Below are 57,352 nucleotides of genomic sequence, written 5' to 3' on the forward strand. Positions count from 1 at the left end.
GTCAACACGCTGTCGCCGGGCGACAAGGTGCTGATGGTCGAGACCGGTCACTTCGCCACGCTGTGGCGGCAGATGGCGGCGCGGTGGGGAATCGAGGTCGATTTCATTCCCGGCGACTGGCGCCGTGGCGTCGATCCTGCCGTCATCGAGGAGAAGCTGGTTGCCGACGTCGGTCATCGGCTCAAGGCGGTGATGGTCGTGCACAACGAAACCTCGACCGGTGCGACCAGCCGGATCGGCGAGGTGCGCGCCGCGATCGACCGCGCCAAGCATCCGGCGCTGCTGATGGTCGACACGATTTCTGGTCTCGCCTCGGCCGACTTCCGATTCGACGAGTGGAAGGTCGACGTCGCCGTGTCGTGCTCCCAGAAGGGCTTCATGCTGCCGCCGGGGCTCGGCTTCAACGCCATCTCGGACAAGGCGCGCCTTGTTGCCAAGGCCAACAAGATGCCGCGCTCGTTCTGGGACTGGGAAGACATGCTGAAGCTGAACGCGAACGGCTTCTTCCCCTACACGCCGGCGACGAACCTGCTCTACGGTCTGCGTGAAGCGATTGCGATGCTGCTCGAGGAGGGTCTCGATCAGGTGTTCGCGCGCCACCTCAGGCTTGCGGCCGCGACCCGCGCCGCCGTCGAGCATTGGGGCCTGGAGGTGCTGTGCCAGGAGCCGAAGGATTTCTCTCCGGTGCTGACCGCCGTGCTGATGCCGCCGGGCCATGACGCGGATCAGTTCCGTCAGGTCGTGCTCGACAACTACAACATGTCGCTCGGTTCGGGTCTGTCCAAGGTCGCGGGCAAGGTGTTCCGCATCGGCCATCTCGGCGAGTGCAACGCGCTGACCCTGATGGCTGCGCTGAGCGGTGTCGAGATGGGGCTGCGTGCGGCCGGCGTGCCGCATCGTGCCGGCGGCGTCGATGCCGCGATGGCGCTGCTTGAAGAGCCATTGGAGGGCAATGCGCCGCGCCATCTGGCTGCGGTGAAATGAGGCCAAATCGCGTGCAGCAAGCTGGGACGTCCCGCTATGCCGCACTGCACAGGAGAAGGGGATTCGTGTGCATCTGAGGGATGTCAGCCCGAAGCGATCGGTGCTTGCGTCTTCTTTGTTGACGCCAGCGGTCTGGCGGGAGAAAAGCGCGGCCAGCGCGTGGGATGCCACGCCCGCGCACCAACCAAATGACCGGGGACGGACGCCAATGACTGTGCACACAGGACGGCATTTTCTTCAGATTCCGGGGCCGACCAACGTGCCCGACCGCGTGCTGCGCGCGATGGATATGCCGACGCTGGACCATCGCGGTCCCGAGTTCGCCGAGCTCGGCTTCGCCGTGCTGACTGCATCGCAGCGAATCTTCCGCACCAAGCAGCCGGTGATCATCTATCCGTCGTCGGGCACCGGCGCGTGGGAAGCCGCGATCGTCAACACGCTCGCGCCTGGCGACAAGGTGCTGATGGCCGAGACCGGCCAGTTCGCGGTGCTGTGGCGTGGCATCGCCGACAAGTTCAAGCTCGACGTCGACTTCATCCCCGGCGACTGGCGCCATGGCGCCGACATTGCGGCGATCGAGCAGCGACTGGTCGATGACAAGGCGCACAAGATCAAGGCCGTCTGCGTCGTGCACAACGAGACCTCGACCGGCTGCCTGACGCCGCCGCTCGAGGTGCGCAAGGCGCTCGACCGGGCCGGCCACCCGGCGCTCCTGATGGTCGACACCATCTCTGGCCTCGGCTCGATGGAGTATGAGCACGACGCGTGGGGCGTCGACGTCTCCGTCGCTGGCTCGCAGAAGGGCCTGATGCTGCCGCCGGGCCTCGGCTTCAACGCCGTCTCGGAGAAGGCGCTCGCCGCCGCCAAGGCCAATCCCGGCATGCGCTCCTACTGGGACTGGCAGGAGATCATCACCTTCAACAAGCTTGGTACCTTCCCCTATACGCCGGCGTGCAATCTGCTGATGGGCCTCAACGAGGCGCTGAAGATGCTGGAGGAGGAGGGCCACGACAACGTGTTTGCGCGTCATCGCCGCCACAGCCTTGCGACGCGGGCTGCTGTCAAGGCCTGGGGCCTGGATACGCAGTGTCAGGATCCGCAGGCGCATTCGCCGGCGCTGACCGGCGTGGTCATGCCCGAGGGCCATGACGCCGATCAGTTCCGCAAGACGGTGCTGGAAAACTTCGACATGTCGCTCGGCACCGGCCTCAACAAGATCAAGGGCAAGGTCTTCCGCATCGGTCATATCGGTCACTTCAACGACTTGATGCTGATGGGCACGCTTGCAGGCGTCGAGATGGGCCTTGCGCTCGCTGGCGTGCCGCATCGTGCAGGTGGCGTGCTCGCGGCGATGGATGTCCTGAAGGCGCGCGAGGCAGCGCCGATTCCGAAGGTGGCCTGATGAACGCACCTGTGACCGGCTCCGACGATCTGATCTATGCCGTCGACGACGGCATCGCCAAGATCACCTTCAACCGGCCGCAGGCGCGCAACGCGATGACGTTCGCGATGTACGACCGGATGGCCTCTATCTGCGAGGCCATCAACGCCGATCGGTCGATCAAGGCGCTGATTCTGACTGGCGCGGGCGACAAGGCCTTCGCCTCCGGCACCGACATCTCCCAGTTTCGTGCCTTCAAGACCGCGCAGGATGCGCTCGACTACGAGGCGCGGATCGACCGCGTGCTCGGCACGCTCGAACTGTGCCGTGTGCCGGTGATTGCGGCGATCGCGGGCGCCTGCACCGGCGGCGGTGCCGGCATTGCCGCCTGCTGCGACATTCGCATCGGCACCGAGACGACACGTATCGGTTTCCCGATCGCGCGCACGCTCGGCAACTGCCTGTCGATGTCGAACATCTCACGCGTGGTCTCCCTGATCGGACCGGCGCGCACCAAGGACCTGATCTTCAAGGCCCGGCTGGTCGAGGCGCCGGAGGCGCTCGCGCTCGGTCTGCTCAACGAGATCGTGCCTGACGTCGAGACGCTGCAGACACGCGCGCTGGAGACCGCGAGGCTCGTCGCCTCGCACGCGCCGATCACCCTCGAGGTCACCAAGGAGGCCGTGCGCCGCATCCGCCGGACCCTGTCGCGGGACGAGGGCGAGGATTTGATCCTGCGCGCCTATATGAGCGAGGATTTCCGCGAAGGCATGGAGGCGTTCCTCAACAAGCGGACGCCGAACTGGAAAGGCAAGTAGTCCGATGCCGTGCTTGCGACCTTATGCCGAGGAACATGAGGCCGCATCATGCTTGTGTTCTTGAACTGACCACAATAAGCCAGCAGTATCCTGGTAGGATGCAAGCTGGGGCTTCGAACGGGGAAGAAAGCACGTGCGCAAACTCATCAAGATCGCGGCCGCGACGGCGGCCTTTTTCGCAACTGCGCCGGCCTTTGCCGGCTGGGAGCCGACCAAGCCGGTCGAGATCGTCGTCGCCGCGGGCGCCGGCGGTGCATCCGACCAGATGGCGCGGATGATGCAGGCTGCCATTCAGAAGAACAATCTGCTGAAGCAGCCGGTGGTCGTGTCGCTGAAGGGCGGCGCGTCCGGGGCCGAGGCGCTGATGTACATGAAGTCAAGCGACGGCGATCCGAACAAGGTCCTGATCGCCTATTCGCTGATCTACATGCTGCCGCTGTCGGCCAAGCTGCCGTTCGACTGGCGCGAACTGTCGCCGGTCGCGGTGATCGCACTCGATCAGTTCGTGCTGTGGGACAACGTCAACGGCCCGAAGACGGTGAAGGAGTTCATCGAAGCCGCCAAAGCGTCGAGTTCTCCGTTCAAGTTGGGCGGCACCGGTTCCAAGCGGGAGGATCACGTGCTCACGGTCTTCATGGAGAAGAAGACCGGCGCCAAGTTCTCCTATCTGCCCTACAAGTCGGGCGGCGAGGCCGCGACCCAACTGGTTGGCGGGCACACCGAAGCGAACGTCAACAATCCTTCCGAGAATCTCGAAGTCTGGCGCGCCGGTCAGGTGCGTCCGCTCTGCGTGTTCGACAAGGAGCGCATCTCCTACACGACCAAGGTCACGGAGACGCAGTCCTGGAACGACATTCCGACCTGCAAGGAGCAGGGGCTGGACGTGCAATACCTGATGCTGCGCGGCATGTTCCTGCCGGGCAAGGTGACCCAGGAGCAGCAGGAGTTCTACATCGACCTGTTCAGCAAGCTGGTGCAGACGCCGGAATACAAGGACTACATGGAGAAGCAGGCGCTGAAGCCGATCTTCCTCACCGGCAAGGACATGCTGCAGTTTCTCGAAGAGGATGGCTCGCTCAACAAGCAGCTGATGACGGAAGCCGGCTTCGTCGCCAAGTGAGGCTGGGGCGGGGCGAGGGGATGAGGAGGATCGATGTCCAACGCTGAGCTCGAGATCGCCGTCGACGATCCGACCGCGCCAGAGGAGGATTCTCCGGCCGTCACCTCCACCCGGACCGTCGACGTCGCGGTGTCGCTGCTGCTGCTCGCGCTCGCGGTCGTGCTCGCCTGGGACAATTGGCGGACCGGCGCGTCCTGGGACTCGACCGGTCCGGAGCCCGGCTACTTCCCGTTCTATCTGTCGGTGATCCTCGGCGGCGCCAGCCTTTACGGGATCGGCGCCGCCTTCGTGTCGAGAAAGGAAGCGGTCGAGACCTTCGTGACGCGCGCGCAACTGCGGCGCGTGATGGCGGTATTCGTGCCGACGCTGCTGTTCTGCATCGCAATGCAGTTTCTCGGCATCTACGTCGCGAGCTTCCTGCTGATCGCCGGGTTCATGCGCCTCGTCGGCAAGATCGCGATCTGGAAATCGCTGCTCACGGCGTTGCTGTTCAGCGCCGTGATGTTCGTGACTTTCGACGTCGTGTTCGACGTGATCATGCCGAAGGGCCCACTCGAAGCGGCGTTCGGGTACTGACACCGGTCTCTCCCCCGTCATTGCGAGGAGCAACGCGACGACGCAATCCAGGGCTGCGCACTCGACTCTGGATTGCTTTGCTGCGCTCGCAATGACGAGGAAACAGTTGGAATGAAATCATGGAAGCCTTGGGTCTGCTGCTGCACGGGTTCGCGGTCCTCCTGACCTGGAAGACGCTGCTGCTGATGATGGTTGGGCTCGTGCTCGGCGTCTTCGTCGGCGTGCTGCCCGGGTTGGGCGGGCCCAACGGTGTCGCCATCCTGTTGCCGCTGACCTTCTCGATGGACCCGACCTCGGCCATCGTGATGCTGTCCTGCATCTACTGGGGCGCGCTGTTCGGCGGCGCCATCACCTCGATCCTGTTCAACATTCCCGGCGAGGCGTGGTCGGTGGCGACCACTTTCGACGGCTATCCGATGGCGCAGCAGGGCAAGGCGGCGGAGGCGCTGACAGCCGCCTTCACCTCGTCGTTCATCGGCTCGCTGGTCGCGGTGATGCTGATCACCTTCCTGGCGCCCTGGATCTCGTCCTTCGCGCTGAGGTTCGGTCCGCCCGAGTTCTTCGCGGTCTATCTGCTCACCTTCTGCTCGTTCGTCGGGCTGGGGCGTGAGGACAAGCACAAGACCGTCATCGCGATGGCGCTCGGCCTGCTGCTCGCCGGCGTCGGCATGGACACCGTGTCCGGTCAGTTGCGGATGACCTTCGGCTCGACCGATTTGCTGCGCGGCATCAACTTCCTGGTCGCGGTCATCGGCCTGTTCGGCATCAGCGAGATCCTGCTGACGATGGAGGAACGCCTGGCGCTGCGCGGCCACGCCGCCTCGATCTCGCTGCGCACCGTACTCGCGGTGTGGAAGGACCTGCCGAAATATTGGATGACCCTGCTGCGCTCCTCGGTGATCGGCTGCTGGCTCGGCATCACGCCGGGCGGCGCGATTGCCGCCTCCTTCATGGGCTACAACCTCGCCAAGCGCTTCTCGAAGGATCCGGACAGTTTTGGCAAGGGCCGCATCGAGGGCGTGTTCGCGCCTGAGACGGCGGCGCATGCCTCGGGCACCGCGGCGCTGCTGCCGATGCTGGCGCTCGGCATCCCCGGCTCCGGCACCGCGGCGATCCTGCTCGGCGGCCTGATGGTCTGGGGTCTCAATCCCGGACCGCTGTTGTTCGTGGAGCACAAGGATTTCGTCTGGGGCCTGATCGCCTCGATGTATCTCGGCAATGTCGTCGGTCTCGTGCTGGTGCTCTCCACCGTGCCGATCTTCGCCTCGATCCTGCGCGTGCCGTTCGCGGCCGTCGCTCCGATGATCGTGGTGTCCTGCGCCATCGGCGCCTACGCGATCCAGAATGCGATGTTCGACGTCTGGCTGATGCTCGGCTTCGGCGTCGTCGGCTATGTCTTCAAGAAGATCAAGATCCCGCTGGCGCCGTTCACCTTGGCGCTGGTGCTCGGCAGCCGTGCCGAGGACGCGTTCCGGCAGTCGATGATCATCTCCGGCGGCAACATGAAGGTGTTCTGGGCGAACGGGCTGGTGGGCACCATAACGACGCTGGCGATCGTGCTGCTGTTCTGGCCGCTGATCGATCGTGTGATCGCGAGCTTCAGCAAGTCGGGAGCGCCGGCCGCGAAGGCCGAGGCTTAGTACGGTTGTCGCTGATCACCCGTGCCCTGCCAGCTGGACGCCTGCGGCTCGATCGGCTACGCCGCTCCTACCGCGTGTAGCGCACGCTGCCCTTGCCGGCATAGGAACGGGTGACGCTCGAGAACTCGCCTTCGAACGTCGCCAAGGCGCTCCAGCCGTTCTGCCAGCTCATCTCGACCGAGGTCGTCGTCAGCGCGGAGTCGCGCGCCTGCGCGGCGCCGTTGACGACGAAGCTTGCGCCCGGCAGCGTCTGGAACGTCGCCGCGACCGAACGATCGGGATTGAAGTCGTGCGCCCAGGCGAGGCGGCCGCGCAAGGTGAGGGCGCCGTCTGCCAGCGCATAGGACTTGTCGGTGCGCAGGCCGAACTCGGTACGTGTGTCGGTGACGGTCTTGCCGGTGTAGCTCAGCGCGAAGGTCGACGTGCCGGAGATGGCCTGCTCCACATAGGCCGGTAGGCGCAGGCTCGTCACCTGCGCAGCCGCGTAAGGCGTGAGGCCGATGCCGCCTATGGGAGCGACGAAGCGCGTGCCGCCCTCGATGCGGCCGATCCAGGCATTGGCTTGATAGGTCGCGCGCAGCCGGTCGGCACCGGAGATGGTGACGGTGCGATCCGCGGTGACGTCCTGCCAGCCATAGGCCAGGGCCGCTCTCAGATAGCTCGGGCCGATATGATGATGCAGATAGGCGCCGGCCGGGAACAGATCGGAGCGGCCGGAGCCGAGGCCGTTGACGCTGAAGCTGGTGCCGCCGCCGCCGAGCGCGAAGCCCGCAATCGTGCGCGGTGCGATCCGGTAGTCGGCGCCGACGGCGGTGCCGGCGATGCGGCTGGTGGTATCGTTGGAACCGACGACTGCATTGCCGCTGGTCGTTTGCGAGCCGCCGAAGCCCGCCGCCCAGACATTCCAGCGCTGCGCAAAGTCGGCCGGCCTGTCGTCAGTCAGCATCGCGAAAGCATCGGTGCGCTTGCGGGATGTGTCAGCATAGCTGATCGCGCCCCCGCCGCTGGCTTGACGTTGTGCGAAGGGATCGGTCAGCAGGCTGGCGAACTGGCTCATGGCGTTGAACGTGGTCTGTTGCACGCCGGTGGCGCTCTCGCCGGACGCCTGCGTAAGGCCCGCCTGGTTCAACTTGCCGAACACGACGGGAATATCGCCGGTGCGATCGAAGAACGCCGACAGCGTATCGCCGACCGTCTTCTGATTGCCGTTGAGTCCGCCGGGCACGGCGAAGGCGAGGATCAGATCGAGATAGACGTTGTTGGCGTCGTAGCTCAGGCTGGTCTTGAAGCCGGAGGGCAGGTTGGTCTTCACCACCGATCCGAAGCCGCCCGAGATGCCGCCGCTCGTCGTCAGGATGGTGTAGCGCTTGTCGATATAACCGCCGCCGGTGCCGAACACGGCGTTGACGGTGGCTCCGCCGAGGGTGGCCGATCCGGTGACGCTCGCGAATGAGGCCGTGGTCGGATCGAGCTGCACCAGATAGTACGCACCGGACTGGAAGGCGAGATTGCCGACGATGGTCATCGACGAGCCGGCGGTGCCATTGCCGGGCGCCAGCGTGCCGCCGGCATTGATGCCGACCGTCATCGGCGGATCGACGAGACCCGCACCCGTCAGGGTGCCGCCGGCATTCACGGTCACCCCAGAGGTGTTCATGATCGCACCTTCGACGTCGAGCACGCCGCCGTTGATGGTCGTCGCCCCGGTGTAGCTGCTGGTGCCTGACAAGGTCAGGATGCCCACGCCGACCTTGGTGAGCCCGCCCGTGCCCGAAATCGTCCCGCCGAGTGTCGCGTTGTTGCCGTTGGTATCGAACGTGCCGCCGCCGGCATTGAGGGTCACGGTCCGGCTGGAGCTGAAGCCGGCGAGATATTGCAGCGTGCCGCCACCGAACGACACGCTGCCGGAAGCATCGCCGAGATTGGCATCTGATGACACCGCGAGCGCGCCCTGGTTGATGCTCCACGGCGTAACCTCGGTCGTCGTGCCGGTCAGCGTCCAGGTCGCGGTGCCCGTCTTCACGAAACTCGAGAAGCCCTGGAATTGCGCGGTCGCACCGATCGTGGAAACGTCGAAGCTGCCGTTCGCGGCGCCACCGAGCCGGAACGTATCGGTGCCGGTGCCGACGACATTGCCATTGATGATCGAGCTCGCCCAGATCTCCAGCACGTTGCTGCCGCCGGTGAAGCTGATGGCGGCGGGGGCCACGAAGAATCCGAAGCCGTTACCGCGCGAGATCGTGCCGCTGTTGATGATCGCGAGATTGGCGCCGATGACGCCCGCACCGGCCCTTCCAGCCGTGCCGGAGTGACTAGTATCCGTCGCGCCGGCCACGCCTGCGTCGCCGCCGGTGATGGTGCCGGAGTTGATCAGCGTGCCGTCCGCGGCGAAGGCGACGCCGGCGGCACCACTACCACCGTCGCCACTCGCATTCGGTTGGGTGCTGGATGGCGCCTCACCACCATTTCCGCCGCCACCGCCTTTGATGGTGCCGGCGTTGTTCAGCACGACGCCGCTTCCCGTCAGAAAGATACCGTAACCGCCCTGGCCGCCATTGCCACCCCAGCCATTCACGACGACATTTAGCGAGGCAGCCGCGCCGCCATTGCCGCCCTTGCCTCCCGTGATGCTGCTGCCATTGCTGTAGGTGAGCCCGTTGCCATCGACGACCACCCCGTATCCGCCGGCGCCGCCGCCGCCACCGCCGAAATCCCCGGTGGTGGCGCCGCCACGTCCACCATTGCCGCCCGACACCGCTGCAGAGTTGCTCGTGTCCGTGGTTACGACGGCGCCATGTGCGCCACCACCACCTCCGCCTCCGCTGTGAATCGAGAAGCCGCTTTGACCGCTTATTCCGTTGGCGCCCGGACCGATCCCGCCGCTGCCACCCGGTGCGGCACCGGTCGAATCGCTGCCGCCGGCCCCGCCGAGTGTGCCGGCGCCGCCACCGCCGCCGCCTCGGGTAGGAATAGGTGCATTGGCGCCGACATTTCCAACGGCCGTGGCCGAGCTGGCACCGCCATTGGCGAAGGTGTCCTGGCCGCTGCCGCCGGCGCCGCCTCTGGTGGCCTGCGCAATGGCTGGCGCCGCCGCAAGCACCGGGGTGACCAGCGCGGCCGCTGACAACCAGCACAACCGCCTCGACCGCGAGACCGTATGGGGACCGGATCGGTTTGCGATCAGCACGTCGGCCTTTGCATCTTCGCGATTGAATCCATGTCATGCAGACGCCGTCAGGCGCCTCCAATCGTGCCAGACGGCATTTCGTCAAGAGCAGCCAAGATCGCCTTGGCGGGTACTGTGATTTTTTGGGTGGATTTCGAGATGGCCTAAGTTCGTCGCTGCCTGTGACCGTCGTGCAACACTCGATACGAACCAGCCTTCGCTCCCGGTTGTGCGTGGTCGTTCCGCAATCGAATGGCGCGCATGCGGCGGGCTTGTGCAGCATGGGCTGTGGCATCAGCGATCCTGCCTCAAACGCTGCGGATAGACCGCGACGAGCACCTGAATTGCCCAGATTCTCCCTGCGCGTCAGCCTCGCGGACCGAGCAGACCAAACGCGGCGGGTGAACAGGCCACGCTGAGGCTCCAACGACCATCGGCATCAGTTGCGAGTTTCTGATTGGGACCATGCCGTAATTGGTTTGCGGATTGTGGTGGATAGAGCTTGGCTGGGAACACCAAAACAATCGTACCGATGTTCGAAGCCGTCCGGCGCTTCTCCAGAGGTTGTGTCTTTGCGATGACAGCTTTTTAGGCAGGAGAGTGGTAGGCTTCATTCATGGGCAGTTCTGAACTGCTCACGCGCGGTGCCTGATCTCTGGTCATCGCGCCCTGATGTTTCCTCCCGAGACGATCCCTTGCCCGGCGCTTGCGTCGGGCTTTTTTTGCGTTCGGTGGATCAGAGTTCGCAGCTCATCCCGGTTGCGCCTCGAAATGAAAAAGCCTCCGTCCGGCTTCTCGGAAGGAGGCTTTGGGCAAAGGCGATGTAGGAAAGAGAGCGCGCGAACCCGAGGAAGGTCAGCTTCAGTTGGCCTTCTCGGCCACCGGCATGTGGTACCAGTCGGACTCGTTGTCGAGCATCGTCTCGTCGAACGGCAGAGCGCCGGGGTGATTCAAAGCGGCTCCGTTGACGTCGCGCACGATGTTCATCGCCGTCAGAAACTCGTTCAACTCGGATGCGCTCATGATCCGCTACTCCTCACACGCACGGGCCCCGAGGGGGTCCGCGATCAACTGATGCGAAGAGATTAACCCGATCTTGCCTTGGCCTCAATCCGGCCAAGTCTGAAGTTCCAACGTGGTGACATCTGGGCCACAGCGGCGGGATGCCGCAGCTTGGACATATTGCACCTGCTCACACGACGCGATGCAGTCGGAGATCGGCGATCTCGCCGTCGGTGAAGCCGAATTCGGACAGGATCTCCTCGGTCTGCTCGCCGAATTCCGGCGGCCGCGCCGCCATCCGGCTGGGCGTGCGCGACAGGGTGAAGGGCTGCGCCACCAGCGTGATGTGGCGGCCGTCGTCGTTCGGCACCGGCTGCGCCATGCCGAGATGCTTGACCTGCGGGTCCTCGAACATCTGATCGATGGCGTAGATCGGCCCGCACGGCACGCCCGCGGCATTCAGCTCGGCGACCCATTGCTCGCTCGTCTTGGCGAGCGTGCGTGCGTTGATCTCGGCATTGAGCGCGTCGCGGTTCTTCGAACGCGCCGGTGCCGTCGCGTAGTCCGGATTGTCGATCCATTGGGAGGCACCGAGCGTCTGGCACAGCCGCTCCCAGATTCGGCCGCCGGTCGCGGCGATATTGATGTAGCCGTCGGAGGTCTTGAACACGCCGGTCGGAATGCTGGTCGGATGATTGTTGCCGGCCTGCGGCGCGACCTCCTTCTCCATCAGCCAGCGGGCGGCCTGGAAGTCGAGCATGAAGATCTGCGCCTGCAACAACGAGGTCTGGACCCACTGGCCCTCGCCGGAGACCTCGCGCTCCAGCAGCGCCGTGAGGATACCCATCGCGCAAGAGAGCCCTGCCGAGAGATCGGCGATCGGAATGCCCGCGCGCATCGGCCCTTCGCCTGGCGCGCCGGTGATCGACATCAGCCCGCCCATGCCCTGCGCGATCTGGTCGAAGCCGGGCCGCTTGGCATAGGGACCATCCTGGCCGAAGCCGGAGATGCTGCCATAGACGATGCGCGGATTGACCTTGCGCACCGCCTCGTAGTCAATGCCGAGCTTGGTCTTCACGTCGGGCCGGTAATTCTCGATCACGACGTCGGCTTTTTCGGCGAGCCGCATGAACACGTCGACGCCCTTCGGATCCTTCAGATTGAGCGTCATCGCGCGCTTGTTGCGATGCAGGTTCTGGAAGTCGGCGCCGCGGCGCGGGCCGCCAAGCGCTTCGCCGCCATCCTCCATCATGGCGTCGATCTTGATGACGTTGGCGCCCCAATCGGCGAACTGCCGCGCGCAGGTCGGGCCGGCGCGCACCCGCGTCAAATCGAGCACCGTGAAGCGGGACAGGGCTTTGGACGCGCGCGGGAAGGCCATGCGGACGAACTCCGAGAGAGGCGACATGGCTGTATAGGAGAGCGCGCGCAGCGCGACAATTGCGCGGACAGTGGTGCGTGCCGCGCTGCTCATGCCGCTGGTGCAGGGCTTCTACTTGAGCGGAACTTGCGCGCGCTCACCGCTCGTCGGCGATCACCTTGCCGTCGTTGGGCAGCGTGCCCGGCGCGACCAGCTCGACTTGGCCGCTGAGCTTGGTGACGCTGCGCAGGCTGGCGGCCAGCGCCTCTTGCAGGTCGGTTGCGGGCGCCGCGCACTCGGCCTTCAAGGTCATCGCGTCGGTCTCGCCGGCACGGGTTACGACCAGGCGGAGGCGGCCGAGCTCCGGGTGGCGCTTGCCGATCTCGGCGACCTGCTCGGGGCGCACGAACATGCCCTTGATCTTGGTGGTCTGGTCGGCGCGCCCCATCCAGCCCTTGATCCGCATGTTGGTGCGGCCACACGGACTGAGACCCGGGAGAGCGGCGGTGAGATCGCCGAGTGCCAGGCGAATCCAAGGATGGTGGGGATCGAGCGAGGTGACCACGATCTCGCCGACATCGCCCTCTTGGACCGGATCGCCGGTGCCGGGCCGGGCGATTTCGAAGATCAGGTCCTCGTTGACCACCATGCCCTCGCGCGCGGCAGTCTCGTAGGCGACGATGCCGAGATCGGCGGTGCCGAACGCCTGATAGGCGTCGATGCCGCGGCCCTTGATCTCGGCCTGCAGCGATGGCGGGAACGCCGCGCCCGACACCAGCGCGCGCTTGATCGAGGAGACGTCGCGACCGGCGCTGGCGGCGCCGTCGAGCAGGATCTTCAGGAAGTCCGGCGTGCCGCTGTAGCCGATCGGCCGGTAGGCCTCGATCAGCTCGAACTGCGCCTCGGTGTTCCCTGGCCCCGCCGGGATCACCGCGCAGCCGAGCGCGCGCGCCGAGGCGTCGAAGATGAAGCCGCCGGGCGTGAGGTGATAGCTGAAGGTGTTCAGCACCACATCGCCACTGCGGAAGCCCGAGGCGAACAGCGCGCGGGCGCCGCGCCAGGGATCGTTGTGAGCTGCTTCCGGCTCGAAGATCGGTCCGGGCGATGTGAACAGGCGCGAGAACGCGCCGGGCGCCTGCGTGACGAAGCCGCCGAATGGCGGCGCCGCCTTGTGCAGCGCCGGCAGCTCCGACTTGCGCAGCACCGGCAGTTGCGCGAGCGCGGCGCGTGTCGTGATGTCCTGGGGATCGATGCCTTGCAGCAGCGCGGCATAGGCCGGCGCCTTCATTGCGGCACGCAGCACGTCGGGCAGGCGGTCGAACAGATCCTGCTCGCGGGCTGCGGGATCACGGGTTTCGAGGGCGTCGTAGTGGGTCATCGTACCCAGTCCTTGAATCTTGCGGTCGTCATGCCCGGGCTTGTCCCGGGCATCCACGTCGTTCGTCGTTGCGGCTCGCGCGTGGATGGCCGGGTCAAGCCCGGCCATGACGAGGAGAGAGTTCGGCTACAGCCACCGCTTCCGCCGCTTGAAGCTCTTCAGGTTCTTGAAGCTCTTGCGCTGGTCGCCGGCGCCGCCGAGGTAGAACTCCTTGACGTCCTCATTGTCGCGCAAGGCATCCGCGGTGCCGTCGAGCACCACCTTGCCCTGTTCCATGATGTAGCCGTGGCTGGCGACCGACAGCGCCGCGCGCGCGTTCTGTTCGACCAGCAGGATGGTGACGCCGAGATCGCGGTTGATCTCCTTGATGATCGCGAACACCTCCTTGACCAGCAGCGGCGACAGGCCCATCGACGGCTCATCCATCAGGATCATCTTCGGCCGCGCCATCAGCGCCCGTCCGATCGCCAGCATCTGCTGTTCGCCGCCGGAAAGATAACCCGCAAGGCCGGTGCGTTCCTTCAGCCGCGGGAAATAGTTGAACACCATCTCGATGTCACTGTTGACCTCGCGATCGCTGCGCGTGAACGCCCCGAGCTTGAGGTTCTCCAGCGACGTCATGTCGGAGACGATGCGTCGGCCCTCCATGACCTGGAAGATGCCGCGGCGGACGATCTTCTCCGGATCGATGCCGTCGATGCGCGCGCCGTCGAACATGATCTCGCCGCGCGTCACCTCGCCGTCCTCGGTCTTCAAGAGGCCGGAGATCGCCTTCAACGTCGTCGACTTGCCGGCGCCGTTCGCGCCGAGCAGCGCGACGATCGCGCCCTTGGGCACGTCGAGGCTCAGCCCGCGCAGCACCAGGATGACGTCGTCATAGACGACCTCGATGTTGCGGACGGAGAGCAGGGGGGCGGGTGCCCCAGCAGTTGCGGCCGTCCGCAGATTTTCCAGTGTATCGGTCATGGCGACACTCTATCCGTCGTCATGCCCGGGCTTGACCCGGGCATCCACGCCTATCAGCGTGTGAAGCAAGACGTGGATGGCCGGGAGATTGTGCAAAGACGCGCTTCGCGCTTCTGCCCGGCCATGGCGCTGGTGTAAGGAACTACCACCCAGCCCATTCGGCTTTGCGCGGCAGCTCGATGGTCTTCACCTTCTCGAGCTTGATCACGCCCTTGGCCATGAGCTCGTTGAGGTCGCCATCCGTCGGACCCGTCACGCGCGCGCGATAGAGGTCGACTTTCATGGTGCCGCGGTGGTCCTTCTCGGTCCAGGTCGAGGGGCTGCAGACGCCTTCCATCCCTGCGGGCACCCAGTCCTTCTTCTGGTAGAAGCCCTTGGCGACGTTCTCGCCGGTGGCGCCGCCGTTCTTCGCAGCCCACTCGATCGCCTCCTTCATGTAGAGCGACGAGCAGACTGCGGCGACGTAGTGCACCGGGCGGTAGACCTTGCCGGTCGGGTCGGACATCTTCGAGATCTCCTGCACCGTCTTCATGCCCGGCGCATCGCCGCCCCAGGCCACCGAGGTGCGCAGCGGAAAGACGACGCCGTTGGCGGCATCGCCCGCGGTCTTGGCGGCGTTCTCGTCCATGCCCCAGACGTTGGACAGGAACTGCACCTCGACGCCGGCATTCTTGCAGGCCTTCATCACCGAGATGTTGGACGCCGCGGTGTTGCCCAGATAGGCGTAGTTCGCGCCCGAGCTCTTCAGGCTCAGGCACTGCGCGCTGTAGTCGCCGGGCGCGAGCGCGAACACCAGCGGCGGCAGCACCTCGAAGCCGAGCTCGGTGGCGAGCGCTTCGCCCGCAGCCTTCGGCGCGTTGGGATAGGGGTGGTTGGCGCCCATGTGGACGAATTTCGGCTTGCCCGGCTTGCCCTTGGCCTTCCAGTCCTCGGCCGCCCAGGTCAGCTCGGCGCGCAGCGCGTCCGAGTAGCTCGGGCCGTAGAAAAAGTTATACGGGGCGGGCTTGGCCTTGCCGCTGGTGCCTTCGGGGTCGGTCAGCGCGGCGGCGTAGGAGCCCGACATGTCAGGGATCTTGTCGTTGGCGAGGAAGCCGGTCAGCGCCTCGGTGTCAGCCGTGCCCCAGCCCATGATCGCCGCGACCTTGTTGTCCGGCGCCGACCACTTCTTGTACAGTGCGATCGCGCGCGGCACCTGGTAGCCATAGTCGTTGCTATCGACCGCGAGCTGCTTGCCGCCGATGCCGCCGTTCTTGTTGACCCAGGCGAAGCTGTCGACGACGGCCTGGCCATAGGGTGTACCGACGTCGGACGTGCCGCCCGACAGATCCTGCAGATGGCCGATCGCGATCTGCTGCGCCTGCGCCGTTGAAGCGAAGGCGCCTGCGAGCAGCGCGAGAGCCGCCGAGCCCAGCAATGATTTCATCGTCATAGTGCTTCCTCCTGTGGTGCGTTCGGGCCGGATTGTCGCCGGTCCCTGTTGGTTGAGTTCAATGTGAGAACGGATAAAGCTTCCAGTATGTCTTGATCTGTCGCCAGCGATGCGCCAGCCCGTCCGGCTCGAACATCAGGAAGGCGATGATGATCAGGCCGATTGCGATCTCGCGCAAAAAAGTGATGTTGTTGTTGAGCGCGAGCGCCTTGTCGATGGCACTGCCCTTCAGATTGTGGCTGAGCCACTCCATCGATTCCGGCAGCAGCACGACGAACGCGGTCCCCATCAATGTGCCCATGACCGATCCGGTGCCGCCGATGATGATCATGGCCAGGAAGAGGATCGAGCGCTCGATGCCGAAACCCTCCTGCGAGATCACGAGCTGGTAATGCGCGTAGAGCGCGCCCGCGATGCCGGCGAAGAAGGCGGCGAGGCCGAACGAGAGCGTGCGATATTTGGTCAGGTTGATGCCCATGATCTCGGCCGAGAGATAATGGTCGCGGATCGCGATCAGCGCGCGGCCGTCGCGGGTGCGCATCAGGTTGGTGACCAGGAGGTAGCAGACCACGACATAGGCCAGCACGACATAGAAATATTGCCGGTCGCCGCGCAGCGTGTAGCCTAGAATCGAGAACGGACTGGCCGAGGCCGGCACCGAGCCGCCGGAGAACCATTCGGCGCGGGAGAAGAAGTCGAGCAGGATATATTGCGCAGCGAGGGTGGCGATGACGAGATAGAGCCCCTTCAGCCGCGCTGCCGGAAGGCCGAAGATCAGACCAACGAGGGCCGTGATCACGCCCGCGAGCGGGATCGCGAAGAACACCGGGATGGCATAGGTGTTGTTGATGTAGGCCGAGGTGAAGGCGCCGAGCAGGAAGAAGCCGGCCTGGCCGATCGAGATCTGGCCGGTGAAGCCGACCAGGATGTTGAGGCCAAGCGCCGCGATCGCGAAGATGCCGATCTGGATCGAGACCGACAGCCAGTATTCGGAGAACGCCTGCGGCGCGAAGCACAACAGGATCACGCCCGCAATCGCGAAATTGCGGCTGGTTCTGGTCGGGAAGATCGTGGTGTCGGCCGCGTAGGAGGTGCGGAAGTCACCGGCGGGGATGGTGGAACGTGCGACCATGGCGGGCTCTATCTCGCCTGAGGCTTGAATTGCGTCATGGGCTCGCCCTTCCTTTTTGTTTGAGCATGATCGTTCCCGAAAACCGGCCTCCACTTTTCGGCGATCATGCTCATATCCGCTCGATGTCTTTGGTGCCGAACAGGCCATAGGGCTTGATCATCAGGATGATGATCAGGACGTAGAACGGCGCGATCTCGTAGAGATTGCCCCAGTGCAGATACTGGCTGTCGACATATTGCGCGATGTTCTCCAAGAGGCCGATGATGATGCCGCCGAGCACGGCGCCGCCGACGGAGTCGAGGCCGCCGAGTATCGCCGCCGGAAACACCTTGATGCCGTAGGCCGACAGGCCGGAGGAGACGCCGTTGACCACGGCGACGACGACGCCGGCCACGGCGGAGACAGTCGCCGAGATCGCCCAGGCCATCGCGAACACGTTCTTCACGGAGATGCCGAGCGACTGCGCGACCTGCTGGTTGAAGGCGGTGGCCCGCATCGCAAGGCCGTATTTGGAAGCCTTGAAGAACCACGCCATGCCAAGCATCATCAGGACCGACACCACGAGGCTCATGACGTAGACCGTTTGGATTTGCAGTCCGAACAGGTCGACGGACGTGCTGGCGAACACCGGCGGGAACGGCTGCGGGTTGACGCCGAACATCCATTTCAGCGCCGCCTGGAACACGGTCGACAGACCGATCGTGACCATGATGACGGAGATGATGGGCTCGCCGATCATCGGCCGGAGGATCACGACCTGGATCGCGATGCCGAACGCGAACATGAAGACCAGCGTGAGCGGCATGCCCACCCAGAAAGGCACTTGATATTTCGTCAGCAATGCCCAGCACACCCAGGCGCCGATCAGGAGCAGCTCGCCTTGCGCGAAATTGACGACCTGCGTCGCCTTGTAGATCAGCACGAAAGACATCGCGACCACGCCGTAGAGCGTGCCGACCACGAGGCCGTTGACGAGGAGTTGGAGGAGGAAGGCGGTGTTCATGATCGGTCTCACTCGTCATCGCCGGGCTTGACCCGGCGATCCATCGCATCAGAGATTTTCGCAATAGGATGGATGCGCGGGTCGAGCCCGCGCATGACGATCTCATGTGACGGAAGACTCATCACTCCGCGGCCTCCGCCATGGGTCCATGGTCGCCGAGGTCGACGACCTTCAGCGTGGTGCGGATGCGCTGGGTGGTGCCGTCCTGGAAGCGGATGATGGTGTCCACCGGGATGTCCGGCTTGCCGCCATAGATCCCGTCGATGATGCCGGCGTATTTCTCGTTGATGACGCTGCGGCGGACTTTGCGGGTGCGGGTCAGCTCGCCGTCGTCGGCGTCGAGCTCCTTGTAGAGCAGGAGGAAGCGGGCGATGCGCTGCGCCGGGGGCAAGGTCGCGTTGACCGTTTCCACTTCCCGCTGCAGCAGCGCATAGACCTCGTTGCGCGAGGCGAGATCGGAGTAGGTGGTGAACGCGATGCGGTTCTTCTCCGCCCATTTCGAGATGATCGAGTAGCGGATGCAGATCATCGCCGCCAGATGCTCGCGGCCGGCACCGAGCACGACGGCTTCCGCAATGTAGGGCGAGAATTTCAGCTTGTTCTCGATATATTGCGGCGAGAAGCGTTCGCCGCGTGCGGTCTCGGCGAGATCCTTGATGCGGTCGATGACGACGAGTTGCTTCTCTCGGTTGAAATAGCCGGCGTCGCCCGAGTGCATCCAACCGTCCTTGACGTCGGCGGTCGAGGCCTCCGGGTTCTTGTAGTAGCCCAAGAACATGTTCGGGTGGCGCACCAGGATCTCGCCGATGCCCTGGCTGTCGGGCTGGTCGATCTTGATCTCGATGTCCTGGGACATCGGCACGCCGGTCGTGTCGGGATCGACCTTGTCGTCGGGGTGCAGCGTGTAGGCCCCCAGCAGCTCGGTCTGGCCGTAGAGCGTGCGCAGGGGCACGCCCATGGCGCGGAAGAACTTGAACGTGTCGGGCCCGAGCGCGGCGCCGCCGGTGGCGGCCGAACGTAGCCGGGTGAAGCCGAGCCGGTCGCGCAGCGCACGGAACAGCAGCAGATCGGCAAAGCTCGAATGCTGACCCTTCTCCAGCGCGGCGAGGCCGGTCGACATGCCCAGATGATAGAGCCGCTGCTTCAGCGGCGAGGCGTCCATGACGGCGGCACGAACGTCGGCCGCGATCTGCTCCCACACCCTTGGTGCGAACAGCACGAAGGTCGGCGCGATCTCGCGGAAGTCGTTCATCATCGTATCCGGCTCTTCGACGAAGTTGACCTTCATCCGGCAGAGCAGACCTTTGCCGAGCACATAGACCTGTTCCATGATCCAGGGCAGCGGCAGCACCGAGACGTATTCATCGTTGGGGCCTTTGGGATCGAAGCTGAGATAGGTGGCGCAGTGTTTCAGCACGCGCGCCGCCGAGAGCATCGCGAGCTTGGGATGCGATGTCGTGCCCGAGGTGGTGCAGAGGATCGCGACGTCATCGCCGTTTGTCGCATCGACCATGTGGTCGTAGAGGCCGGGCTCGCGCGCCGCTCTGTTGCGGCCGAGCTCGGCGAGCTTGTCGGCCGGCAGCAGCCGGGGATCGTCATATTTGCGCATGCCGCGCGGATCGGAATAGACGATGTGCTTGAGCACCGGCACGCGGTCGGCGAGGTTCAAGAGCTTGTCGACCTGCTCCTCGTCCTCGGCGAAGACCAGCCGCGCCTCGCCATAGTTCAAGAGATAGGCCGCCTCGTCATCGAGCACATCGCGATAGAGGCCCAGGCTCAAGGCCCGGATCGCGTGGGTCGCGATTTCGGCCGCGACCCAGTCCGGCCGGTTGTCGCCGATGATTCCGACCACATCGTCCTTGCCGAGCCCGAGCTCGACCATGCCGAGCGCGAAGTCGCGCACCCGCGCCTGGTAGTCGACCCAGGTGAAGGTCCTCCACAGCCCGAGATTCTTCTCGCGCAGCGCAATCTCCTTGCCGTGCTCGCTTGCATTGAGGCGCAGCAGCTTCGGATAGGTGTCGGCCTGCCGGACGCGCCCTGCATAGTCCATCATGCCGCGTCCTCCGCGATGGACGGCGCCTCGTCGGGATCGACCAGCAGCTCGTCCTCCTCGCCGAGATAGGCGCGCTTGACGTGGGGATCGGCGAGCACGGCGGCTGGGTCGCCTTCGGCGATCTTGCGGCCGAAATCGAGCACCATGACGCGATGGGAGATGTCCATGACCACGCCCATGTCGTGCTCGATCATCACGACCGTCATGCCGAATTCCTCGTTGAGGTCGACGATGTAGCGCGCCATGTCCTCCTTCTCCTCGAAGTTCATGCCGGCCATCGGCTCGTCGAGAAGGATGAGATGCGGCTCGAGCGCCATCGCGCGCGCCAGCTCGACGCGCTTGCGCAAACCGTAGGAGAGGGTGCCGGCCGGCGCCTTGCGCACCGACTGCAGGTCGAGGAAGTCGATGATCTGCTCGACCTTCTCCCGATGCTTCAGCTCCTCCCGCCGTGCGCCGGTGAGCCAATAGAGCGAGCCGGTGAGGAAGTTGTTCTTCAAAAGGTGATGCCGCCCGACCATGATGTTGTCGAGCACGCTCATGTGGTGGAACAGCGCGAGGTTCTGGAAGGTGCGGCCGATGCCGATGTTGGCGCGCGCGCTCGGCGGCAGGCCGGTGATGTCGCGGCCGCGATGGAACAGGCGGCCCTCGGTCGGCTTGTAGCGGCCGGAGATGCAGTTGACGATCGAGGTCTTGCCGGCGCCGTTGGGGCCGATGATCGAGAACAGCTCGCCTTCGCGCACGCCGAAGCTGACGTCGGTCAGGGCTCTCACCCCACCGAAACGCAGCGAGACTCCGCGCGCTTCCAACGTATAGTCCAAGTCGTCCTCCCGAACTGTCTTCGGCGCTTGGCGCGCTCTTCAGGCATTGTGTCGTGCGACGTTGAGTTCGTCGCATCGGTTGCAATCCTATCCCGGGCATCGGTTCCGCGCCATCCGACGAATGACGGGCCACCCGAGCGGGTGCATTTTGCCGCATCTCAGGCGCGCGTCATCCCGTCCCAGGATGCGCGAGTCGAAGGCGGTGGTCCTCGATAGGGGAAAGCGCTATCAGGAACTGTCTTGCGCCTGACATTTCCCAGGCAAATTTCACCGCAGGATTGTTGCGATGCAATATGGTCGCCGCGAGCTTCCACGAGACGAGATGACGGCTTGATCTCTTCCGATACCCTTCTGCGCATCGCGCCATGGTCCCGCCATTTGAAGCCCGAGGAAATCGACACCGCCTCGTCCGGCATCGTCGAGCGTTCCTATGCGGCCAACGAGCACATCTTCGTTCGCGGCGACCCGTTCGAATACTGGACCGGCATCGTCACCGGTCTGGCACGCATGAGCACGGTGTCACGCGGCGGCAAGGCCACCACCTTCGCCGGCATGTCGGCGGGCGCCTGGTTCGGCGAGGGCAGCGTGCTGAAGAACGAGCCGCGCCGCTATGATGTCGTGGCGCTGCGCGATACGCGCGTCGCGCTGATGGAGCGGCCGACCTTCATGTGGCTGTTCGAGAACAGCGTCGGCTTCAACCGCTTCCTCGTCACCCAGCTCAACGAGCGGCTCGGCCAGTTCATCGGCCTGGTCGAGGTCGGCCGCACGCTGGATGCGACGGCGCGGCTCGCCCGCAGCATCGCTTCGCTGTTCAATCCGATCCTCTACCCGAATACGACCCGTCACCTGGAGATCACCCAGGAGGAGATCGGAGCGCTCTCGGGCCTGTCGCGGCAGAATGCCAATCAATGCCTGAAGACGCTGGAGCGCGAAGGCCTGCTGCGCGTGGAATATGGCGGAGTGACGGTCATCGATCTCGACAGCCTGCGCTGTTACGGGGATTAGATTCCGCTTTTCGCAGGCCCCTTCAGGGTCTATCCGGCGCTGGTTCGTCGTTGAGCTTGACCCGCGGCCTCGGCTGTGGACTGCTCACCGGGAACTCCGGCCTTGAAGGGCCGAGACGGTGTTGGAGTGAGTATGGCGGGGCAGGATTGCAGCGGTCGCGTGGCGCTGATTACGGGCGTCACCGGCCAGGATGGCGCTTATTTGGCCGAATATCTGCTCGGCCTCGGCTACACCGTGCACGGCATCAAGCGGCGGTCGTCATCCTTCAATACCGCGCGGGTCGATCATCTTTACCAGGATCCGCACGAAGGCAACGTGCCGTTCCTGCTGCATTACGGCGACATGACCGATTCCACCAACCTGATCCGGCTGGTGCAGCAGATCCGCCCCGACGAGATCTACAATCTCGCCGCCCAGAGCCATGTCGGCGTCAGCTTCGAGAGCCCGGAATACACGGCCAATGCCGATGCGCTCGGGGTTCTGCGCTTGTTGGAAGCCATTCGCATTCTCGGCATGGAGAAGCAGACGCGCTTCTACCAGGCCTCGACCTCGGAGCTGTACGGTCTGGTGCAGGAGATCCCGCAGCGAGAGACCACGCCGTTCTATCCGCGCTCGCCCTACGGCTGCGCCAAGCTCTATGGCTACTGGATCACCGTGAACTATCGCGAGGCCTATGGGATGTTCGCCTGCAACGGCATCCTGTTCAACCATGAGAGCCCGATCCGTGGCGAGACCTTCGTGACCCGCAAGATCACCCGCGGCGTCGCCCGCATCGAGATCGGCCTGGAGGAGACGATCTATCTCGGCAATCTCGAGGCCAAGCGCGACTGGGGCCATGCGCGCGACTATGTCGAGGGCATGCATCGCATCCTGCAGGCCGATACGCCCGACGATTTCGTGCTGGCGACCGGTGAGGCCCATTCGGTGCGCGAGCTGGTCGAGCTCGCCTTCGCCGAGGTCGATCGCCGCATCGAATGGCGCGGCGAGGGGGTCGAGGAGACCGGGATCGACGCCAAGTCCGGCAAGGTGGTGGTGCGGATCGACTCGACCTATTTCCGCCCGACCGAGGTCGACCTCTTGATCGGCGATTGCAGCAAGGCGCGCGACAAGCTCGGCTGGAAACCGAGGACGAGCTTCGCCGAGCTGGTCAAGGAAATGGTCGCCAGCGATCTGTGCGCCGCGCGGCGGGAGGCGAGCATTGGCAACGCCGTTTGATCTCGGCGGCAAGCGTGTCTTCGTCGCGGGCCATCGCGGCATGGTCGGCAGCGCGCTGGTGCGGCGGCTGGCGAGCGAAGGCGTCGAGCTGCTGACGGTGCCGCGCAGCGAGGTCGATCTGCGCGATCAGGCGGCCGTGTTCGCCTGGTTTGCCCGCGCCAGGCCGCAGGTCGTGTTCCTCGCCGCGGCGAAGGTCGGCGGCATCGTCGCCAACAACACGCTGCGCGCCGAGTTCATTTACGACAACATCGCGATTGCTGCCAATGTCATCCACGCCGCGCATGTGAACGGCGCCGAGAAGCTGATGTTTCTCGGCTCCTCCTGCATCTATCCCAAGCTCGCCCCCCAGCCGTTGCGCGAGGACGCCATGCTGACCGGGCCGCTGGAGCCGACCAACGAGCCCTATGCGATCGCCAAGATCGCCGGCATCAAGATGGTCGAGGCCTATCGCAGCCAGTACGGCGCCGACTTCATCAACGTGATGCCGACCAATCTCTATGGTCCCGGCGACAACTACCATCCTGAATACAGCCACGTCGTCGCGGCGCTGATCCGCCGCTTCCACGAGGCCAGGCTTGCGGGTGCCGGCGAGGTCGTGGTCTGGGGCACCGGCACGCCGCGCCGCGAATTCCTTTATGTCGACGACATGGCGGATGCCTGCGTGCATCTGATGAAGACCTATTCGGATTCGGAGCTGGTCAACATCGGCACCGGCGAGGACATCACGATCGCCGATTTCGCGCGCGTCGTTGCAGCGGCCGTCGGCTACACAGGAGCCATCGGCTTCGATACCTCAAGGCCCGACGGCACGCCGCGCAAGCTGCTCGACGTGTCACGGCTCGCGAAGCTGGGCTGGCGCGCCACGACTTCGCTTCAGGACGGCCTCGCGCGTGCGTATCAGTCGTTCCTCAAGGAGACGGGGCATGGCGCAGAGTAACGTCCGTCCTTGCGAGCCGCGGCAGCGTCGAAGCCGTCCAGGACCGAACGTGAGACGCTGACTTGCTCCGCGACCCCCTGTCATTCGGCCGCGCGTCCCTCGGCGGCTCCTTGCACAGCCCCTATCTTGCTGCGCACCGCCTTGATCTCGCGCACCGGCGACGAGCCGAACATCCGGCCGTATTCGCGCGTGAACTGCGGCACACTCTCATAGCCGACGGCAAAGGCCGCGCTGCCTGCGGTCATGCCCTCCGCCAGCATAAGCCGTCGCGCCTCGATCAGCCGAAGCTGCTTCTGGAACTGGAGCGGCGACAGTGAGGTGAGGCTGCGGAAGTGCTGGTGGAATGACGACGGGCTCATGCCCGCGACGGCCGCCAATTGCTCGACCCGCAAGGGCCGTGCAAACTCGGTGCGCAGCACGGCCACTGCGCGTGCGATACGCTGCGCGTGGCCATCCGGCCAGCCGAGACGACGGATCGCCGTTCCATGCCGGCCGGTCAACAGCCAGTAGTGCATCTCGCGCAACAACTGTCCCCGCAGCACCGGTATCGATTCCGGACGATCGAGCAAGCGCATCAGACGTAGTGCAGCGTCGGCCACCTCGCGATCGGTCGGGTCGACTCGGACCGGCGTTTGGTCGTCTCCGCCGGCGTCATCCATCTGTGCCGAGAGATCGGTGAGAATCGCCGGATCGAGCTCGAGCACGAGCGAGAGATAGGGCGCCGCGATGCTTGCGCGCGTGATCTGGCTGACGGTCGGCACGTCGGCCGTGATCAACAGCGAATCCCCAGCGGAAAAGCCGAAGCCCTGGCCGCCCATCGTGACATGCTTGCTCCCCTGCACGACGAGGCAGACCAGCGGCCGCGAGATCGCGTAGAGGAGGCCGCTGGGCGCGGTCGCCCGTACGGTCATCAGGCCCGGGATTGGTGTTTGGCCAATACCGGCACCGTCGGCATGGGCTTCGGCGTGGCGGCCCACGGCGTGAAGGAGCGTGCTCATCATGGTCCGAGCCTAACCGGTCGACGCCGGCGATGCACCGCATTTTGGAGGATTAGGCAAGAAGCGGCGAGCTTCCGGCAACAAAGGCGCGCGCGCCTGGTCGATATCGGGGTGGTCAAGACCGCAGGAGTTCAGACCATGACCAAGATTGCTCTCGTGACCGGTTCGAGCCGAGGCCTCGGCCGCAACGCCGCGCTCAACATCGCCCGCCGCGGTGGCGACGTCGTCCTCACCTACCAGTCCAGAGTGGACGACGCTCACGCGGTCATGGCGGAGATCGCTGCGCTGGGCCGCAAGGCTGTCGCCTTGCAACTGGACACCGGTGACGTCGCAGGTTTCATGTCGTTTGCCGAGCGGCTGCGGACCGCGTTGCGCGAGACCTGGGGCCGAGAGACGTTTGACCATCTCGTCAACAATGCCGGCCATGGCGACTATGCCTTGATCGGCCAGACCACTGAGGCGCAATTCGATCGCCTGGTCGACGTCCATTTCAAGGGCGTCTATTTCCTGACGCAGACATTGCTGCCATTGCTCGCCGATGGCGGCCGCATCGTCAACCTGTCCTCCGGCCTGACCCGTACGTCGTTTCCCGGTTACGCCGCCTATGCGGCGGTCAAAGGCGCGGTCGAGGTGCTGACCCGTTACATGGCGAAGGAATTGGGGGGCCGCAGGATCGCGGTCAACACGGTGGCGCCCGGCGCGATCGAGACCGATTTCGGCGGCGGGGTAGTTCGCGACAATCCCGAGATCAACAAGGTGTTTGCGGACATCACCGCGCTCGGCCGCGCCGGCCTGCCCGACGACATCGGGCCGATGATCGCGAGCCTGCTGTCGGAGGACAATCGCTGGGTCAACGCGCAGCGGATCGAAGTCTCGGGTGGACAAGGCATCTGAGACGAGCAAATCCGGGAGATCTCCCATGTCAGTTTCAGCAGGACCCGCCGGCACCATCGATCGGCTCTACGTGCTGGATGCCGGGCTCGCGGTCGCGCCAGATCGATCGGTCTATACGCCAGGACAGTGGGAGGGCGAACAGGTCACGTTGAGCTGCAATGCCTACCTGATCCGTCGTGGCGGCGCCTGGATCATGTGGGACACGGGCATCGAGGATACGATCGCAGAGGAGGCCGGCGGCCGGATCATCGCCCACGGCATCAGGGGCGTCGTTGCGCGCCCGATCGTCAGCCAACTCGCCGATATCGGACTTGTGCCCGAGGATGTGGCGACGGTCATTCTGTCTCATGCGCATTTCGACCATGTCGGCAATGCGCGGCTGTTCGCGCATGCCACGTGGCACATCCAGCGGGACGAGCATCGGGCGATGTTCGGTCCCGACTATCGACAGCATGGCTATGTGCCTTTGCTTTACGAATGCCTGAGGCAGGCAAAGGTCGAACTGATGGACGGAGACCATGACATGTTCGGTGATGGTTCGATCCGTGTGATCGCGACCTCAGGACATACGCCAGGGCACAGTTCGCTGCTGGTCCGGCTCGCGAACACCGGGCCGATCCTGCTGTCAGGCGACGTTGCGCATGACCGCTACAACATGGAGCATCGCCGCGTGCCGACCATGAACGCCGATGCGGAGCAGTCGCAACGATCGATGGCGCGCGTCGATGCCGTCGTTCGGGCCGAGGGGGCGCAGCTCTGGATCAACCACGATATCGTGCAGAATGCGACGATCGCACACGCGCCGTCCTACTTCGATTGAGTTCCGGGCCGTTCAGCTCGTCGCCGTCCGCGGCGGCTTTCCACTGAGCGTCACCGCCATGGCCGAGATCAGCGGTTTCATGAAATAGGCCTCGCCCGCGGGCGTGATCGTCGGCGCAACGCCATGGGCATGCAGCTCCTCGGTGACCACAGGCCCCACGGAGGCGATCGGCGTGCGCGCCAGTCCCTGGCGCAGGCGGTCTTCGACGCCATGTGCCTTGGCGACGTCGAACAGCCGCCGCGGCTGGCCCGAGCTCGTCAGCGCGATCGCGTCGACCTTGCCGGCGATCATCTCGTCGATCGCGGTGAGGATGTTCGCATCCGCGGCCTTGGCGTCGTAGACGTAGGGCAGCACCGGATCGACCTCGGCGCCCGCGGCCGCGATGGCGCCGATCAGCGCCGCATGATCCTTGTCGGGATAGAGCTGGAGGCCGAGCCGGTGGCCTTTGAGGTCGAAGCGCGCCAACAATTCGGCGACGCCTTCCGACGTCGGCTTCTCGGTCGTGACCTGCGGCTCGAGCCCGAGCTCGCGCAAGGCGCGGCCCGGCTTGGGGCCGCGGGTGAACTTGCGGGCCTTGCGAAGCGCCGCGATGAATTCGGTCTCGAGCCCGATTCTCCGCACCACCGTCATCAACCGCCGCAGACCTTCGCCGGTCATCAGCACGAGATCATCCAACGGCCGCTCGATGCAGCGGCGGATCCAGGCTTCGATCGGCGCGGGGTCCGGCGCATCCTGGATCGTGAACATCGGACATTGCAGCACGTCGGCGCCTTGCTCGGCGAGCAGCCGCGAGAACTGCGCCTCCTCGCGGGTTTCCAGGATCAGGATGCGGTTGCCGGTCAGCCTGTCAGCCATGGCGATGCTCGAAGTTTGAGAGTTGATGTTTTGTTCATCCTGCCCCCGCGCCGAGCGTTGGCGCAAGGGCGTGGAGGGTGATAGAGCAGGGCCCGAACGGGCGCCAAGCCTGCCGCATCATTCATCCTCACATCATCCGCCCGGTACGTCATCGCCATGTCCGACCACCAGTATGTCCTGACCCTGTCCTGCCCGGATCGTCCCGGGATCGTCTCGGCCGTCTCCACCTTCCTCGCCCATAACGGCCAGAACATCCTCGATGCCCAGCAGTTCGGCGACTTCGAGACGGGGCACTTCTTCATGCGGGTGGTGTTCACGGCCGCCGATCTCGCCGTCAACCTGCCGGCGCTGCAGACCGGCTTCGCCGCGATCGCCGAGCGCTTTGCGATGGACTGGCAGATGCGCGACCGCGCCGGGCAGCGCCGGGTGATGCTGCTGGTGTCGAAGTTCGACCATTGTCTGGTCGACATCCTCTATCGCTGGCGCACCCGTGACCTCGCGATGATTCCGACCGCCATCGTCTCCAACCATCCGCGCGAGACCTATGCCGGGCTCGATTTCGGCGACATCCCGTTCCACCACATGCCGGTGACCAAGGACACCAAGCGCGACCAGGAGCAGGCGATCCTGAAGCTGGTCGATGAGACGAAGACCGATCTCGTCGTGCTGGCGCGCTACATGCAGATCCTGTCGGACGAGATGTCGGCGAGCCTGTCGGGCCGCTGCATCAACATCCATCATTCGTTCCTGCCGGGCTTCAAGGGCGCAAAACCCTATCACCAGGCCTATGAGCGCGGCGTCAAGCTGATCGGCGCCACAGCTCATTACGTGACCCGGGATCTCGACGAGGGTCCGATCATCGACCAGGATGTCGAGCGCATCAGCCATCGCGACACGCCGGAGGACCTCGTGCGCAAGGGCCGCGACATCGAGCGGCGCGTGCTGGCGCGGGCGATCCGCTATCACCTCGAGGATCGCGTCATCCTCAACGGCCGCAAGACCGTCGTCTTCATGGATTGATGTCGCGACCGCGCGTCAGCGGCCGGGGACGGTCGCCTGCGCGTTGGCGTTCGACTGCGTCTCCTTGTCGCGTTCGGCGGCCGGCATCTGCCGCTGCCGCTCGCGCTCCTGCATGAAACGGTCGTATTCCGGGGTTCCTGGACGGGGCGGCGCACCGGCCGGCAGGCCGCCGGCCCATTGCGGCATCAGATCTCCCATCCCCGCGCCGACCTTCTCATTGATCGACGAGCAGCCGGCGAGGATCGGCCCGGCCACGGCCAGAAGCATCGTTGCGGCCGGAAAGAGCCTGGTCCGGGGGTGGCGTCTAGCCGGCATTGACGGAGGACCTTTCGTGCTGCGGGCGACCCGCGGCCCGGACCCTAACGATTTGCCATCAATTGGTAAAATTTGGCCGTTCGATGATGCCGGTACTAATATACCAATCACGGATTGGTGGTCCGTTGCGGAAACCTACCGTTCACGAAGCCTCCCATGATCGCCATTGACAATGGGGTCCCGAGTCCGCAGCGATGCGCCCGCGATATCGTGAACGAGATCGCACGGTTAAGACAACAATGGCCGGGGGCTCCGGTCCTGATCCGACCAGGGAGGTAGTTTCAATGTTCGTGCGAAGCAAGACACTGACGCTCGCCAGTGCGGCTCTTGCCGCGGCTGCGCTCGCGTCCGGTGCGGCGCGGGCCGAAGACGCATTCAAGATCGGCTTGATCTTGCCGATGACCGGTGGCCAGGCGTCGACCGGCAAGCAGATCGACAATGCCATCAAGCTCTACATGCAGCAGAACGGCGACACCGTCGCCGGCAAGAAGATCCAGGTCATCCTCAAGGACGACGCCGCGCTGCCCGACAACACCAAGCGTCTGGCGCAGGAGCTGATCGTCAACGACAAGGTCAACGTGATCGCCGGCTTCGGCGTGACGCCGGCGGCTTTCGCCGCCGCGCCGCTTGCCACCCAGGGCAAGATTCCGGAAGTCGTCATGGCCGCCGGCACCTCCATCATCACCGAGAAGTCGCCGTACATCGTCCGCACCAGCTTCACCCTGCCGCAGTCCTCCACCATCATCGGCGACTGGGCGGTCAAGAACGGCATCAAGAAGGTCGCCACCCTGACCTCGGACTACGCGCCGGGCAACGACGCGCTGGCCTCGTTCAAGGAGCATTTCACCGCCGGCGGCGGCGAGATCGTCGAGGAAATCAAGGTTCCGCTGGCGAATCCCGACTTCGCTCCCTTCCTGCAGCGCATGAAGGACGCCAAGCCGGACGCCATGTTCGTGTTCGTGCCGGCCGGCCAGGGCGGCAACTTCATGAAGCAATATGCCGAGCGCGGCCTCGACAAGAGCGGCATCAAGGTGATCGGACCGGGTGACGTCACCGACGACGACCTGCTCAACGACATGGGCGACGCCGTGCTCGGCGCCGTCACCGCGCACATCTATTCGGCGGCGCATCCGTCGGCGAAGAACAAGGAGTTCGTCGCGGCCTACAAGAAGGCGTTCAACAGCCGTCCAGGCTTCATGGCGGTCGGTGGCTACGACGGCATCCATCTGATCTACGAGGCGCTGAAGAAGACCGGTGGCAAGACCGACGGCGATTCCCTGATTGCTGCGATGAAGGGCATGGCCTGGGAGAGCCCGCGCGGTCCCATCTCGATCGATCCGGAGACGCGCGACATCGTTCAGAACGTCTACATCCGCAAGGTCGAGAAGGTCGACGGCGAGCTCTACAACGTCGAGTTCCAGACCTTCGACGCCGTCAAGGATCCGGGCAAGGCCAAGAAGTGACGCGATAGGCGTCATCTCAAGCGCGCACGGACCGTGCGCTCCCTCCCCCGCCTGCGGGAGAGGGCTGGGGTGGGGGCACCCCACGGCACACGCGTCGTGTGGAGAGATTTCCCCCACCCGGATCACATCGTTCCGATGCGATCCGACCTCCCCCGCAAGCGGGAGAGGCGCAGACCGAGCAAGCGTTGTATGCATGCCCTTCGGATGAAGGGATGACCGGGGACTGAAACTCGACTCCATGACCGCCATCCTCACCAACCTGTTCGACGGCGTCGCTTACGGCATGCTGCTGTTCGTGCTGGCCTGCGGGCTCGCCGTGACGCTCGGCCTGATGAACTTCGTCAACCTCGCCCACGGCGCCTTCGCCATGGCCGGCGGCTATGTCTGCGCCGTGCTCGTCAACCGAATGGGATGGCCGTTCTTCGCAGCGCTGCCGCTGGCCTTCGTCGCGAGCGCCATGATCGGCGCGCTGCTGGAGCGGACACTCTATCAGCATCTCTATGCGCGCAGCCATCTCGACCAGGTGCTGTTCTCGATCGGACTCGTCTTCATGACGGTGGCCGCTGTCGACTACATCATGGGCTCCTCGCGAATCTTCATCAAGCTGCCGGACGTGCTGCAGGGCCAGTTCGACGTCTTCGGCGTCGGCATCGGCCGCTACCGGCTGATGATCATCGTGATCTGCGGCCTGCTCACAGTGGGGCTGCAGCTGGTGCTCTCCAAGACGCGGTTCGGCAGCCGGCTGCGCGCCGCGGTCGATGATCCGCGCGCGGCGAGCGGCCTCGGCATCAACGTGCCGCAGGTGTTCGCCTTCACCTTCGCGTTCGGCTGCGGACTGGCCGGCCTCGGCGGCGCGCTCAGCGCCGAGATCCTCGGCCTCGATCCGTATTTCCCGCTCAAGTTCATGATCTACTTCCTGATTGTGGTCACCGTGGGCGGCTCGTCCTCGATCACCGGGCCGTTCCTGGCCTCGCTGCTGCTCGGCATCGGCGACGTTGCCGGCAAATATTACGTGCCGAAGCTTGGCCCTTTCGTCATCTACACCATCATGATCGTGATCCTGATCTGGCGCCCGAACGGCCTGTTCGGTCGCACGGCGACGCGGTGAGGATCGCATGACGACGAATGCACAAACCGAGGTCGGATTTCACGCCAGGCAGCACGGCCGCTGGCACTGGAGCGAGTTCGCCTTCTGGATCGTCGTGCTGGCGGTTGGCCTCGCGTTTCCATCGCGCTACCTGATCATGACCGAGATCCTGCGGCTGGCGCTGTTCGCTCTGTCGCTCGACTTGATCCTCGGTTACGCCGGCATCGTCTCGCTCGGGCACGCGGCCTTCTTCGGCGTCGGGGCCTATTGCGCGGGCCTGCTCTCGGTGCATGGCATCATCAATGAGCCGGTGCTGGCGCTGATCGTGGCGGGACTTGCCGCCACTGTGCTTGGCTTCGCCACCAGCTTCCTGGTCATCCGCGGTGTCGACCTGACGCGACTGATGGTGACGCTCGGCATCGCGCTCCTGATGGAGGCGCTGGCGGAGCGCTTTTCCAACATCACCGGCGGCACCGACGGTCTCCAGGGCATCGACATCCAGCCGATCTTCGGCGTGTTCGCCTTCGACATGTTCGGCAAGACCGGGTTCTTCTATGCGCTTGCGGTGCTGTTCGTGCTGTTCCTGCTGGCGCGGACGATCGTGCACTCGCCGTTCGGCCTGTCGCTGCGCGCGATCAAGAACAATCCGCTGCGCGCCGCCGCCGTCGGCATTCCCGTCAACAAGCGCCTGATCGCGATCTACACGGTCGCGGCGTTCTATGCTGGCATTGCCGGGGCGCTGTTCACGCAGACCACGGCACTGGCCTCGCTCGACGTGTTCTCGTTCGAGCGCTCCGCAGACCTGGTGCTGATGCTGGTCATCGGCGGCTCCGGCTATCTCTATGGCGGGCTGATCGGCGCCGCCGTGTTCCGGATGCTGCAGGAGCTGTTCCAGTGGATCACGCCGCAATACTGGATGTTCTGGATCGGCCTCGTGCTCGTCGTCATCGTGCTGGTGGGCCGCCACCGCATCCACGCCTATGCGCTGTGGTTGCCCAACCTCATCCTGCGCCAGATCGCCGGCCGCAAGGCCGCGGTGGCCCTCACCGATAACGAGGCGCCATGACCTACGCATTGGAAACCCGCGGCCTCGACAAGCATTTCGGCGGCCTTCACGTCACCCGCGACCTGTCGCTGCAGATCGTGCCGGGCGCGCGCCACGCGCTGATCGGCCCGAACGGCGCCGGCAAGACGACCGTGATCAATCAACTGACCGGCGTGCTGGAGCCGAGCGCGGGGCGCATCCTGCTCGAAGGCCAGGACATCACCGACCTGCCGGTGCACAAGCGCGTGCTGCGCGGCCTGTCGCGCACCTTCCAGATCAATCAGCTCTATCCGGACCTGACGCCGCTGGAGACCATCGGGCTTGCCGTGTCCGAGCGCCTCGGCGGCGGCGGCAATTGGTGGCGGCGCATGGGCACGCGCGACGACATCAATGCCGAGATCGCCGAGACGCTGGAGAGCTTCCGCCTGCTCGACGTGATGAATGATCGTACCTCGACCTTGCCCTATGGCAAGCAGCGCCTGCTCGAGATCGCCGTCGCGATCGCCGCCAAGCCCCGCGTGCTGCTGCTCGACGAGCCCGCCGCCGGCGTGCCCGAGGGCGAGCGCAAGGACATTCTCGCCGCCGTCGCCGCGCTGCCGCGCGATGTGACGGTGCTGCTGATCGAGCACGACATGGATCTCGTCTTCTCCTTCGCCGACCGCATCTCGGTCCTGGTCTCCGGCGCTCTGCTGGTCGAAGGCACGCCGGACGAGGTCGCGCGCGATCCGCAGGTCAAGGCGGTCTATCTCGGCGAGGCTGCGTGATGACCGATCTGCTGACCATCGAGAACCTGCGCGCCGGCTACGGTCAGGCGGTCGTGCTGCCGAACATGTCGCTCAAGCTGCCCGAGGGACAGGTGCTGGCGCTGCTCGGCCGCAACGGCACCGGCAAGACGACGCTGATCAATTCCATCGTCGGTGTCACCCGCCGCTTCTCCGGCAAGCTGGCCTTGGCGGGCACCGACATCACGAGCCTGCGCGCCGATCAGCGCGCCCGTGCCGGCATCGGTTGGGTGCCGCAGGAGCGCAACATCTTCCGCTCGCTCACGGTGGAGGAAAACATGACCGCGGTGGCGCAGCCCGGCCCCTGGACGGTCGAGCGCGTCTACCAGATGTTTCCGCGGCTGAAGGAGCGCCGCAACAATTTCGGCAACCAGCTGTCGGGCGGCGAGCAGCAGATGCTGGCGATCGGCCGCGCGCTGACCCTGAACCCGAAGGTGCTGCTGCTGGACGAGCCGACCGAGGGCCTGGCGCCGATCATCGTCGAGGAGCTGCTGGCCGCGATCGGCACCATCAGCCGGGCCGGCGGGCTGTGCTCCATCATTGTCGAGCAGCACGCGCAGAAGCTGCTCGCGCTGGCCGACCGCGTCGTCATCCTGGAGCGCGGCACTATCGTGCATGATGCCCCGTCGAGCGCGCTGAAGGCCGATCCGGCGCCGCTTGAGCGGCATCTGGGGGTTGCGAGCGCGGCGGCGCATTGACCCGATCAACCGGCTCGACGACAGCCGGGCAGCGTCATCTTCAGTTGCAGTTGTGATATGGTTCACGCACGCGGTGCGGGAGTCGATTGCGGTGTGTCGCGCCGCCTTTGCCACATTGGTATGCAGGATTCGTCATCGCAGGGAACGATCGTGAAGCGCCGACAAAGGGCAACCCGGCCCTTCCGCCTCGCCCCACCCGGAGACGGTCGCAAAATCACCCCTGGATGATTTCTGGCAGCCCAGGCGAGTGGTGTGGCGGGGGACCGGGCCAAGCTCCCCGTTCCAACGGAATTGTATACCGATCGGATACGGGGTAGGGGATGGACCCGTCCATGACGCTTTGCCCGGATCGCACGCCAAGGCAGATCGCAACCGGCCCAACAAGTCTATCCAACGAATCGACGCCTTCCAAGGAGTGAGCACATGCAACGCACCAAGCCCCCATTCCGCGCCGACGAAGTCGGCAGCCTCTTGCGGCCCCAGAAGATCAAGGAAGCCCGCGCCAAACTCGAGAAGGGCGAGATCTCGGCCGACGATCTCCGAAAGATCGAGGACATGGAGATCGAGAAGGTCGTGCACCGCCAGGCCTCGACCGGCCTGAAGCTTGCGACCGATGGCGAGTTCCGCCGCTCCTGGTGGCATTTCGACTTCCTCGCCAAGCTGACTGGCTGCGAGCTGTTCCATCCCGACACCGGCATCCAGTTCACGGGCGTGCAGACCCGTCATGACGCGGTGCGCGTGATCAGCAAGCTCGACTTCCCGACCGATCATCCGATGCTCGACCATTTCCGCTTTCTGAAGAAGCACGCCGACACCGCGCATGTGACGGCGAAGATGACGATCCCGTCGCCGGCCGTGCTGCACTTCCGTGGCGGCCGCAAGTCGATCTCCAAGGACGTCTATCCCGATCTCGACGCCTTCTACGAGGATCTCGGCAAGACCTATCGCAAGGCCGTGAAGGCGTTCTACGACGCCGGCTGCCGCTATCTGCAGTTCGACGACACCGTGTGGGCCTATCTGTGCTCGCAGGACGAATTGCAGAAGGCCAGGGAGCGTGGCGACAATCCCGATGGCCTGCAGCAGATCTATTCGCGCATCATCAACTACGCGATCGCCGAGCGGCCCGCCGACATGACGATCACGACCCACGTCTGCCGCGGCAATTTCCGCTCGACCTGGATCTCCTCGGGCGGCTACGAGCCGGTGGCCGAGACCATGCTCGCCAACACCAACTACGACGGCTACTTCCTGGAGTATGACAGCGAGCGCGCCGGCGGCTTCGAGCCGCTGCGCTTCCTGCCCAAGGGCAACAAGGTCGTCGTGGTCGGTCTCGTCACCTCGAAGGTCGGCGAACTCGAGAAGAAGGACGACATCAAGCGCCGCCTGGAGGAGGCCTCGAAGTTCGCCCCGCTCGACCAGCTCGCGCTGTCCCCGCAATGCGGCTTCGCCTCGACCGAGGAAGGCAACATCCTGAGCGAAGAGGAGCAGTGGGCCAAGCTGCGCCTCTGCGTCGAGCTCGCCGAGGAAATCTGGGGGAAGTAAGCCTGCGGACAGGAGCCCATTGAAGTCAGACCCGTACCTTACCCGGGGCAGCTGACTAAGACGGTCGCTTCGGACAGGATCGCCGCGGCAAATGCGCGGCGATCCTTCACGGCGATGGATGCAAGAGCCGCCATGTCCGTGACCTGATTTTGACGATTGCGATTTCAATAGGTCTGGCCGAGGTGGACTCATCAAGCCGCCCAAGCAATCCCGTCGGGTCTTGGCTCTGTTGCAAGAGGCCGATGATCTGCTGAATGGCTGGTAACGACCAGCACATTCAATGCCATCTCGAAGATCTCACTACGCGGCTCGGCGGCCCGCCTTCTTGGTGGTCTTCCGCTTCGGAGCCGTCTTAGGCGGAGCCGAGGTGAGCTTCACGCCGAGAGCGCGGAGCACTTTCAGGATGGTGGCGAACTCCGGGTTCCCGTCTTCACCAAGCGCCCGATAGAGCTGTTCGCGACGGATGCCGGTTGCCTTTGCGACTTCCGACATGCCGCGCGCCCGGGCAATTGTGTTGATCGCGGCGCGGATTTCATCAGCGGTGCCGTCCTCAAGCGCCGCGGCCAGAAACTCGGCTTGGGCCTCCGGCTCTGCAAGATATTCCGCGGCATCGAAGCGCGTTGTTGCCATTCGCTACCCCTCTCTCTCGGCCAGTTCTTGAGCGCGCCGGATATCGGAACGCTGGGTGCTCTTGTCACCACCGCAAAGCAGGATCACCAAGACGTTGCCTTTCTGGCGAAAATAGACCCGATAGCCGGGGCCGTAATCGATCCGCATTTCGGAGACGCCCCCCACCAACGGGCTTGCTGTCCCCGAGGTTGCCACCTTCAGCACGGGCAATGCGGGCAGCAATACGTGCCTTTGCTCTCGCATCTCGCAGACCAAGAAGCCATTCCTTGATTTCGCTGGTCTGCCGGATTTCGAGCATGAAAGAGTGTATCTTAAAAGGTACAGAGGCGCAAGGGTGCGAGAGCGAGGCGCGCCGGCAATGCCCTCCTGCCCGAGCGCTGGGCTCGGCGGTCTTGCGATCAAGGTTGGGCGGCCGGAGCAATCCGCCCCGTTTCGTTTTTGCGTAGCAGTGCGCGACGAATCAGCCGCTGCGCTGGCGCCTCGAACCCGCGATAGGTGACGTACGCCGCCGACAGGGTCAGCGCCATGAAGCCAATCCAGAACGACTGGCTGCCGTATGGAATTGCTCGTCCTAAAAAGCCAAAAACCAGTGCGATCGCAAGCTGGATCGGGAAGTGCAGCAGATAGCAGGAATAGGTCATGTTGCCGGCGGCCTGCAGCAGGTTCTCGATGCGCCGCGGCAGGGCGATCGGCCTCGCGCAGGCGAACAACAGGATCGGCGTGGTGACCAGCAGCAGAGCTGCGGCCCGCTCGGCCAGCTCAATGCCGGAGATCCAGAGAGCGACGGGAATTCCGACGGCCGCGCTCAAAGCGAGGGCCTCGAGCTTCGGCCGATACCAGGCATCGGCGACGCTCTGCCGCGCCATGGCGGCCAGTCCGCCGGCATAGAAGAACACGAAACACTTGCCGACCAGTGTCCCGCTCGCGATGCCGGCCAGGATCATCGCCAGGTTCAACAGCGGTGATGTGGTGACGAAACGCAGCGCCAGGAAGAACACCGCATAGGCAAGGACCTCGATCGAGACCGACCAGATCGGGCCGTTGAAGCTGACCCCGGTCGGCGGCAGCCAGTCGCTCGCCATGAAAAGCTGGGCGACGAAATGAGCGAGATCGTTGCTCTGGTAGACGAAGAAGAAGCCGTGCTGCGCGACATAGAGGGCCTGCAACCCCGCGACCAGCAGCAGCGTTGCGAGATGCAGCGGATAGAGCCGCGACAGCCGGTTGACGAAGAAGGTCCAGCCGTCGACCGTGCCATCCGGGATGATCGCGCCGTACTTCCAGAAGAAGATGAAGCCCGAGATGCACCAGAAGATCACGACGCCGTATTCGCCGAGCTCATAGAACGGAAACAGGACATTGTAGAACGGCAGCTCGCTGCGAACGAGATCGACAGGGGCATCGGCGATGTAGGCGAAGTGCGGGTAGTGCCACAGCAGCACCGAGATGGTGGCGAGGAAACGCAGCAGCTCGAGCCCGAGCAGCTTGTGAGTCCCAGGCGATGTCGATGTGTAGGGCAGGGCCATGCGCTGATCGTTAACCGTCTCGACGGGATGTGCGGCCCAATCCTAGTCGGCGCGAAGTGAAGGATTGTTTTCGCTGCCTGCGGGGATCAGCGGCAGGCGAGCTCGGTTCCCTGCAGGATCGCCTGGTCCCAGGATCGATAGCCTGTGGCATTCAGATGGATGCCTTCGAGCGTGAACGGCGACTCCATCGGCGGCAGGGGCAGGAAGGTCGCGCCGGTGCGCCTCGCGAGGTCCGGCAGCATGGCGCGATAGCCGGTGATGCTCGCCATGGCGGCCTTCTCCATGGCCGGCGTGAATGGCCCGCGCGCCTCGACGAGGGGAAACTCAGCGATGAAGATGCGCGTGGTGAGCTTTGACAGCTCGCGCAGCAGGGCCTCGTAGCGTCCAGCGAAGACCTTGCTGGAGTCGGGCTTGGCGGTCAGTGCATCGTTCACGCCGAGGGAGACGATGATCGCGAACGGCCGTTTCGGGCCGAGTGCGGGCTTGAGCCAGCCGGCCAGGTCGCTGCGCGTCCCGGCGCCGGCGAGACCGGCATTGACGACCGGATGCCCGCAGGCGCTGGCCGGCAGCGTCGCCGCCTCGACGATGCTGTCGCCAAGCACGACGATCGGATCATCGGGGCGCGCCAGCAGGTTGTAGTGGACGATGAGCTGGCGAACCGTCCGGTGGTCGCTGCCGGACGGCGCCGCAGAGCGGCGCACCAGCACGAACGTCGCGGCTGCCGCGGCAATCACCGCAAACAGCACAAAACCCAGTCGCGCCTGTGCCTTCGCTGCCATGTGGACGATTGGTGCCCTCGATCGGTGAGACCGTAGTGCAAATTCGCAAACGGAGCTCTAATTCGCCCGCGTCCAGGTCGAGGACCGGCAGACGATGCCGCCGAGCGCGCAGCCCGCGGTCGTCAAGGTGCCGCCCGACAGCGTCATCTTGGCATCGTAGGTCTTGCCGTCATCGGGATTGCTGTAGCTGCCGGCCCAGGCATTGGGTCCGGTCGGCTTCATGCCGGAGAACAGCCGCTGGCCGACCTTGGCCGGGGTGTCGGTGCCCTCCTTGATCCAGACCAGTGTGCCGCAGATGGCGCCGCCGCAGGGGGTGAACTTGACCTTGGAGGCGCCGCTCTCGCGCAGCCAGACGCCGGTGACGTCGTCGGCGAGCGCCGGGCCTGCGGCCAGCGCGAGCGAGAACCCAAGTCCAAGGACAAAACGACCGATCATGCGTGCCTCCCTAATCCTTCGAGACGAGCTTGTTGCTGGCGGATCGTGTCGGCGATGCGGCGGGCCGACGGCGATACGCTTCGTCTCCATTGTTCAACAAGGATAGCAGGATTCGGACATGCTGCACCTCGCGACCGGGCGTGCCGATGTGGCGCGACAGCGCCGTATCCGGTGTTTCTGCGTCCGGAAGGTTCCGGGTTCGGGCTCTTTCCAATGGTGGGCAGATGGTGCTAGGAGGTTGGGCCAGGGGCGCGCTGCCCACTCATGTTTCCCACCCCGCCGGGCCGAATGAAGAACGACCAGCTGCTCGCCCAGATCACGGAGTTCTGCCGCCAGTCCGACATGGCGGAATCAACGTTCGGCCGCCGCGCCGTCAACGACGGCAAGCTGGTGCAGCGGCTGCGCGAGGGCAAGCGCATCACCATCGACACGCTCGACCGCATCCAGGCCTATATCGCGGCATCCACCGGCACCCTGCCGCCGCCGCGGCTCGACGTCGTTCCCGAGAAGCGCGATCCCAAGAGCAATTTCCGCTTCTTCGAGAACCGCCAGAAATATCTCTTGTTCGTGCACACCTGCAGCGAGAAGCGGGTGGTGGCGGAACGCGTCGGTCTCGAGCTCGCCAGCATCCATCCGCGGCCGCCGGCACTGCGGCTGTTCGACGCCGGCGTCGGCGACGGCACCGTGCTGTCGAAGGTGCTGCGGACCATGCATGGCCGCTTTCCCCACATCCCGTTCTATGTCGCGGGCAAGGAGCTGAGCCTCGAGGACGTCCGGCTGACCTTGGAAAAGGTGCCGGACCGGCTGTTCGAGCACCCCGCCAGCGTGTTCGTGTTCACCAACATGAACTATGCCGAGGCGCCCTGGCTGACCCCGGCCTCGCCGTCGGTGGCGGCATCGATGATCTGGCACGAGGTCGTGCTGCAGGGCGATTCGTCGGGGGATTTCGAGACCCAGATCGCGGCGCTGAAGCCGTTCCTGGAGCAGAACTGGCGCGCCAACGTCTCCCAGCGCACGGGCATGCCGGTCTATGAGCGGCCGATCGCGCTGGTGCTCTACCGCGAGGATCACCGCTTCCTGCTCGACGGCATCATCCCGCGGGCCGGGCGGGTCGAGGCCAATTTCGACCTGATCATCGCCTCGCAGCCCTACCGGGCCCGTTCCTCGGTCAATTTCCGCGCCAAGCGCATCATCGCACCGCTGGCGCGGGCGCTGAAGCCGGGCGGGCGGCTGATCGGAATCCACTCCCATGGCGAGGATCCGGGCCTGGAGATCATCCAGGCGGTCTGGCCCGGAGAAAATCCTTTCTCGGTCAGCCGGCATGAGCTATTGCGCGCCGTCAAGTACGAGTTGGGGTCCAGTGGGCGGGACTTAAATTTTAACGCCTATGCGGACAATCGCTCGATTTTCAGGTATGAGATGGAGGCTCTGCCCAACGAGGTCACCGGTACCATCGGAACCTCGACGGCCTTTGCAGCCTGGAATGCGGCGGTGTATGTCGCGCAGATCGAGGAAGACCGCCTGACGGAGGTCGCACACTCGTCTCGTGCGCTCGACGCCGCCAGAGAGGTTCTGCGAAAGCACAACGGGCTGTGGTTCTACGACGAGTCCTACGTCATCTCGCGGCGTCGCGACTGACATTCCTTAGGGATCAATACAAACGACCGCCGTGGGCGGCGAAGAAGGGGTTGCTTGATGCGCGCGTCATATCTGTTCACCTCGGAGTCGGTGTCCGAAGGCCATCCGGACAAGGTTTGCGACCGTATTTCCGATGAGATCGTCGACCTGTTCTACCGCGAAGGGCCGAAGGCCGGCATCGACCCCTGGCAGATCCGCGCCGCGTGCGAGACGCTCGCCACCACCAACAAGGTCGTGATCGCCGGTGAGACCCGCGGCCCGGCTTCGGTTACCAACGAGCACATCGAGCACGTCGTCCGCGAGGCCATCAAGGACATCGGCTACGAGCAGGAAGGCTTCCACTGGAAGACCTGCGACATCGAGATCCTGCTGCATCCGCAGTCGGCCGACATTGCGCAGGGCGTCGACGCGCTGCAGCCGGGCGAAGTCAAGGAAGAGGGCGCCGGCGACCAGGGCATCATGTTCGGTTACGCTTGCAACGAGACGCCCGATTTGATGCCGGCGCCGATTTTCTACGCCCATAAGATCCTGCGCCTGATTTCGGAAGCCCGTCATTCGGGAGTCGAGAAGGTGCTCGGCCCGGACTCCAAGAGCCAGGTCACCGTGCGCTATGAGAATGGCAAGCCGGTGGGCGTGCGCGAGATCGTCGTCTCGCATCAGCATCTGGTCGAGGACATGACCTCGGCGCAGGTGCGCGAGCGGGTCGAGCCCTATGTGCGCGAGGCGCTGCCGAAGGACTGGATCACCAAGGACACGATCTGGCACATCAACCCGACCGGCAAGTTCTACATCGGCGGCCCCGATGGCGACACCGGCCTCACCGGCCGCAAGATCATCGTCGACACCTATGGCGGCGCGGCTCCGCATGGCGGCGGCGCCTTCTCCGGCAAGGATCCGACCAAGGTCGACCGCTCCGCGGCCTACGCCGCCCGCTACCTCGCCAAGAACATCGTCGCTTCCGGTCTCGCCGACCGCTGCACCCTGCAGCTCGCTTATGCCATCGGCGTGGCGCGGCCGCTGTCGATCTACATCGACACCCACGGCACCGGGAAGGTTTCCGAGGACAAGCTCGAGAAGGCGGCGGCCGAGGTCATGAACCTTACCCCGCGCGGCATCCGCTCGCATCTCGACCTCAACCGCCCGATCTACGCGCGCACCGCGGCCTACGGCCATTTCGGCCGCACGCCGGACAACGAGGGCGGCTTCTCCTGGGAGAAGACCGACCTCGCCGAAGCGTTCAAGCGCGCGGTGTAGTTGTTAGGGCCGTCATTCCGGGGCAGCGCAATAGCGCTGAACCCGGAATCTCGAAGTGATGGATTCCGGGTTCGCGCTTACGCGCCCCGGAATGATGTTTTTTGACAAACAGGAACCCCACATGACCGCCAAGCCAGGTTTCACCGACTACATCGTCAAGGACATTTCGCTCGCCGAGTTCGGCCGCAAGGAGATCTCGCTCGCCGAGACCGAGATGCCCGGCCTGATGGCGACGCGTGAGGAGTATGGCCCGAAGCAGCCGCTGAAGGGCGCGCGCATTGCGGGCTCGCTGCACATGACCATCCAGACCGCGGTGCTGATCGAGACGCTGAAGGCGCTCGGCGCCGACATCCGCTGGGTCTCGTGCAACATCTACTCGACCCAGGACCACGCCGCCGCGGCGATCGCTGCCGCCGGCATTCCGGTGTTCGCCGTCAAGGGCGAGACGCTGGTCGACTACTGGGACTACACCGCCAAGCTGTTCGACTGGCATGGCGGCGGTCATCCGAACATGATCCTCGATGACGGCGGCGACGCCACCATGTACGTCCATCTCGGCCTGCGCGCCGAGAACGGCGACGCGGCGTTCCTCGACAAGCCTGCCTCCGAGGAGGAGGAGGTGTTCTTCGCGCTGCTCAAGAAGCAGCTCAAGGAGAAGCCGAAGGGCTACTTCGCCGAGATCGCCAAGTCGATCAAGGGCGTCTCGGAGGAGACCACCACGGGCGTGCACCGTCTCTACGACATGCAGAAGGCCGGCACGCTGCTGTGGCCCGCGATCAACGTCAACGACAGCGTCACCAAGTCGAAGTTCGACAACCTCTACGGCTGCCGCGAGTCGCTGGTCGACGGCATCCGCCGCGGCACCGACGTGATGATGTCGGGCAAGGTCGCGATGGTTGCGGGCTTCGGCGACGTCGGCAAGGGCTCGGCCGCCTCGCTGCGCCAAGCCGGCTGCCGCGTCATGGTGTCCGAGATCGATCCGATCTGCGCGCTGCAGGCGGCAATGGAGGGCTATGAGGTTGTGACGATGGAGGACGCCGCGCCGCGCGCCGACATCTTCGTCACCGCCACCGGCAACAAGGACATCATCACCATCGAGCACATGCGCGCGATGAAGGATCGCGCCATCGTCTGCAACATCGGCCACTTCGACAACGAGATCCAGGTCGCCTCGCTGAAGAACCTGAAATGGACCAACATCAAGCCGCAGGTCGACGAGATCACCTTCCCCGACGGCAAGCGCATGATCCTGCTGTCCGAAGGCCGCCTGGTGAACCTCGGCAATGCGATGGGCCACCCGTCCTTCGTGATGTCGGCGTCCTTCACCAACCAGACCCTGGCGCAGATCGAGCTCTACGCCAACAACAAGGACGGCAAGTACAAGAAGGAAGTCTACGTGCTGCCGAAGTCGCTGGACGAGAAGGTGGCGATGCTGCACCTCGCCAAGATCGGCGTGAATCTCACCAAGCTGCGCCCCGACCAGGCCTCCTACATCGGCGTCAAGCCGGAAGGCCCGTTCAAGTCGGACCACTACCGCTACTGATAATCCGGCGCGACGCGCGGCGGAGATGGTGAAGGCCGGGGCATTGCCCCGGCCTTTTGTTTTGTCGTCATCGATGCTCCGAAGATGGGACGTCGTCATTGCGAGCGAAGCGAAGCAATCCAGGGTGTCGCGCGCGACTCTGGATTGCTTCGTCGCTTCGCTCCTCGCAATGACGGAGAGAGTGTGCGCTCTACGAAATCAACGAGATACTGCTACCTGCAGTGTACGTGACAATCACCCTGTCCGCCGCGAGGCCAGCGCCGACGCGCGCACCGCCTTCGTGCGCTTTGCCGCATGATGCTCCGGTCGCGCGGCGATCCGCTTGCCCTTCTTCGTCTCCGCCGCCGCCACCCTCACCGCAGGCGCGCGATGCTTGGCATATTCCTCGCCGTCGACCGGGCCGACATGTGGCGGGTCGCGATCGAGATAGGGCCGGCCGATGCCAAAGCTCTTGCCGTTGGCGTCGACCCATTTCCACAACTGCTCGGTCGCCACCCAGCGCTGTGCGCGCGTCGCGCCGTTGACGCTGACGATGTCGGCCGCGAGTCCGTGGCCGTAGCCGCCGCGCAGGCTGCCGCCGTGATAGGAGCGGTTGCTGGCGGCCTTCAGGCCGCTCGCGATCTCCTGGCGATAATCGTCGCGGAAGCCGCTGGTGATGCCCGGCGCGAGACCCGCGGCCTCGGCGGCGTGCAAGGTGTGAAACAGCTTCAGCTTGAAGCCGCGGTCCATGCCGCCGATCACGTACTCCATCATGCTGCGGCCGACGCGCTCGGCCGCCTTCGGATCCTTCCAGGTGAAGTCATTGTCGACCAGCTTGGTGAAGCTGCGCGTCACCTTCACCATGCGCCCCTTGCGCTTGACCGTGACGACGCGGCGCTCGGTCTCGCGGACCTTGTCGAGCTTCGGCGCGCGCTCGTACAGCGCCCACAGATAGCGATCGATGCAGGCATCGATGGCGGGGCACTCGTCGAGGATCTCGATGCGGTCGGCGCTGGCGACGGTGGGCCGAGGCGGTTCGGTCGCTGCGCTGGGCGCGGCCTGTTCGTCCGGTGGCAGGACGGCCGATGGCGTGATCGACGCGGTCGTCAGCGCGGGCTCGGCTGCGGTCGGCTGCGGCGACGTCGCAATCGGCTCCGCGACGACGGGCGGCGTCGCCGCCTCGATCTCGGCGGCGGCCGCGGGCCATGCCGCCGCACAAGCTATCAGGACAACGGACCGACACAACGCACGCGTCGAAAGCTGCTGCGAGCTCATCATCCGGCCTCCCCAAAATCCGAGCCCCTGCTGGTGAGGGGCGGTCAGGCATCCGATACCTGCGATTGTTCGGCGCAAGACGGCCCGGCGCAATAACGCATCTCCGCGCCCGCGCAGCTTTTGCGAGAACTGTGGCCTGCGTGCAACGCTCGTGAGTTCCGGGTGTGGCGCGATTCGCCGCGAACGATCGTTCGGCGACGACAGATGCTGGAGACCGCAGGGCCTCCGGCTGACGCTCACGCCGTACGCGGCTGAGCCGTCCGGTCAGCTCGCGCGCGAGCTGCGCCGCAGCAGCTTCCGCCCTGTCAGCATGGCGCGGGCGAGATTCTCGCGCTGCAGGCGGCTCACCAGCACGACGCCGGCGACATGCAGCACCACCAGCGGGATCAGCAGATATGACGTCACCTCGTGGGTGTCCTCGACCCACCAGAGGCCGAAGAAGCGCACGGTCACCTGCATCGCGCCGGTCACCGCGGAGACGATGAGCAGAAGCAGCAGTGCGAGCTGCATCGCCGTGCCTGCAGGGTTCAGCCCGAGATAGCGTCCGGTCCTGCCGCGCCGCAGATTCCACAGATAAGCGGGCGTCGCGCGCAGCCGGGCGCCGATGCTGCGGAAGCGCGAATGGCGGGTGCCGATGATGCCCCAGATCAGGCGGAACGCAAGCAGTCCGAGGATCGCGTAGCCCGCGATCCGGTGCAGGCCGTCATGGACGTTCGGCGTCACCCAGGCGACGAGCACCAGCACGGCCAGCATCCAGTGCCACAGCCGCAGCGGCAGGTCCCAGACCCGTACTGTCTCGGCGGCGTCCCGGTGTTTCAGGCTGGCGCGGGGGGCTGTGCCGTGCATGGCTCTCACGTCAGGTCATCCAGCACGCTGGACGACGCTTGCGCCAACTACTTGGCGATCGTGTGCTTCAGGCTGAGATCCTCCGGGCTGTAGAACAGCTCATACAGCTTGTCGCCCTTGACGCCGTAGACCTCGTAGCAGGTGCCCTCGACCTTCGAGCGGCGCACCTCGTAGCCCGCATCCTTCGCCTTGGCTTCCGCCTCGGCCGCCGGCTTCCACGACGCCTTGTCGAGCTTGGTGCAGTCCTTGTAGCCGTCGGCCAAGGCCGGCGAGATGGCGGTAAACGCGACAGCGAGCGCGGCCGCAATGGTCAGTCTCATCAATCCCTCCAATGAGCAAATACAAAGACGATGCATCGTGGGATCAGTGGAGACGGCAACCGCCCCGATGTGTCAACGGAGCGGCGGCTGGAATTGCTCTTAGAGCTTTTCCAAATTCGCCAGGGCCGCGATTTTTCAGCCGAGAATCGCAGACGGCGTGATGCGCGACGTTACGTCTCGCTCGCGCCGCTCATTGCGACACTGTGGTCGTCTGGCGTCCGCTCTCGCCCGGTCCCGCCGGCGGGACAGGGCGCCGATGCGAATGCCGGCGTCAGAATTCCAGGTTCGCACCCAGATAGAACGACCGCCCGGGACCGGGAACGGCGGTGCCCCACATCGTCGCGGTGCCCGATACGCCGCCGCCGGTGGCAGCGACGGTGCCGGCCTCCTTGTTGAACGACATCGATGCGCCCTCGCCGATATAGGCGCCGCCGAGCGGCAGGTAGTAGAGCTTGTTGAACAGGTTCTCGACGCCGAAGCTGATGCGCAGCTTCTGCCAGCTGTAGTTGCTGCGCAGGTTGACCAGGCCGTAGGCCGGGGTCTTGAGCTCGTTGCGCGCGACGGAGACGTCGGACTTGCGGCCCACCATCACCAGCTCGAGGCCGCTGTCCCAGCCGTCGAGCCGGTGCGTGAGCGTCAGCTTGCCGTTGATCGGCATGATGTTGTAGAGGCCGCCTCCGGTGTCGAGGTTCCTGCCGTTGGTATAGCTCAGGACACCTTTCAGGCCGAAATCGCCGATCGGCGTCCTGCCCAGCGGCACCTTGCCGGACAGATCGAAGCCGTACAGCCGTGCCTGCTGGTTCATGTACTTCATGATCACAAACTGGTTGGCGACGGCAGGCACGGCAGCGGTGTTGGTGGCGGCCTTCCACTGCACCGCATCGATGTAGTCGCGCACATGGGTGTAATAGGGTGTGAGCCGTATCTCGGCCTCATGGTCGGCGCTGTGCCAGGCGCCGGTGAAGCTCACGGTATGGGCGACCTCGGGTCTCAGATTGGGGTTTCCGAGATAGCCGTTGCCGTCGCCGACGAAATTGTTCATCTCCAGCGCCATGGTGTTGCGCGACCAGGAATAGCGTTCGTACAGATTTGGCGACCGGGTCTTCTGCATCGCGCCGAACTCGAAGGTGAGATGGGCGCTCGGCGTATTCCGGAACAGCGCCGTCAGATCGACATTGTTGTCTTTTCGCGAGCGATCCATGGCGTTGAACGCCGCGCGGGAGCCGACCGAGCTCGTCTCGTACATGCCGGACATGAACCCCGATGTCAGCGGCGTGGTGCTGGTGTTGTAGCCGACGACCGGTCCGGTGTCGGTCTCGACGCGTTCGAACCGCACGCCCAGCAGCGACAGCCAGGACGGGCTCCACTTCGCCTCCCACTCGCTGAACACACCGGCCCGGTCGCGCTTGCCGCCGTTGATGTTCCAGAACGTCAGCGGCGCCATGCCGCCGATGCAGTTGCCGACGCCGCAATCGGGGGCCGGCGGCCACCAGTCGTCGAGACGATAGGTCTGCAGGTCGACGCCGACGCGGACCACGTCGCGGGGCGACAGCGTGATGTCGGCCTTGGAGGTCAGGCCGTTGGTCTTGGTGCGCGTATACATCGGCATGCCGTTGACCGGATAGCTCGCACCCGTCGTGTTCGGCGGGCGCAGCGTGCCATACGAGAGCAGCCGATCGCCGCCGAAGTTCATGTAGTGATCGACGGACTGGTGATAGAGGCGGGTGTCCAGATCGCCCCAGTCGAACCGGCCGAGATGGTGCAGGTTGAGGCTGTAGGCATCGTTGCCCAGCATGTCCATGCGCTGGTTCGGGTAGAGCTGATAGGGGACCTCCTGCACTCCCGCCTTCAGCTCGAGGAGCTGGCCGTCCTTGCTCCAGGCGATGCCCATCATGTGGTTCCTGGTCTCGTAGGCGGATGAGCCGACCTGATCGAGGGGAAGCACCGGCGTGATCGAACTCCTCAGGGTGAAGTTCTTGAAGTTGCCGCCGGCCGTATAGTTGTCTGCCTTGACCGCAGCGCCGCTGTAGCTGACGCTGTAGTTCTCGGTGGCCATGGTGGCCGACAGGTTGACGCCGCGCACGTTGCCGTTGCTGCGGTAGAACGTGCCGATGCTGCCTTTGGTCAGCAGGCTCTGCCCCGGCGCCGCGAACAGGGCCGCCGGCGAGCTGACGGCGACGGTGCCGCCGATCGAGTCGCCGCCGACGCTCACGGGAGTGATGCCCGCCCAGACCTTGGCTGCGGCGACCTGGGCCGGATCGATGTAGGACAGCGCCGGATTCATGTGATTGGGACATGAGGCGATGGTGTCCATGCCGTCGACCTTGATGCGCAGGCGGTCGTCGGCGAGGCCATGGATCGCCGGCAGGCTCGAGACCCCGCCGGCCGAATAGAGGCTGACGCCGGGTACATCGGCAAACAGCGCAGCGGTGTCGTTCGTGACGGCGCGCTTCGCCAGGATGTCACCCGGCGCAACCGAAGTGGCGCCGGGAGGCGGGGCGACGCCGTCGGATGAGGTCGCCTGGGGCGGTGGCGCGCTTGCCGGATTGGTCGTCGCCGCAAGTGCGCCCCTGTGGCGGACGGCCGTTCGGGCGGCCGGGCGGGGCTGCGGAACAGTGACCGTCACCTGCGGCAGCGTGGCGGCAGAGCGAGCCCGCGATGGGTCCTGCGCAAGCACGGGGCTCGAAAGGGCGAATGCCAGTAGCGCAGGCGATGTCAGCACGGTGGTTGAGCGGAGCAACCGCCGCCGGACGGGTGTCGAACATTGGTCCATGATGGGATCTCGGAATAGGAATGGGAGAGGCGCCTGGCGGCGAGCGCGCCGTGGCCCCGTGAACATGTCGCGACGAGGCGGCTGCGGGCACGGCTGCGGCGACCGCCGGACGGCAGCCCACAGCGCGCGCGGACGAGACCGGCCGCATCGTGACGGGATGAGATGTCTGGAGTGATCGGCCTAGACGGCCGCCGGTGGTCCGCGAGCGACCGGCAGTTCGAGCGCGGGCCGGAGCGCCGCAACGACGTCGATCCGCTCGATCAGGATCGCCACGACCACCGGCATCGGCCGCGCCACGGCGGGTACGTGCGGGACGGTGACGCCGCGCCCGAGCGCACAGAACGGACAGCTCGCGCATTGCTTGGCCGCAGTGCCGATATCGTCCGACGGCGGACCGTCGGTGGAGCTCTGACAGATGATGGCGGTGTCGGGAGCCGCAACCGCAGCGCTCATCGCGGAGAGCGCCAGCACGGACTGGAAGATCAGGGCCCATGCCGCGAACCAGACGAGAGCGCCGCCGAGCCGCGACAGCGCTGCGCGGCGCCGCGCTGAGCGCATGCGCGCCTCACGTCGTCCTGATGCGATGCCTTGTAGTTGACGCCCCTGACGAGCCACCGACTGACGCCCCCGTCCCTCGCAACTACCTACAGGAGCGGACATCCGGTTGGCAATGGACGACACGCGGCCGGCTCGACTCCCGTCGCAGTGGATCAATTCGGCCACAGTGAAGTGACTTCAACTCATTCGCGAGCGGCCGGCGCGACTGAAACGCGCGCGGGCCATTCTTGCGAGTCGAACTCAATCGCGGCGGGGTCTCGCGACGGATGACGGCCGGGCCTGGACGCCGTCAGCGACATCTGTCAAATATAGCCTCATGACCTTCCGCATTCGCATCGCAGGCGCTGCCGTCAGCAGCCGAATTACCGACCCGGCCTGATCCGTCGGGCCGGGCGCTTCCGCCTGCGAGAATTGCCTGTGAATGCTCTTGGCGCCCGAAGAGGCGCCGTATGCGAGGTCTGTATCCGTGTCTCCCAACCAACCGACGCTGCACCTCGTGTGCGGCAAGATCGCTGCCGGCAAATCGACGCTCACTGCCGCGCTCGGCCGGCGCTCAGGCACCATTGTGATTGCCGAGGATGAGTGGCTGGCGCGGCTCTATCCCGGCGAGCAGAGCACCCTGGCCGACTACGTGCGCAATTCGTCTCGGCTGCGCAGCGTGATGGGGCCGCACGTCGTCGCGCTGTTGCGAGCCGGCGTTTCGGTCGTGCTCGACTTCCCCGCCAACACGCCGGCGAGCCGCGCCTGGATGCGCAGTCTGTTCGAAGCCGCCGGCGTGCCGCACCAATTGCATCACCTCGACGTCCCCGACGAGGTCTGCAAGGCGCGGCTGCGCGCGCGCAACGCAGAAGGCCGCCACGCCTTCACCGTGACCGACGAGGAGTTCGACCTGTTCACCTCCTACTTCGTGGCGCCGACCCCGGAGGAAGGATTCGACGTGATCGCGCATCGGACGTGATGCCGCTCGCAATAAACAGAGCGATCGTCAACGTGCTCGTAGCCCGGATGAGCGAAGCGACATCCGGGTTCACCGGCACACTGCGTGAGACCCCGGATGTCGCTTCGCTCATCCGGGCTACGCGTCGTGAGCCGCTGCAAGTCGCTCCTAAGCGCTGTGCATTCCGATCCTGAAGCGCCGATTCTGCCGGCCCTTGTTGTCCACTTTCACGATGCGGATGGGCCGGGCCTGCGCCGTCGAGACCAGATGCGTGCCGCCGCAGGCTTGGCGGTCGAGGCCGTCGATGTCGACGATGCGGATCAGGCCGTCGGCCTGGCGTGGCGGGGCGACGGATTTGGCGCGGAACAGGCCAGCGGTCGCCTGCGCCTCGTCGTAGCCCATGTCGAAGGCGCGGACCGGGCGGTCGTCGGCGATCGCGGCGTTGACCGCATCCTCCACCGCGCGCAGCTGCTCCGGCGCCACCTTGGGCAGATCGAAATCGACACTGAACTCGTCGGTCTCGGTCATGCGGACGCCGGTCAGCAGCGCGCCGTCGAACAGCGTGTAGACGGCGCTGTTGACGAGATGCGCCACCGTGTGCTGCTCGCTCATGCGCTGCCGGAACGCCGGATCGACGCGCAGCTCGATCGCCCCGTCCGGGATGGCGTCATCACCGATCAGGTGCCAGATGCCGTCGGCGGTCGGCTCGAACCCGGTGACGACGCGGACGATCCCGTTCCACGCGATCGTGCCGCGGTCCGGCAACTGGCCGCCGCCGCCGGGATAGAACGGCGAGCGCGCCACCAGCACCGCGCCGGGGCGCGCGTCGAGCGCGGTGATGTCGAGATCCAGCACGTCGGGACGATCGACAGCGAAAGGGCGGGGCAGGAAGTCGGTCATGCAGAACGGCTCGCAATCGCATAGCCCGGATGAGCGGAGCGACATCCGGGTTCATCGAGACGGCGAGTGAGGCCCCGCATATGGCTGCGCTCATGCGGGCCACGAAGCTACGACGATACGCAGCATCGCGGCGCTGTGCAAATGGCCGTTCCTGTCTCGGCCGCAGCGCCGGGTCTCAGCGGCATGCCGCCACCGTGAACCACGCCATGCGAAACGCGCCATCGCCCAGGCGCAGGCACACGGTGTCGCCCGGCTGCAACCTTTCGTACAGCGCCTGCGCAACATGTGCATCGGTGGTTCTCGCGAACGGGCCCCACGGCTCGAGCGTCACCTGATGCGTGGCGAGCCGGCTATGGCCGAGATGCTTGGCGAGCACACGGCTGCGCAGCAGCGCCGGCGCCGAGCGGTCGAGCGCGGTGTTGAACTGGCCAAGCGCCCCGAACGCATAGGCGGCGACGAAGAGAGCGGCGAGCAGCAGTCGCCAGCCGCGGCGGCGGAACTGGGTTTCGAACCGCGCGGCGACGATGAGGAAAATGATCGCGACCGCGGTCGCGAAGGCCGTCAGCGGCAGCCAGTCGACGAGGTTGATGTCCGACAGCGTGCGCGCGGCGAGCGTGCCGGCCGCCACGATGCAACCGGTGCCGAGATTGGCGCCGTAGCCGGAGCCGAGGCCGATGCGGAACCGGCCGGGAAAGCGCAAGGTGAGGACGAGCGCCAGCAGCGGGATGACGGTGACGACCGCGATCAGCTGGCCGGCCGGAAAGCTCGGGAAGAGCGACCAGGCTGCGAGCCCGATTGCGAACAGCGAAAAGCCCAGGGCGATGCGCTGCGACGGCGCGCCACTGCCGTCCCGGCTGTCGCTGTCGCCGGGCCTGTCGTCGCGCGGGTGGGGAGCGTTCATCACCAGATCCGTATCGAGGGTGTTTCCCGCTGATAGCGAAGGAGGGTTGACCGACGACGAATGCGCCGGCGATTTGACAGCGACGAGCCGGGTTGCGACTGTCCGCAGCCAGAGCAAGAAAGCCGCACCAGGAAACGCCAGGAACACCTCATGTCAACAGAGCATGTCGACGTGCTGATCGTCGGCGCCGGGCTGTCCGGCATCGCCGCCGCCTATCATCTGCAGCACAAGTGCCCGGGCAAGCGCTTCGCGATCCTGGAGGGGCGGGGCGCGATCGGCGGCACATGGGACCTGTTCCGCTATCCCGGCATCCGCTCCGACAGCGACATGTACACGCTCGGCTATTCGTTCAAGCCGTGGACCGATCCGAAGGCGATCGCCGACGGGCCGCAGATCCTGAAATACGTCCAGGACACCGCGACCGATAACGGCATCGATCGCCACATCCGGTTCAACCATCGGGTCCGGCGCGCGTCGTGGTCGAGCGCGGACGCACGCTGGACCGTCGAGGCCGAGCGCCGGACGGAGCAGGGCACGGTCGAGACCGTGCGGATGACCTGCGGCTTTCTGTTCATGTGCTCCGGCTACTACCGCTACGAGTCGGGCTATCTGCCGGACTTCAAGGGCATGGCCGATTTCAAGGGCCGCATCGTGCATCCGCAGGCCTGGCCTGAGGATCTCGACTATGCCGGCAAGCGCGTCGTCGTGATCGGCTCCGGCGCGACCGCGGTCACATTGGTGCCGGCGATGGCGAAGTCCGCCGCGCATGTGACGATGCTGCAGCGCTCACCGACCTATGTGGTGTCGCGCCCGGCGCAGGACGCGCTCGCCAACAAGCTGCGCCGGCATCTGCCCCCTGGCCTCGCCTATCACCTGATCCGCTGGCGCAACGTGCTGTTCGGGATGTATTTCTTCCAGCTCAGCCGGCGCAAGCCGCAGCGGGTCAAGCAGCTGATCCTGGGCGGGGTGCGCGCCGCGCTGGGTCCCGATTACGACGTCGCCACCCATTTCACGCCGCGCTACAACCCGTGGGACCAGCGGTTGTGCCTGGTGCCGGACGGCGACCTGTTCAAGACCATTCGCGAGCAGCGCGCCTCGGTGGTGACGGCCGGGATCGAGACCTTCACCGAGCGCGGCCTGCGCCTCGCCGACGGCCGCGAAATCGAGGCCGATATCGTGGTCACCGCGACCGGGCTGGTGCTGCAGGTGCTCGGCGGCATCGAGGTCGTCGTGGATGGCCGCACCGTCGATTTCGCGAAGACGCTCAACTACAAGGGCATGATGTATTCCGACGTGCCGAATCTGGCGGCGACGCTCGGCTACACCAACGCGTCCTGGACGCTGAAATGCGATCTGACCTGCGAATATGTGTGCCGGCTGCTCAACTACATGGACCGGCACGGCTACCGCCAATGCGTGCCGCGCAATGACGATGCCAGCGTTACGCCGCTGCCGTCGCTGAGCTTCAGCTCCGGGTATGTGCAGCGCTCGATTGCCGATTTGCCCAAGCAAGGCTCGAAGCGGCCGTGGCGGCTGTACCAGAACTACGCCCTCGACATCGTCTCGCTGCGCTTCGGCAAGGTCGACGACGGCGTGATGCGGTATTCGTGAGGGCAGGGGGGCGTGCGGGTGAGTGTTTTATCGATGCCGCGCTCGCGGGGTCTCATGGTTCGAGACGGCGCGCTTCGCGCCTCCTTACCATGAGGATCTTAGATCTCGCCGCGTAACAAGTCCTCATCCTGAGGAGTCCGCCGGAGGCGGGCGTCTCGAAGGATGGCTACAGCGACGGTGTGAGCTCCAATTTATCCGATGCGAACGTCCGCCTCGCCTCGCCTGGCGGAGCAGCGCTCACCGCTCCGTCGCAGCCCCGTCCCGCAGCGGCGCGCGGCTGAGATCGTTGCCGGCGGCGATGGCTTTCTGGAGCAGGCGGGTCAGCTCGCTGGCCTCGCTCTCGCTGAGCCCACGCACCATCAGCCGCTGCGCGGCTTCGACCGCCGGCGTGATCGCCGCCAAGGTGCGCCGTCCCTCGTCGGTGATCCGCAGTTCGCGCGAGCGCCGGTCGCGGGTGCTGGCTTGACGGAGCACGAGGCCCTTCTGTGCGAGCCGGTCGATCACGCCGGTGATCGTGGTGCGGTCATAGGCGATCAGGCCGGCGAGCGTGATCTGGTCGATGGCCGGGTTGGCCGCGATCGCCGCCAACGCTGCGTATTGCACCGGCGTGAGGTCGAAGCCGGCCGCTTCCACCTCCGCCAGGAACACCGCCACGGCGATCTGCTGAAACCGGCGTGCCAGGTGCCCCGGCATGTCCCGCATCTCGGTCAATTCGAATCTCCTGTTACCAGCTTGACAAGCATACTGATGATCAGCATACTGATCAATAAGGAACGGCGGAGGATGGTCACGTGCAGTTTCATCTCAACGGCTTCCAGCCGGGCGATCCCGAGATCTTCGACGCGGCCGAACGTGTCGCGAGCGCCGGCGCGACCAGCCCGCTGCCGCCCGAAGCCGATGTCCTCATCGTCGGCTGCGGCCCGGCGGGGTTGAACCTCGCTGCCCAGCTTTCCGCTTTTCCGGACATCAGGACCTGCATCGTCGAGCAGAAGCCGGGCCGGCTGCTGCTCGGCCAGGCCGACGGCATCGCCTGCCGCACCATGGAGATGTTCCAGGCCTATGGTTTTGCCGAGAAAGTGCTGAGGGAAGCGTGCTGGATCAACGAGACCACGTTCTGGAAGCCGAGCGACCAAGACAGCAAGCATATCGCGCGCAGCGGTCGCGTGCAGGACGTCGAGGACGGCCTGTCGGAGATGCCGCATGTCGTGCTCAACCAGGCTCGGGTCCACGATTTCTTCCTGGACGTGATGCGCCGGTCGGCCGCGAAGCTCGAGCCGCATTACGCGCGGCGACTGCGTGATCTGCGGATCGATCCGGCCACAGGCGTCGACGCACACGGCGTGACCGTCAGCTTCGATCGCATTGATCCGGAGCATGAAGGCCAGGTGGAGACGGTGCGCGCGCGCTACGTCGTCGGCTGTGATGGCGCGCGCAGCGTCGTGCGCAAGGCGATCGGCCGCGAGCTGCACGGGGATTCCGCCAATCATGCCTGGGGCGTCATGGACGTGCTCGCCGTGACCGATTTTCCCGACATCCGCTTCAAGTCGCTGATCCAGTCCGCCAAGGATGGCAGCCTGCTGGTGATCCCGCGCGAGGGCGGCTATCTGGTCCGGCTGTATGTCGAGCTTGCCAAGCTCGAGGTCGGCGAGCGCGTGGCGGGGCGCAACATCACCGTCGACGAAGTGATCGCCAAGGCACGGCGCATTCTCGCGCCATATACGCTCGAAGTGAAGGAGGTCGCGTGGTGGTCGGTCTATGAGATCGGCCAGCGCATCACCGACAAGTTCGACGACGTGCCGGAGGCCGAGGTCGCAACGCGGCTGCCGCGCGTGTTTATCGCCGGCGACGCCTGCCACACCCACAGCCCGAAGGCGGGGCAGGGCATGAACGTGTCGATGCAGGACACGTTCAATCTCGGCTGGAAGCTCGCCGCCGTCCTGGGCAAGCGTTGCGCGCCGCAGCTCCTGCACAGCTATTCGGCGGAGCGGCGGGCCATCGCCCAGGAGCTGATCGATTTCGATCGCGAATGGGCAGGAATTCTTGCCTCCGCCGCCAAGCAGGGCGGCGCCGATGCGGCCAAGACCCAGGACTATTTCGTGCGCCACGGCCGCTACACGGCGGGCACCGCCACGCACTATCGACCCTCCGTTCTCACCGGCGACGACACCTTCCAGCCGCTCGCCGCCGGCTTCGTCATCGGCAAGCGCTTTCACTCGGCGCCGGTGATCCGGCTCGGCGATGCCAAGCCGGTGCAGCTCGGCCATGTCGTCCAGGCTGACGGCCGCTTCCGCATCTTTGCGTTCGCGGCGGCGGAGGATCCAGCCGCGCCGGAGTCCGCCATCCGCCGCCTGTGCAAATTCCTCAGCGAGGATTCGGCCTCGCCCGTGCGCCGTCACACCCAGGCGGGCGCCGACATTGATTCCGTGATTGATTTGCGCGCCGTGTTCCAGCAGGGGCATCGCGAGCTCGCGCTCGAACACATGCCGGAGCTGCTGCTGCCGCGGAAGGGGCGTTACGGCCTCATCGACTACGAGAAGATGTTCTGTGCCGATCTGAAGAGCGGTCAGGACATCTTTGCGATGCGCGGCATCGATCGCGCGGCGGGCTGCATCGTGATCGTGCGGCCCGATCAGTATGTCGCCGACGTCCTGCCGCTCGACGGCGTCAGGAGACTGTCGGCGTATTTCGACGGCGTGCTGCTGCCGGTCCGCTGAGGCACGCCGATGGTAAACGAAACCCAAATCCGCCCCTCGGATTTCCGGGCTTTGCGCTAGTCAGATCCCAAGGTTTCCTTGCTACAAACGAGGTCTCCGGAATGGACGATTGAGTGGGTGAGACGTCGAAATGTTGATGTTGGCGAACCGTCGCAAGAGTGAACGTCGGCTGTGCAGGAGGATCGCGAAGATTCACTATGGCAACGGCAGCCTGCCGCGGGACTGCACGGTCACGGATATTTCCGACGGCGGCGTCAAGGTGATCGCCGAATTCGTCGAGATTCCCCCGCAGTTCACCATCGTCTTCGCGCCCGACCACCAGCGCAAGTGCCGGCTGGCCTGGCGCATCGGCTGCGAGTTCGGCGCCGAATTCATCGATTGAGGCGGGCCGGCCGCGCCCGCTTAACGGGACCTTAGGGTTAATCTGCCAGCGTGCAGATCATCTGGTCCCGAAGTAGTTCAGTTGCATGCGTACGCGGCCCCTTCGCTCTCTCCCTCTGCTCCGGCCGGCCGCGTTCGCGCTGTCGTTCACGGCCGTGCTGCTCGGTCTCGGCGCCTGCCAGACCAGCGAGGTCACGGGGGCACTGGGCGGCAATCCCGAAAAGAGCCGCGCGGCCGCCGCCGACCCGCGCGCCGAGATCGATCAGCTCCGCGAGCGCTTCCGCGCCAATCCCAACGATCCCGAGGTGGCGCTGCGCTATGGCAGCGCCCTGCGCGGCACCGGCCAGCGCTCGCAGGCCGTCGCCGTGCTGGAGCAGGCGAGCATCGCCAGCCCCGGCAACAAGGCGCTGCTGGCGGCCTACGGCCGTGCGCTTGCCGACAACGGCAATTTCCAGCAGGCGTTCGACGTGCTCAGCCGCGCGCATTCGCCCGAGGATCCCGACTGGCGCATCCTGTCGGCGCAGGGCGCCACGCTCGACCAGATGGGGCGCAACGAGGAGGCCCGGCAATACTACATGACGGCGCTGAAGATCGCCCCTGACGATCCCTCGGTGCTGTCCAATCTCGGCCTGTCCTACGCGCTCTCCAACGAACTGCCCAAGGCCGAGGAGCAGTTGCGCAAGGCCAGCGCACATCCCGATGCCAGCCCGCGGGTCCGGACCAATCTCGCCGTCATCGTCGGGCTGCAGGGCCGGATGAGCGAGGCCGAGAGCATCGCGCGTTCAGGGCTGCCGCCGGAGCAGGCCAATGCCAGCGTCGCCTATGTGAAGCGCATCCTGGAGCGCCGCAAGAT

51 protein-coding genes and 1 pseudogene (2 of these 52 only partly in view) are annotated in these 57,352 nt (G+C 65.3%); 26 read left to right on the forward strand and 26 right to left on the reverse strand.

Going from position 1 to position 57,352, the window contains the following annotated elements:
• From QX051_RS18070 to QX051_RS18095, 6 genes are all read left to right on the forward strand, one after another.
• Positions 1–984, forward strand: the 3' portion of a protein-coding gene (locus QX051_RS18070) for an alanine--glyoxylate aminotransferase family protein (protein WP_315777062.1). It extends 222 nt beyond the left edge of the window; the window shows 984 of its 1,206 coding nt (coding positions 223–1,206); its start codon lies beyond the left edge, outside the window; the stop codon is at positions 982–984.
• A 208-nt stretch (positions 985–1,192) separates the two neighbouring features.
• Positions 1,193–2,386, forward strand: a complete 1,194-nt coding sequence (locus QX051_RS18075; protein ID WP_315739013.1) for a pyridoxal-phosphate-dependent aminotransferase family protein — start codon at positions 1,193–1,195, stop codon at positions 2,384–2,386.
• Entirely contained in the window at positions 2,386–3,183 is a 798-nt protein-coding gene (locus tag QX051_RS18080; RefSeq protein WP_315739012.1) for an enoyl-CoA hydratase/isomerase family protein, read from the forward strand. The genes QX051_RS18075 and QX051_RS18080 overlap by 1 nt, the downstream gene beginning before the upstream one ends.
• A gap of 133 nt (positions 3,184–3,316) precedes the next feature.
• Positions 3,317–4,303 carry a tripartite tricarboxylate transporter substrate binding protein gene (locus tag QX051_RS18085; RefSeq protein ID WP_315739011.1) on the forward strand — a complete coding sequence of 329 codons (987 nt, stop codon included), beginning with the start codon at positions 3,317–3,319 and terminating at the stop codon, positions 4,301–4,303.
• Positions 4,304–4,336: 33 nt separating this feature from the next.
• Positions 4,337–4,879: a tripartite tricarboxylate transporter TctB family protein gene (locus tag QX051_RS18090; RefSeq protein WP_315739010.1), complete on the forward strand. Its 543-nt coding sequence runs from the start codon at positions 4,337–4,339 to the stop codon at positions 4,877–4,879.
• Positions 4,880–4,998: 119 nt separating this feature from the next.
• Positions 4,999–6,519 (forward strand): tripartite tricarboxylate transporter permease, encoded by a 1,521-nt coding sequence (locus tag QX051_RS18095; RefSeq protein WP_315739008.1) that lies wholly within the window; start codon positions 4,999–5,001, stop codon positions 6,517–6,519.
• Between the two features lie 67 nt (positions 6,520–6,586).
• Here the strand turns inward: QX051_RS18095 and QX051_RS18100 are convergent, their stop codons facing one another.
• The 10 genes from QX051_RS18100 to QX051_RS18145 form a co-directional block, all read right to left on the reverse strand.
• Entirely contained in the window at positions 6,587–9,646 is a 3,060-nt protein-coding gene (locus QX051_RS18100; RefSeq protein WP_315777063.1) for an autotransporter domain-containing protein, read from the reverse strand.
• A gap of 900 nt (positions 9,647–10,546) precedes the next feature.
• A complete protein-coding gene (locus QX051_RS18105; protein ID WP_315739007.1) occupies positions 10,547–10,708 on the reverse strand; it encodes a hypothetical protein in 162 nt (53 codons plus the stop codon).
• Positions 10,709–10,877: 169 nt separating this feature from the next.
• Positions 10,878–12,068 (reverse strand): CoA transferase, encoded by a 1,191-nt coding sequence (locus QX051_RS18110; RefSeq protein WP_315777064.1) that lies wholly within the window; start codon positions 12,066–12,068, stop codon positions 10,878–10,880.
• A gap of 136 nt (positions 12,069–12,204) precedes the next feature.
• Positions 12,205–13,425, reverse strand: coding sequence for a phenylacetate--CoA ligase family protein (locus QX051_RS18115; protein ID WP_315777065.1), 1,221 nt, complete (start codon positions 13,423–13,425; stop codon positions 12,205–12,207).
• 126 nt (positions 13,426–13,551) lie between these two features.
• Positions 13,552–14,391, reverse strand: a complete 840-nt coding sequence (locus tag QX051_RS18120) for an ABC transporter ATP-binding protein (protein WP_315759165.1) — start codon at positions 14,389–14,391, stop codon at positions 13,552–13,554.
• 142 nt (positions 14,392–14,533) lie between these two features.
• Positions 14,534–15,820, reverse strand: a complete 1,287-nt coding sequence (locus tag QX051_RS18125; protein ID WP_315777066.1) for an ABC transporter substrate-binding protein — start codon at positions 15,818–15,820, stop codon at positions 14,534–14,536.
• A 58-nt stretch (positions 15,821–15,878) separates the two neighbouring features.
• The gene (locus QX051_RS18130) at positions 15,879–16,952 is read right to left on the reverse strand and encodes a branched-chain amino acid ABC transporter permease (protein WP_315777067.1); all 1,074 of its coding nucleotides are present in this window, start codon (positions 16,950–16,952) and stop codon (positions 15,879–15,881) included.
• 109 nt (positions 16,953–17,061) lie between these two features.
• Complete coding sequence (locus tag QX051_RS18135; RefSeq protein ID WP_315777068.1) at positions 17,062–17,955, reverse strand: branched-chain amino acid ABC transporter permease; 894 nt, start codon at positions 17,953–17,955, stop codon at positions 17,062–17,064.
• Positions 17,956–18,076: 121 nt separating this feature from the next.
• On the reverse strand, positions 18,077–20,008 hold the full coding sequence (locus tag QX051_RS18140) for a long-chain fatty acid--CoA ligase (RefSeq protein WP_315777069.1): 1,932 nt from the start codon (positions 20,006–20,008) through the stop codon (positions 18,077–18,079).
• Positions 20,005–20,826 (reverse strand): ABC transporter ATP-binding protein, encoded by an 822-nt coding sequence (locus QX051_RS18145; protein ID WP_315712912.1) that lies wholly within the window; start codon positions 20,824–20,826, stop codon positions 20,005–20,007. Before QX051_RS18145 ends, QX051_RS18140 begins: the two co-directional genes overlap by 4 nt.
• 330 nt (positions 20,827–21,156) lie before the next feature.
• Between QX051_RS18145 and QX051_RS18150 the strand changes: the two genes are divergently transcribed.
• The 3 genes from QX051_RS18150 (at position 21,157) to QX051_RS18160 (ending at position 23,983) form a co-directional block, all read left to right on the forward strand.
• The gene (locus QX051_RS18150; RefSeq protein WP_315777070.1) at positions 21,157–21,831 is read left to right on the forward strand and encodes a Crp/Fnr family transcriptional regulator; all 675 of its coding nucleotides are present in this window, start codon (positions 21,157–21,159) and stop codon (positions 21,829–21,831) included.
• 159 nt (positions 21,832–21,990) lie between these two features.
• On the forward strand, positions 21,991–23,046 hold the full coding sequence (gmd, locus tag QX051_RS18155) for a GDP-mannose 4,6-dehydratase (RefSeq protein WP_409998110.1): 1,056 nt from the start codon (positions 21,991–21,993) through the stop codon (positions 23,044–23,046).
• On the forward strand, positions 23,030–23,983 hold the full coding sequence (locus QX051_RS18160; RefSeq protein WP_315777072.1) for a GDP-L-fucose synthase: 954 nt from the start codon (positions 23,030–23,032) through the stop codon (positions 23,981–23,983). Before gmd ends, QX051_RS18160 begins: the two co-directional genes overlap by 17 nt.
• Positions 23,984–24,063: 80 nt before the next feature.
• On the opposite strand, the gene QX051_RS18165 is transcribed toward QX051_RS18160, so the two are convergent.
• A complete protein-coding gene (locus tag QX051_RS18165; RefSeq protein ID WP_315777189.1) occupies positions 24,064–24,981 on the reverse strand; it encodes an AraC family transcriptional regulator in 918 nt (305 codons plus the stop codon).
• Between the two features lie 138 nt (positions 24,982–25,119).
• Here QX051_RS18165 and QX051_RS18170 point away from each other — a divergent pair, with 138 nt between their 5' ends.
• Positions 25,120–25,875 (forward strand): SDR family NAD(P)-dependent oxidoreductase, encoded by a 756-nt coding sequence (locus QX051_RS18170; RefSeq protein WP_315777073.1) that lies wholly within the window; start codon positions 25,120–25,122, stop codon positions 25,873–25,875.
• A gap of 25 nt (positions 25,876–25,900) precedes the next feature.
• Positions 25,901–26,695 carry an N-acyl homoserine lactonase family protein gene (locus QX051_RS18175; protein WP_315777074.1) on the forward strand — a complete coding sequence of 265 codons (795 nt, stop codon included), beginning with the start codon at positions 25,901–25,903 and terminating at the stop codon, positions 26,693–26,695.
• A 12-nt stretch (positions 26,696–26,707) separates the two neighbouring features.
• On the opposite strand, the gene QX051_RS18180 is transcribed toward QX051_RS18175, so the two are convergent.
• Positions 26,708–27,550 (reverse strand): uroporphyrinogen-III synthase, encoded by an 843-nt coding sequence (locus tag QX051_RS18180; RefSeq protein WP_315738991.1) that lies wholly within the window; start codon positions 27,548–27,550, stop codon positions 26,708–26,710.
• A 156-nt stretch (positions 27,551–27,706) separates the two neighbouring features.
• Between QX051_RS18180 and purU the strand changes: the two genes are divergently transcribed.
• Complete coding sequence (gene purU / locus QX051_RS18185; protein WP_315738990.1) at positions 27,707–28,570, forward strand: formyltetrahydrofolate deformylase; 864 nt, start codon at positions 27,707–27,709, stop codon at positions 28,568–28,570.
• A 15-nt stretch (positions 28,571–28,585) separates the two neighbouring features.
• Here purU and QX051_RS18190 read toward each other — a convergent pair whose 3' ends face one another.
• Complete coding sequence (locus tag QX051_RS18190; RefSeq protein WP_315738989.1) at positions 28,586–28,837, reverse strand: hypothetical protein; 252 nt, start codon at positions 28,835–28,837, stop codon at positions 28,586–28,588.
• A 332-nt stretch (positions 28,838–29,169) separates the two neighbouring features.
• Between QX051_RS18190 and QX051_RS18195 the strand changes: the two genes are divergently transcribed.
• From QX051_RS18195 to QX051_RS18220, 6 genes are all read left to right on the forward strand, one after another.
• Positions 29,170–30,348, forward strand: coding sequence for an ABC transporter substrate-binding protein (locus QX051_RS18195; RefSeq protein ID WP_315777075.1), 1,179 nt, complete (start codon positions 29,170–29,172; stop codon positions 30,346–30,348).
• A 238-nt stretch (positions 30,349–30,586) separates the two neighbouring features.
• Complete coding sequence (locus tag QX051_RS18200; RefSeq protein ID WP_315738988.1) at positions 30,587–31,456, forward strand: branched-chain amino acid ABC transporter permease; 870 nt, start codon at positions 30,587–30,589, stop codon at positions 31,454–31,456.
• Between the two features lie 7 nt (positions 31,457–31,463).
• Positions 31,464–32,501, forward strand: a complete 1,038-nt coding sequence (locus QX051_RS18205; protein WP_315738987.1) for a branched-chain amino acid ABC transporter permease — start codon at positions 31,464–31,466, stop codon at positions 32,499–32,501.
• Positions 32,498–33,244, forward strand: a complete 747-nt coding sequence (locus QX051_RS18210) for an ABC transporter ATP-binding protein (RefSeq protein WP_315738986.1) — start codon at positions 32,498–32,500, stop codon at positions 33,242–33,244. The genes QX051_RS18205 and QX051_RS18210 overlap by 4 nt, the downstream gene beginning before the upstream one ends.
• Complete coding sequence (locus QX051_RS18215) at positions 33,244–33,960, forward strand: ABC transporter ATP-binding protein (protein ID WP_315738984.1); 717 nt, start codon at positions 33,244–33,246, stop codon at positions 33,958–33,960. Before QX051_RS18210 ends, QX051_RS18215 begins: the two co-directional genes overlap by 1 nt.
• A gap of 423 nt (positions 33,961–34,383) precedes the next feature.
• Complete coding sequence (locus QX051_RS18220; RefSeq protein WP_315777076.1) at positions 34,384–35,502, forward strand: cobalamin-independent methionine synthase II family protein; 1,119 nt, start codon at positions 34,384–34,386, stop codon at positions 35,500–35,502.
• Between the two features lie 300 nt (positions 35,503–35,802).
• Here QX051_RS18220 and QX051_RS18225 read toward each other — a convergent pair whose 3' ends face one another.
• The 5 genes and pseudogenes from QX051_RS18225 to QX051_RS18245 all read right to left on the reverse strand — a co-directional run bounded on the left by QX051_RS18225 (position 35,803) and on the right by QX051_RS18245 (position 38,869).
• A complete protein-coding gene (locus tag QX051_RS18225) occupies positions 35,803–36,132 on the reverse strand; it encodes an addiction module antidote protein (protein ID WP_315777077.1) in 330 nt (109 codons plus the stop codon).
• Positions 36,133–36,135: 3 nt separating this feature from the next.
• Positions 36,136–36,430, reverse strand: a pseudogene (locus QX051_RS18230) (type II toxin-antitoxin system RelE/ParE family toxin).
• 100 nt (positions 36,431–36,530) lie between these two features.
• Positions 36,531–37,655: an acyltransferase gene (locus QX051_RS18235; protein ID WP_315777078.1), complete on the reverse strand. Its 1,125-nt coding sequence runs from the start codon at positions 37,653–37,655 to the stop codon at positions 36,531–36,533.
• Positions 37,656–37,741: 86 nt separating this feature from the next.
• Positions 37,742–38,434, reverse strand: coding sequence for an SGNH/GDSL hydrolase family protein (locus QX051_RS18240; protein WP_315777079.1), 693 nt, complete (start codon positions 38,432–38,434; stop codon positions 37,742–37,744).
• Between the two features lie 57 nt (positions 38,435–38,491).
• Positions 38,492–38,869, reverse strand: coding sequence for a DUF2147 domain-containing protein (locus QX051_RS18245; protein ID WP_315738976.1), 378 nt, complete (start codon positions 38,867–38,869; stop codon positions 38,492–38,494).
• Between the two features lie 288 nt (positions 38,870–39,157).
• Between QX051_RS18245 and QX051_RS18250 the strand changes: the two genes are divergently transcribed.
• The 3 genes from QX051_RS18250 to ahcY all read left to right on the forward strand — a co-directional run bounded on the left by QX051_RS18250 (position 39,158) and on the right by ahcY (position 43,304).
• A complete protein-coding gene (locus tag QX051_RS18250) occupies positions 39,158–40,507 on the forward strand; it encodes a hypothetical protein (RefSeq protein WP_315759151.1) in 1,350 nt (449 codons plus the stop codon).
• A 57-nt stretch (positions 40,508–40,564) separates the two neighbouring features.
• Positions 40,565–41,761: a methionine adenosyltransferase gene (gene metK / locus QX051_RS18255; protein WP_315738974.1), complete on the forward strand. Its 1,197-nt coding sequence runs from the start codon at positions 40,565–40,567 to the stop codon at positions 41,759–41,761.
• 121 nt (positions 41,762–41,882) lie between these two features.
• Positions 41,883–43,304, forward strand: a complete 1,422-nt coding sequence (gene ahcY, locus QX051_RS18260; RefSeq protein WP_315759149.1) for an adenosylhomocysteinase — start codon at positions 41,883–41,885, stop codon at positions 43,302–43,304.
• Positions 43,305–43,538: 234 nt separating this feature from the next.
• Here the strand turns inward: ahcY and QX051_RS18265 are convergent, their stop codons facing one another.
• From QX051_RS18265 to QX051_RS18285, 5 genes are all read right to left on the reverse strand, one after another.
• Complete coding sequence (locus QX051_RS18265; protein WP_315777080.1) at positions 43,539–44,561, reverse strand: hypothetical protein; 1,023 nt, start codon at positions 44,559–44,561, stop codon at positions 43,539–43,541.
• Positions 44,562–44,822: 261 nt separating this feature from the next.
• The gene (locus tag QX051_RS18270; protein WP_315777081.1) at positions 44,823–45,404 is read right to left on the reverse strand and encodes a cytochrome b/b6 domain-containing protein; all 582 of its coding nucleotides are present in this window, start codon (positions 45,402–45,404) and stop codon (positions 44,823–44,825) included.
• A gap of 47 nt (positions 45,405–45,451) precedes the next feature.
• Positions 45,452–45,724 (reverse strand): PepSY domain-containing protein, encoded by a 273-nt coding sequence (locus QX051_RS18275; RefSeq protein WP_315777082.1) that lies wholly within the window; start codon positions 45,722–45,724, stop codon positions 45,452–45,454.
• 271 nt (positions 45,725–45,995) lie between these two features.
• Complete coding sequence (locus tag QX051_RS18280) at positions 45,996–48,350, reverse strand: TonB-dependent receptor (RefSeq protein ID WP_315777083.1); 2,355 nt, start codon at positions 48,348–48,350, stop codon at positions 45,996–45,998.
• Between the two features lie 327 nt (positions 48,351–48,677).
• The gene (locus QX051_RS18285; protein ID WP_315771464.1) at positions 48,678–49,055 is read right to left on the reverse strand and encodes a hypothetical protein; all 378 of its coding nucleotides are present in this window, start codon (positions 49,053–49,055) and stop codon (positions 48,678–48,680) included.
• A gap of 466 nt (positions 49,056–49,521) precedes the next feature.
• Here QX051_RS18285 and QX051_RS18290 point away from each other — a divergent pair, with 466 nt between their 5' ends.
• Positions 49,522–50,013 (forward strand): ATP-binding protein, encoded by a 492-nt coding sequence (locus tag QX051_RS18290; protein ID WP_315771462.1) that lies wholly within the window; start codon positions 49,522–49,524, stop codon positions 50,011–50,013.
• 147 nt (positions 50,014–50,160) lie between these two features.
• Here QX051_RS18290 and QX051_RS18295 read toward each other — a convergent pair whose 3' ends face one another.
• Positions 50,161–50,892, reverse strand: coding sequence for an alanyl-tRNA editing protein (locus tag QX051_RS18295; protein WP_315777084.1), 732 nt, complete (start codon positions 50,890–50,892; stop codon positions 50,161–50,163).
• 175 nt (positions 50,893–51,067) lie between these two features.
• On the reverse strand, positions 51,068–51,793 hold the full coding sequence (locus QX051_RS18300; protein WP_315777085.1) for a hypothetical protein: 726 nt from the start codon (positions 51,791–51,793) through the stop codon (positions 51,068–51,070).
• A 60-nt stretch (positions 51,794–51,853) separates the two neighbouring features.
• Here QX051_RS18300 and QX051_RS18305 point away from each other — a divergent pair, with 60 nt between their 5' ends.
• A complete protein-coding gene (locus tag QX051_RS18305; RefSeq protein ID WP_409998111.1) occupies positions 51,854–53,404 on the forward strand; it encodes a flavin-containing monooxygenase in 1,551 nt (516 codons plus the stop codon).
• A 237-nt stretch (positions 53,405–53,641) separates the two neighbouring features.
• Here QX051_RS18305 and QX051_RS18310 read toward each other — a convergent pair whose 3' ends face one another.
• On the reverse strand, positions 53,642–54,097 hold the full coding sequence (locus tag QX051_RS18310) for a MarR family winged helix-turn-helix transcriptional regulator (RefSeq protein WP_315771708.1): 456 nt from the start codon (positions 54,095–54,097) through the stop codon (positions 53,642–53,644).
• A gap of 98 nt (positions 54,098–54,195) precedes the next feature.
• Between QX051_RS18310 and QX051_RS18315 the strand changes: the two genes are divergently transcribed.
• The 3 genes from QX051_RS18315 to QX051_RS18325 all read left to right on the forward strand — a co-directional run.
• On the forward strand, positions 54,196–56,118 hold the full coding sequence (locus tag QX051_RS18315) for an FAD-binding monooxygenase (RefSeq protein ID WP_315777086.1): 1,923 nt from the start codon (positions 54,196–54,198) through the stop codon (positions 56,116–56,118).
• A gap of 136 nt (positions 56,119–56,254) precedes the next feature.
• On the forward strand, positions 56,255–56,500 hold the full coding sequence (locus tag QX051_RS18320; protein WP_315712872.1) for a PilZ domain-containing protein: 246 nt from the start codon (positions 56,255–56,257) through the stop codon (positions 56,498–56,500).
• Positions 56,501–56,585: 85 nt separating this feature from the next.
• Positions 56,586–57,352: the 5' portion of a tetratricopeptide repeat protein gene (locus tag QX051_RS18325; RefSeq protein WP_315777087.1), read on the forward strand. The gene runs 94 nt beyond the window's last position; 767 of the gene's 861 nt are visible here — the first part of the coding sequence; the start codon lies at positions 56,586–56,588; its stop codon lies beyond the right edge, outside the window.

It is taken from the genome of Bradyrhizobium sp. SZCCHNR1053, from assembly GCF_032381235.1.
Taxonomy (GTDB): domain Bacteria; phylum Pseudomonadota; class Alphaproteobacteria; order Rhizobiales; family Xanthobacteraceae; genus Bradyrhizobium.

Coding starts and splice junctions, on each gene's coding strand:
- QX051_RS18215 (WP_315738984.1), top strand. CDS start 33,244: ATGACCGATCTGCTGACCATCGAGAACCTGCGCGCCGGCTACGGTCAG.
- QX051_RS18130 (WP_315777067.1), bottom strand. CDS start 16,952: ATGGTCGCACGTTCCACCATCCCCGCCGGTGACTTCCGCACCTCCTAC.
- QX051_RS18225 (WP_315777077.1), bottom strand. CDS start 36,132: ATGGCAACAACGCGCTTCGATGCCGCGGAATATCTTGCAGAGCCGGAG.
- QX051_RS18120 (WP_315759165.1), bottom strand. CDS start 14,391: ATGACCGATACACTGGAAAATCTGCGGACGGCCGCAACTGCTGGGGCA.
- QX051_RS18105 (WP_315739007.1), bottom strand. CDS start 10,708: ATGAGCGCATCCGAGTTGAACGAGTTTCTGACGGCGATGAACATCGTG.
- QX051_RS18205 (WP_315738987.1), top strand. CDS start 31,464: ATGACGACGAATGCACAAACCGAGGTCGGATTTCACGCCAGGCAGCAC.
- QX051_RS18175 (WP_315777074.1), top strand. CDS start 25,901: ATGTCAGTTTCAGCAGGACCCGCCGGCACCATCGATCGGCTCTACGTG.
- QX051_RS18195 (WP_315777075.1), top strand. CDS start 29,170: ATGTTCGTGCGAAGCAAGACACTGACGCTCGCCAGTGCGGCTCTTGCC.
- QX051_RS18095 (WP_315739008.1), top strand. CDS start 4,999: ATGGAAGCCTTGGGTCTGCTGCTGCACGGGTTCGCGGTCCTCCTGACC.
- QX051_RS18220 (WP_315777076.1), top strand. CDS start 34,384: ATGCAACGCACCAAGCCCCCATTCCGCGCCGACGAAGTCGGCAGCCTC.
- QX051_RS18295 (WP_315777084.1), bottom strand. CDS start 50,892: ATGACCGACTTCCTGCCCCGCCCTTTCGCTGTCGATCGTCCCGACGTG.
- QX051_RS18090 (WP_315739010.1), top strand. CDS start 4,337: ATGTCCAACGCTGAGCTCGAGATCGCCGTCGACGATCCGACCGCGCCA.
- QX051_RS18200 (WP_315738988.1), top strand. CDS start 30,587: ATGACCGCCATCCTCACCAACCTGTTCGACGGCGTCGCTTACGGCATG.
- QX051_RS18115 (WP_315777065.1), bottom strand. CDS start 13,425: ATGACCCACTACGACGCCCTCGAAACCCGTGATCCCGCAGCCCGCGAG.
- QX051_RS18240 (WP_315777079.1), bottom strand. CDS start 38,434: ATGGCAGCGAAGGCACAGGCGCGACTGGGTTTTGTGCTGTTTGCGGTG.
- QX051_RS18305 (WP_409998111.1), top strand. CDS start 51,854: ATGCGCCGGCGATTTGACAGCGACGAGCCGGGTTGCGACTGTCCGCAG.
- ahcY (WP_315759149.1), top strand. CDS start 41,883: ATGACCGCCAAGCCAGGTTTCACCGACTACATCGTCAAGGACATTTCG.
- QX051_RS18170 (WP_315777073.1), top strand. CDS start 25,120: ATGACCAAGATTGCTCTCGTGACCGGTTCGAGCCGAGGCCTCGGCCGC.
- QX051_RS18300 (WP_315777085.1), bottom strand. CDS start 51,793: ATGAACGCTCCCCACCCGCGCGACGACAGGCCCGGCGACAGCGACAGC.
- QX051_RS18320 (WP_315712872.1), top strand. CDS start 56,255: ATGTTGGCGAACCGTCGCAAGAGTGAACGTCGGCTGTGCAGGAGGATC.
- QX051_RS18275 (WP_315777082.1), bottom strand. CDS start 45,724: ATGAGACTGACCATTGCGGCCGCGCTCGCTGTCGCGTTTACCGCCATC.
- QX051_RS18210 (WP_315738986.1), top strand. CDS start 32,498: ATGACCTACGCATTGGAAACCCGCGGCCTCGACAAGCATTTCGGCGGC.
- QX051_RS18190 (WP_315738989.1), bottom strand. CDS start 28,837: ATGCTTCTGGCCGTGGCCGGGCCGATCCTCGCCGGCTGCTCGTCGATC.
- metK (WP_315738974.1), top strand. CDS start 40,565: ATGCGCGCGTCATATCTGTTCACCTCGGAGTCGGTGTCCGAAGGCCAT.
- QX051_RS18270 (WP_315777081.1), bottom strand. CDS start 45,404: ATGCACGGCACAGCCCCCCGCGCCAGCCTGAAACACCGGGACGCCGCC.
- QX051_RS18250 (WP_315759151.1), top strand. CDS start 39,158: ATGAAGAACGACCAGCTGCTCGCCCAGATCACGGAGTTCTGCCGCCAG.
- QX051_RS18075 (WP_315739013.1), top strand. CDS start 1,193: ATGACTGTGCACACAGGACGGCATTTTCTTCAGATTCCGGGGCCGACC.
- QX051_RS18265 (WP_315777080.1), bottom strand. CDS start 44,561: ATGATGAGCTCGCAGCAGCTTTCGACGCGTGCGTTGTGTCGGTCCGTT.
- QX051_RS18310 (WP_315771708.1), bottom strand. CDS start 54,097: ATGCCGGGGCACCTGGCACGCCGGTTTCAGCAGATCGCCGTGGCGGTG.
- QX051_RS18285 (WP_315771464.1), bottom strand. CDS start 49,055: ATGCGCTCAGCGCGGCGCCGCGCAGCGCTGTCGCGGCTCGGCGGCGCT.
- QX051_RS18235 (WP_315777078.1), bottom strand. CDS start 37,655: ATGGCCCTGCCCTACACATCGACATCGCCTGGGACTCACAAGCTGCTC.
- QX051_RS18165 (WP_315777189.1), bottom strand. CDS start 24,981: ATGAGCACGCTCCTTCACGCCGTGGGCCGCCACGCCGAAGCCCATGCC.
- QX051_RS18110 (WP_315777064.1), bottom strand. CDS start 12,068: ATGGCCTTCCCGCGCGCGTCCAAAGCCCTGTCCCGCTTCACGGTGCTC.
- QX051_RS18080 (WP_315739012.1), top strand. CDS start 2,386: ATGAACGCACCTGTGACCGGCTCCGACGATCTGATCTATGCCGTCGAC.
- QX051_RS18180 (WP_315738991.1), bottom strand. CDS start 27,550: ATGGCTGACAGGCTGACCGGCAACCGCATCCTGATCCTGGAAACCCGC.
- QX051_RS18140 (WP_315777069.1), bottom strand. CDS start 20,008: ATGATGGACTATGCAGGGCGCGTCCGGCAGGCCGACACCTATCCGAAG.
- QX051_RS18135 (WP_315777068.1), bottom strand. CDS start 17,955: ATGAACACCGCCTTCCTCCTCCAACTCCTCGTCAACGGCCTCGTGGTC.
- QX051_RS18125 (WP_315777066.1), bottom strand. CDS start 15,820: ATGACGATGAAATCATTGCTGGGCTCGGCGGCTCTCGCGCTGCTCGCA.
- QX051_RS18245 (WP_315738976.1), bottom strand. CDS start 38,869: ATGATCGGTCGTTTTGTCCTTGGACTTGGGTTCTCGCTCGCGCTGGCC.
- purU (WP_315738990.1), top strand. CDS start 27,707: ATGTCCGACCACCAGTATGTCCTGACCCTGTCCTGCCCGGATCGTCCC.